Source organism: Streptomyces sp. NPDC006512, from assembly GCF_040611935.1.
Lineage (GTDB): Bacteria > Actinomycetota > Actinomycetes > Streptomycetales > Streptomycetaceae > Streptomyces.
The window spans coordinates 1-57,671 of record NZ_JBEXPG010000042.1 but is presented as its reverse complement, the minus strand read 5'-3'; the positions used below and the strand labels follow the sequence as shown (position 1 = coordinate 57,671).

Annotated in this window: 46 protein-coding genes (1 of these 46 running past the window's edge); 13 read left to right on the top strand and 33 right to left on the bottom strand. The window is 73.7% G+C overall.

Features of this window, described 5'->3' with window-relative positions; genetic code table 11:
• Positions 1–987, top strand: the 3' portion of a protein-coding gene (eccCa, locus tag ABZZ17_RS26835; protein WP_356879361.1) for a type VII secretion protein EccCa. Its footprint begins 3,003 nt before the window's first position; only the last 987 of its 3,990 coding nucleotides appear in the window; its start codon lies beyond the left edge, outside the window; its stop codon occupies positions 985–987.
• Between the two features lie 120 nt (positions 988–1,107).
• Complete coding sequence (locus ABZZ17_RS26830) at positions 1,108–1,341, top strand: DUF397 domain-containing protein (protein WP_266573624.1); 234 nt, start codon at positions 1,108–1,110, stop codon at positions 1,339–1,341.
• A 65-nt stretch (positions 1,342–1,406) separates the two neighbouring features.
• Here the strand turns inward: ABZZ17_RS26830 and ABZZ17_RS26825 are convergent, their stop codons facing one another.
• The 4 genes from ABZZ17_RS26825 to eccB all read right to left on the bottom strand — a co-directional run bounded on the left by ABZZ17_RS26825 (position 1,407) and on the right by eccB (position 4,994).
• Positions 1,407–1,715 (bottom strand): WXG100 family type VII secretion target, encoded by a 309-nt coding sequence (locus ABZZ17_RS26825; protein ID WP_356879359.1) that lies wholly within the window; start codon positions 1,713–1,715, stop codon positions 1,407–1,409.
• A gap of 48 nt (positions 1,716–1,763) precedes the next feature.
• Positions 1,764–2,090: a WXG100 family type VII secretion target gene (locus ABZZ17_RS26820; protein ID WP_356879357.1), complete on the bottom strand. Its 327-nt coding sequence runs from the start codon at positions 2,088–2,090 to the stop codon at positions 1,764–1,766.
• 106 nt (positions 2,091–2,196) lie between these two features.
• A complete protein-coding gene (gene mycP / locus ABZZ17_RS26815) occupies positions 2,197–3,357 on the bottom strand; it encodes a type VII secretion-associated serine protease mycosin (protein ID WP_356879388.1) in 1,161 nt (386 codons plus the stop codon).
• Between the two features lie 71 nt (positions 3,358–3,428).
• The gene (gene eccB, locus ABZZ17_RS26810) at positions 3,429–4,994 is read right to left on the bottom strand and encodes a type VII secretion protein EccB (protein ID WP_356879355.1); all 1,566 of its coding nucleotides are present in this window, start codon (positions 4,992–4,994) and stop codon (positions 3,429–3,431) included.
• A gap of 138 nt (positions 4,995–5,132) precedes the next feature.
• On the opposite strand from eccB, the gene eccE reads away from it, so the two are divergent.
• From eccE to ABZZ17_RS26795, 3 genes are all read left to right on the top strand, one after another.
• Positions 5,133–6,389 carry a type VII secretion protein EccE gene (gene eccE, locus ABZZ17_RS26805; protein WP_356879386.1) on the top strand — a complete coding sequence of 419 codons (1,257 nt, stop codon included), beginning with the start codon at positions 5,133–5,135 and terminating at the stop codon, positions 6,387–6,389.
• Positions 6,386–7,111, top strand: a complete 726-nt coding sequence (locus tag ABZZ17_RS26800) for a hypothetical protein (protein WP_356879353.1) — start codon at positions 6,386–6,388, stop codon at positions 7,109–7,111. The genes eccE and ABZZ17_RS26800 overlap by 4 nt, the downstream gene beginning before the upstream one ends.
• 301 nt (positions 7,112–7,412) lie before the next feature.
• Positions 7,413–10,052 carry an SCO5717 family growth-regulating ATPase gene (locus ABZZ17_RS26795; RefSeq protein WP_356879351.1) on the top strand — a complete coding sequence of 880 codons (2,640 nt, stop codon included), beginning with the start codon at positions 7,413–7,415 and terminating at the stop codon, positions 10,050–10,052.
• Between the two features lie 79 nt (positions 10,053–10,131).
• Here the strand turns inward: ABZZ17_RS26795 and ABZZ17_RS26790 are convergent, their stop codons facing one another.
• From ABZZ17_RS26790 to rimP, 9 genes are all read right to left on the bottom strand, one after another.
• A complete protein-coding gene (locus ABZZ17_RS26790; protein ID WP_356879349.1) occupies positions 10,132–11,097 on the bottom strand; it encodes a bifunctional riboflavin kinase/FAD synthetase in 966 nt (321 codons plus the stop codon).
• A 119-nt stretch (positions 11,098–11,216) separates the two neighbouring features.
• Complete coding sequence (locus tag ABZZ17_RS26785) at positions 11,217–16,154, bottom strand: hypothetical protein (protein ID WP_356879347.1); 4,938 nt, start codon at positions 16,152–16,154, stop codon at positions 11,217–11,219.
• Positions 16,155–16,458: 304 nt separating this feature from the next.
• Complete coding sequence (gene truB, locus ABZZ17_RS26780) at positions 16,459–17,367, bottom strand: tRNA pseudouridine(55) synthase TruB (RefSeq protein ID WP_356879345.1); 909 nt, start codon at positions 17,365–17,367, stop codon at positions 16,459–16,461.
• Positions 17,364–17,819: a 30S ribosome-binding factor RbfA gene (rbfA, locus tag ABZZ17_RS26775; RefSeq protein WP_356879343.1), complete on the bottom strand. Its 456-nt coding sequence runs from the start codon at positions 17,817–17,819 to the stop codon at positions 17,364–17,366. The genes truB and rbfA overlap by 4 nt, the downstream gene beginning before the upstream one ends.
• Positions 17,820–17,853: 34 nt before the next feature.
• On the bottom strand, positions 17,854–18,147 hold the full coding sequence (locus ABZZ17_RS26770) for a DUF503 domain-containing protein (RefSeq protein ID WP_030227569.1): 294 nt from the start codon (positions 18,145–18,147) through the stop codon (positions 17,854–17,856).
• Positions 18,148–18,345: 198 nt separating this feature from the next.
• Positions 18,346–21,471, bottom strand: coding sequence for a translation initiation factor IF-2 (infB, locus tag ABZZ17_RS26765; protein WP_356879341.1), 3,126 nt, complete (start codon positions 21,469–21,471; stop codon positions 18,346–18,348).
• Positions 21,472–21,619: 148 nt separating this feature from the next.
• Entirely contained in the window at positions 21,620–21,907 is a 288-nt protein-coding gene (locus ABZZ17_RS26760) for a YlxR family protein (RefSeq protein ID WP_356879339.1), read from the bottom strand.
• A gap of 133 nt (positions 21,908–22,040) precedes the next feature.
• Complete coding sequence (gene nusA / locus ABZZ17_RS26755) at positions 22,041–23,096, bottom strand: transcription termination factor NusA (protein WP_356879337.1); 1,056 nt, start codon at positions 23,094–23,096, stop codon at positions 22,041–22,043.
• Between the two features lie 2 nt (positions 23,097–23,098).
• Positions 23,099–23,596: a ribosome maturation factor RimP gene (gene rimP / locus ABZZ17_RS26750; RefSeq protein WP_356879335.1), complete on the bottom strand. Its 498-nt coding sequence runs from the start codon at positions 23,594–23,596 to the stop codon at positions 23,099–23,101.
• A 158-nt stretch (positions 23,597–23,754) separates the two neighbouring features.
• Here rimP and ABZZ17_RS26745 point away from each other — a divergent pair, with 158 nt between their 5' ends.
• From ABZZ17_RS26745 to ABZZ17_RS26730, 4 genes are read left to right on the top strand one after another with little or no spacing between them, the layout of a single operon-like run.
• Entirely contained in the window at positions 23,755–24,330 is a 576-nt protein-coding gene (locus ABZZ17_RS26745; RefSeq protein WP_356879333.1) for a hypothetical protein, read from the top strand.
• Positions 24,327–24,767, top strand: coding sequence for a ferritin-like domain-containing protein (locus ABZZ17_RS26740; RefSeq protein ID WP_356879331.1), 441 nt, complete (start codon positions 24,327–24,329; stop codon positions 24,765–24,767). Before ABZZ17_RS26745 ends, ABZZ17_RS26740 begins: the two co-directional genes overlap by 4 nt.
• Positions 24,768–24,812: 45 nt before the next feature.
• Positions 24,813–25,715: an aminoglycoside phosphotransferase family protein gene (locus ABZZ17_RS26735; protein WP_356879329.1), complete on the top strand. Its 903-nt coding sequence runs from the start codon at positions 24,813–24,815 to the stop codon at positions 25,713–25,715.
• 42 nt (positions 25,716–25,757) lie between these two features.
• Complete coding sequence (locus ABZZ17_RS26730; protein ID WP_356879327.1) at positions 25,758–26,741, top strand: slipin family protein; 984 nt, start codon at positions 25,758–25,760, stop codon at positions 26,739–26,741.
• Here the strand turns inward: ABZZ17_RS26730 and ABZZ17_RS26725 are convergent.
• From ABZZ17_RS26725 to ABZZ17_RS26675, 11 genes are all read right to left on the bottom strand, one after another.
• Complete coding sequence (locus ABZZ17_RS26725; RefSeq protein ID WP_356879325.1) at positions 26,728–28,428, bottom strand: proline--tRNA ligase; 1,701 nt, start codon at positions 28,426–28,428, stop codon at positions 26,728–26,730. The two genes, ABZZ17_RS26730 and ABZZ17_RS26725, sit on opposite strands and share 14 nt — an antisense overlap.
• 44 nt (positions 28,429–28,472) lie before the next feature.
• Positions 28,473–29,057 carry a GNAT family N-acetyltransferase gene (locus ABZZ17_RS26720; protein ID WP_356879323.1) on the bottom strand — a complete coding sequence of 195 codons (585 nt, stop codon included), beginning with the start codon at positions 29,055–29,057 and terminating at the stop codon, positions 28,473–28,475.
• 83 nt (positions 29,058–29,140) lie between these two features.
• Positions 29,141–29,986 (bottom strand): GNAT family N-acetyltransferase, encoded by an 846-nt coding sequence (locus tag ABZZ17_RS26715; RefSeq protein WP_356879321.1) that lies wholly within the window; start codon positions 29,984–29,986, stop codon positions 29,141–29,143.
• Positions 29,987–30,133: 147 nt separating this feature from the next.
• Entirely contained in the window at positions 30,134–31,291 is a 1,158-nt protein-coding gene (gene ispG, locus ABZZ17_RS26710; protein ID WP_356879319.1) for a flavodoxin-dependent (E)-4-hydroxy-3-methylbut-2-enyl-diphosphate synthase, read from the bottom strand.
• Between the two features lie 172 nt (positions 31,292–31,463).
• Positions 31,464–32,765, bottom strand: a complete 1,302-nt coding sequence (locus ABZZ17_RS26705) for a site-2 protease family protein (protein WP_356879317.1) — start codon at positions 32,763–32,765, stop codon at positions 31,464–31,466.
• Positions 32,762–34,015: a 1-deoxy-D-xylulose-5-phosphate reductoisomerase gene (dxr, locus tag ABZZ17_RS26700; RefSeq protein ID WP_356879315.1), complete on the bottom strand. Its 1,254-nt coding sequence runs from the start codon at positions 34,013–34,015 to the stop codon at positions 32,762–32,764. The genes ABZZ17_RS26705 and dxr overlap by 4 nt, the downstream gene beginning before the upstream one ends.
• A gap of 21 nt (positions 34,016–34,036) precedes the next feature.
• Positions 34,037–35,347, bottom strand: coding sequence for a hypothetical protein (locus tag ABZZ17_RS26695; RefSeq protein ID WP_356879313.1), 1,311 nt, complete (start codon positions 35,345–35,347; stop codon positions 34,037–34,039).
• A 93-nt stretch (positions 35,348–35,440) separates the two neighbouring features.
• Positions 35,441–37,393, bottom strand: coding sequence for an acyl-CoA dehydrogenase family protein (locus ABZZ17_RS26690; protein ID WP_356879311.1), 1,953 nt, complete (start codon positions 37,391–37,393; stop codon positions 35,441–35,443).
• A gap of 165 nt (positions 37,394–37,558) precedes the next feature.
• On the bottom strand, positions 37,559–39,004 hold the full coding sequence (locus ABZZ17_RS26685; protein ID WP_356879309.1) for an aldehyde dehydrogenase family protein: 1,446 nt from the start codon (positions 39,002–39,004) through the stop codon (positions 37,559–37,561).
• Between the two features lie 181 nt (positions 39,005–39,185).
• Positions 39,186–40,766 (bottom strand): PucR family transcriptional regulator, encoded by a 1,581-nt coding sequence (locus ABZZ17_RS26680; protein ID WP_356879307.1) that lies wholly within the window; start codon positions 40,764–40,766, stop codon positions 39,186–39,188.
• 129 nt (positions 40,767–40,895) lie between these two features.
• Positions 40,896–43,295 carry an ATP/GTP-binding protein gene (locus tag ABZZ17_RS26675; protein WP_356879305.1) on the bottom strand — a complete coding sequence of 800 codons (2,400 nt, stop codon included), beginning with the start codon at positions 43,293–43,295 and terminating at the stop codon, positions 40,896–40,898.
• Positions 43,296–43,537: 242 nt separating this feature from the next.
• Here ABZZ17_RS26675 and gabT point away from each other — a divergent pair, with 242 nt between their 5' ends.
• Together gabT and ABZZ17_RS26665 are read left to right on the top strand one after the other, a co-directional pair.
• On the top strand, positions 43,538–44,872 hold the full coding sequence (gene gabT / locus ABZZ17_RS26670; protein WP_356879303.1) for a 4-aminobutyrate--2-oxoglutarate transaminase: 1,335 nt from the start codon (positions 43,538–43,540) through the stop codon (positions 44,870–44,872).
• Between the two features lie 457 nt (positions 44,873–45,329).
• A complete protein-coding gene (locus ABZZ17_RS26665; RefSeq protein ID WP_356879301.1) occupies positions 45,330–45,851 on the top strand; it encodes a phosphatase PAP2 family protein in 522 nt (173 codons plus the stop codon).
• On the opposite strand, the gene ABZZ17_RS26660 is transcribed toward ABZZ17_RS26665, so the two are convergent.
• The 8 genes from ABZZ17_RS26660 to ABZZ17_RS26625 form a co-directional block, all read right to left on the bottom strand.
• Positions 45,814–47,625 (bottom strand): glycoside hydrolase family 18 protein, encoded by a 1,812-nt coding sequence (locus ABZZ17_RS26660; RefSeq protein WP_356879299.1) that lies wholly within the window; start codon positions 47,623–47,625, stop codon positions 45,814–45,816. The genes ABZZ17_RS26665 and ABZZ17_RS26660 overlap by 38 nt on opposite strands.
• Positions 47,626–47,695: 70 nt before the next feature.
• The gene (locus tag ABZZ17_RS26655) at positions 47,696–48,172 is read right to left on the bottom strand and encodes a hypothetical protein (protein WP_356879297.1); all 477 of its coding nucleotides are present in this window, start codon (positions 48,170–48,172) and stop codon (positions 47,696–47,698) included.
• A gap of 182 nt (positions 48,173–48,354) precedes the next feature.
• Entirely contained in the window at positions 48,355–49,773 is a 1,419-nt protein-coding gene (locus ABZZ17_RS26650) for an FAD-dependent oxidoreductase (RefSeq protein ID WP_356879295.1), read from the bottom strand.
• A 23-nt stretch (positions 49,774–49,796) separates the two neighbouring features.
• Positions 49,797–50,603 carry an ABC transporter permease gene (locus tag ABZZ17_RS26645; protein ID WP_356879293.1) on the bottom strand — a complete coding sequence of 269 codons (807 nt, stop codon included), beginning with the start codon at positions 50,601–50,603 and terminating at the stop codon, positions 49,797–49,799.
• A complete protein-coding gene (locus ABZZ17_RS26640) occupies positions 50,603–51,538 on the bottom strand; it encodes an ABC transporter permease (RefSeq protein ID WP_356879291.1) in 936 nt (311 codons plus the stop codon). The genes ABZZ17_RS26645 and ABZZ17_RS26640 overlap by 1 nt, the downstream gene beginning before the upstream one ends.
• Positions 51,535–52,704 (bottom strand): ABC transporter ATP-binding protein, encoded by a 1,170-nt coding sequence (locus ABZZ17_RS26635; RefSeq protein WP_356879289.1) that lies wholly within the window; start codon positions 52,702–52,704, stop codon positions 51,535–51,537. Before ABZZ17_RS26635 ends, ABZZ17_RS26640 begins: the two co-directional genes overlap by 4 nt.
• A gap of 76 nt (positions 52,705–52,780) precedes the next feature.
• Positions 52,781–54,031, bottom strand: coding sequence for a spermidine/putrescine ABC transporter substrate-binding protein (locus ABZZ17_RS26630; protein WP_356879287.1), 1,251 nt, complete (start codon positions 54,029–54,031; stop codon positions 52,781–52,783).
• Positions 54,032–54,080: 49 nt separating this feature from the next.
• Entirely contained in the window at positions 54,081–55,595 is a 1,515-nt protein-coding gene (locus tag ABZZ17_RS26625; RefSeq protein WP_356879384.1) for a gamma-aminobutyraldehyde dehydrogenase, read from the bottom strand.
• Positions 55,596–55,777: 182 nt separating this feature from the next.
• Here ABZZ17_RS26625 and ABZZ17_RS26620 point away from each other — a divergent pair, with 182 nt between their 5' ends.
• Together ABZZ17_RS26620 and ABZZ17_RS26615 are read left to right on the top strand one after the other, a co-directional pair.
• Entirely contained in the window at positions 55,778–56,332 is a 555-nt protein-coding gene (locus ABZZ17_RS26620) for an NADAR family protein (RefSeq protein ID WP_356879382.1), read from the top strand.
• Positions 56,329–56,748, top strand: a complete 420-nt coding sequence (locus ABZZ17_RS26615) for an NUDIX hydrolase (protein WP_356879285.1) — start codon at positions 56,329–56,331, stop codon at positions 56,746–56,748. The genes ABZZ17_RS26620 and ABZZ17_RS26615 overlap by 4 nt, the downstream gene beginning before the upstream one ends.
• Positions 56,749–56,828: 80 nt before the next feature.
• On the opposite strand, the gene ABZZ17_RS26610 is transcribed toward ABZZ17_RS26615, so the two are convergent.
• The gene (locus tag ABZZ17_RS26610; protein ID WP_356879283.1) at positions 56,829–57,548 is read right to left on the bottom strand and encodes a DUF4190 domain-containing protein; all 720 of its coding nucleotides are present in this window, start codon (positions 57,546–57,548) and stop codon (positions 56,829–56,831) included.
• Positions 57,549–57,671 lie beyond the last annotated feature (123 nt).

Here is a 57,671-nt window from a genome sequence, read left to right as displayed (position 1 = left end):
TCCGAGTTCGACCGGAGGGTCGCGGCGAACGTTCCCGCGGGCATGCCGGGGCGCGGGCAGGTGGCGGAGAAGCTGCACTTCCTGGGGGCGCTGCCGCGCACCGACGGGGCGCACACGGCGGAGGACCTGCCGGAGGCGACCGCGGCCTTCGTGGCGGCGGTGAAGGAGGGCTGGGCGGGCCCTGCGGCTCCCGGAGTACGGCTGCTGCCGGGGCTGCTGCCCGCGGACCGGCTGCCCGGGGGCGGGGAGTTCCCGGAGCGCGGGATCGCGTTCGGCATCGGCGAGGGGGACCTGGAGCCGGTGTTCGCCGACTTCGAGTCGGACCCGTTCTTCCTGGTCTTCGGGGAGGCGGAGTCGGGCAAGACGAACCTGCTGCGGCTCCTCGCCCGGCAGATCGCGCGGCGGTACGCCCCGGACCGGGCCAAGCTGGTCGTCGTCGACTACCGGCGCGGGCTGCTCGGGGCGCTCCCGGAGGAGCACCTGCTGGAGTACGCGCCGATGGAGAGCTCGCTGCGGCTGCACGTGGAGGCGCTGGCCGGGGTGTTCTCCCGGCGGCAGCCGCCGGCCGACGTCACGCCGCGGCAGCTGCGGGACCGCAGCTGGTGGACGGGCCCGGACGTGTTCGTCCTGATCGACGACTACGACCTGGTCGCCTCCGGGCAGGGCAATCCGCTGGCGCCGCTCGTGGAGTTCCTGCCCTTCGCCCGGGACACCGGGGTCCGGTTCGTCATCGCGCGCAGTTCGGCCGGCGCCTCGCGCGCGCTGTACGAGCCGTTCGTGCAGCGGATCAAGGAGCTGGGCGCGCAGGGCGTGGTGCTGTCGGGCGACCCGTCCGAGGGCGATCTGCTCGGCACGGTCCGGGCGCGCCCGATGCCTCCCGGCCGGGGCCACTTCGTCTCGCGCCGGCGCGGCACCTCGCTGGTCCAGCTGGGACGGATGCCGGAGCTGCGGGACGGGCCGGAGAGCGGGCTGCCGGACGGCCTGTAGGCGGGCTGTAGGCGGGCTGTAGGCGGGATCACCCGGAAAACGGCACCGGGCGACCGCGTTGCGCCGATAATCGGCAGCGAAGAGCCGAGCAGCACCGCACGACCGAGGGAAAGGCCGCACATGGGCACTCAGCAGGAGAAGGACGAGCTGTACGCGCTCGACATCAGCGGCGTCGAGTGGCAGGGCCCGCCCGGGACCAGCCCGGACGAGGAGCGGGTCGAGATCGCCAAGCTGCCCGAGGGCGCGGTGGCCATGCGGTCGTCGCTGGACCGCGAGACCGTGCTGCGCTACACGGCCGCCGAGTGGGAGGCCTTCGTCCTCGGTGCGAGGGACGGGGAGTTCGACCTCACCTGAGGCCGGCGACGGCGACACGGAGGGGCGCGTCCGCACCGGACGCGCCCCTCCGTGCGTCGTGGGGGTCAGAAGGCCTCGGTGAACAGGCGGGAGGCCTTCATGTCGGTGGCGCGGTAGTCGCCCTTGCCGCGCTCGACGAGGCGGGCGACGGATTCCAGCTGCCTGCGCATGTGGTCGGCCCTGCGCCGGTACTTCGTCTGGAGGCCGACGTACTCCAGGTGGGCCTCGCCGTCCCAGGTGTCGGTGACCACCTTCACGGCCTGTTCCATCTCGGACAGGTCCTTGAGGATGTTGTGGGAAACGGTCCGGATGCGGTCCGCCATCTGCTGGACGCTCTCGTACCGAACCCGGGTGTAGCCGTCGGGACCGGACATGGTCTTCCTCCTTCGCGCGCGGTGGGTCGCCGGGGCGGGGCGGCGCGGTCAGACGCCGTCGAGTGCGGACCGGCCGGTGGTGACGGTGCGGAACGCCGAACGGACCTCCTCGTCCTGGGCGTTGGTGAGGTTCTTGGTCTGCGACACCGCGTGGTGCAGGACGCGCAGCAGGCGGCGGATCTCGTCGTGGTCGACGTTGAGGTCCGCCTGGGCCCGCTTGAAGCCCTCGGCGCCCGCACCGGTCCAGCCGGCGCTCGCGGTGGCGAGGATGTCGGCCAGTTCCCGGGCCTGGGTGGTCACGGCTTGGGCCGTCTCGGAGATCTTGTTGGCCGCCTTGACGACCGGATCGTCGGCCAGTCCGAACGTGCTCGTCATCCGTAGTTCCTCGCATCTCGATTCCCCGGCAGGAGCGGGCACTCTAGCCAGTCCGGACGCCCGCCCCGCACGCGCCGGCCGGCTCCGCGCGGGAGCGGGCGGGCGTTCACCGCGGGCGGCCCCGGCGGGCGCGGGCGTCGCGGGCCACGGTCGCCGTCCCGGCGGTGACGGCGACGAGCAGGCCCGCGGTGCCGAGGGCGTACGTGCCGAGGCGCAGCTCACGCTCCTGCGCGGTCTCGGTCAGGTGGAGTTCTGCCGCGCGCGGTGCGGTCGCCGGGGGCGGGCACGGGTCCGGGGTGGGGGGCCGGGGCGTCCCGTGGTCCTGGGTGACGGCGCGGACCGGGTCGACTACACCCCATCCGATGTAGTCGTCACGGCCGTTGACGGACCGTTCGGCGGTGTTCTGGATCTGCCAGACCACCTCCTGGGGGGTCCACTCCGGGTGCTCCGCGCGCAGCAGGGCGGCGACCCCGGCGACGTAGGGGGCGGAGAAGCTGGTGCCGTCGTCGGCGCACTGGCCGAAGCCGGGGACGGTGGAGACCATGTCGACGCCGGGGGCGGCGACGCCGATGAAGTCGCCGGGCTGGGAGAAGGCGGCGCGTTCGTTGTTCCGGTCGGAGGCGGCCACGGCGAGGACCCCGGGGAAGGCGGCCGGGTACGTGCGTTCGCGTCCGGCCGGGCCGCCGTTGCCGGCCGAGGCGATGACCACTACGCCGGCGTCCAGGGCCCGGCGGACGGCCCGGGCGAGCTCGGAGTCGGGGGTGAGGCGGGCGTCGGTGTCCTGGGAGATGTTGATGACGTGCGCGCCCCGGGCGACGGCGTGGTCGACGGCCCGGGCGAGGGTGGCCGCGCTGCCGTTGCCCCGGCCGTCGTTCTGCCGGACGGGGATGACGGTGGCCTCGGGGGCGAGGCCGACGAAGCCGGTGCCCTCCTGGGGGCGGGCCGCGATCAGCCCGGCGACCCTGGTGCCGTGCCCGACGGTGTCGCGGGTGCCGTCGCCGCCGGCCGCGTCGATGAGGTCCAGGCCGGCACCGGTGTCGAGGGCGCCGGCGAGCTGCGGGTTGGCGCGGTCCACGCCGGTGTCGATGACCGCGACGCGCACGCCCTTGCCCTTGGTGTCGGCCCACAGGGCGTCGAGGAGGATCCGCTGGAGGGCCCAGGGGCGGCCGGCGATCTGCTCCTGCACGGGGAAGGAGCACTCGCCGGCCCGGTCGAGCCCGAGCGCGTACGGGGCCCGCGGCGCGGGCGCGCCCGCCGCACCGCACACCGCGAGGAGGCCGAGGGCGGCGGCGAACCGGGCGGCGCGGCCGCGGGAACTCTGCGTCACGGGCGGTGTCCTCACGAACCCTGGGGCCGGCGGGCGGAGTCGGTGTCCAGGCGGGGGCCCTTGGCGAGGAACTCCGACCAGGCGATCGGCACCGGTGCCGGGACCACGTCGGCGTAGCCGAGCCGGGCCTGGGCCCGGCCCGGCTCGGGCCGGGCGCCGCCGGAGCCCGCCGCCCGCGGGTCGGGCGCCCCGGCCCCCGGGCCCTCGCCGTCGGCCCGCACGGCGTAGCGCAGGCCGGTGTCGGTGACCAGGAACAAGGAGCCCCCGGCGGCGCTCTGGCGGCCCTGGACCTGCCGGTAGAGGAGCCCGGATCCGGGCGTGACGTACGCGCCGGTGCCGCTCGCGGTGATGTCGACCGGAAAGCCGGTCCCGGCCCAGGTGCTCAGCGTTCCGCCGCCCCGCGCGTCGCCGGACCGCAGCACGCTGCAGACGATGTCGCGCCGTTCGCCGCCCCGCGCGGGAGCCGGGTCGGCGGCGACCCGGTTGACCTGGACACCCCGCCTGCGCGGCCATGCGGCCTGCGCCATGAAGGCGGTGGTGTCCGGGCGCAGGGACTGGAGGTCGACCGGGCGGGCCTCGCCGTGCAGGTCGAGGGCGTCGGTGGCGGGCGCGGAGATCAGCAGCCGGGCGACGAACTCCGAGACGGGCGCGACCCGGCCGGGCAGGACGACGTAGTGCTGGGTGCCGGAGCCGGTCTGGGCGCTCAGCACCGTGCCCACCCTGTCGTCGGCGGCCGCCAGGCCCCGGACGCGGGCGGGCGCTCCGGGGGTGCCGGGCAGCCGCGGGAAGCCGAGGCGGTCGCCGGAGCCGAGGGTGGCCAGCCACCGCTCGGTGACCGGCTGGGGGGTGGCGGCGGCGCCGACCAGGGCGGTGGTCAGGGTGCCCGCGTCCGGCCCGCCCTCGGGGAACGCGTACTTGGTGCCCGCCGCGTCGACGAGGTACCGCTCCTTCCCAGGGCCGGTGCTCCGCACGTACAGCACCTGCGTGTCGGTGGTCCTGCGGGCGTCGTCGAGCAGGCGGGCCTCGCGGCCGGCGAGGACGAAGGCAGCGGTCCGCACGCCGGATCCGTCACCGGCGGGCCGCTGGCAGACGGCCCAGCGCTTGGCCTTCCCCGCGTCCGCCGCGGCGGGCAGCCGGTCGGGGGCGTACGGGATGCCGATGATCGGGCCGCGCGGCGGCCGGCCCGCGTCCAGCAGCTCGTCGTCGACCTGCACGACCTTGAACTTCCCCGGGTCGAGGAGGAGCCGGGCCGACGCCAGGTTCAGCACGGGGTGCAGCCGCGTCCGCTGCCCGTCGCCCGACCCGGTCGTCAGGACCACGTAGCGGGTCGTCGACTGCTTGCCGACGATGACCATCACACCCGGCCGGTCCCAGCCCTTGGGGGCCTGCGGTCTGAACATGCCCCAGGCGCCGAAGCCGGCCAGGAGCAGCGCGCCGACGACCAGGGAGGGCAGGACGGCCTGTAACGGCCTGGGGGCGCCCTCTTCGGTGCCGGTGGCCGAGGGCTGGAGGAACGCCGCGACCGTAAGCCGCTTCGCAAACGTGTACGCGTTGAGCTCATCACGCCGTGACGCCATGACCGCCTGTTCCTCGCCGCTCGGCCCGGCCGGCGCTTCCGGTACCCGGGCCCGGATGGTCGGACCGGGCCCCTACTATGCCCTGTGGCGGGCCGTGTTCGGGCCCGGCGAGGGGAGGAGGGGCATGTGGGGGTCAGCGTGACGGAGCCGTCGGCGGCCGTGCCCGACGGGGTGGTGCCGCGTCCGGTTTCCAGCCCGGGACGTTTCGGACCTTTTCGATTGCAACAGCTCGTCCTGCTCCAGCTGGCGGTCGCGGCTCCGCTGGTGGCGTGGGTCGTGGAACCGCTGCTGCTGGTGCCCGCCGGCGCGTCGGCCCTGGTCCTGCTGGCCCTCGCCGTCGTACGCCGGCACCGGCGCTCCCTCCCCGAGTGGCTCGGTGGGGTCCTCGCCCTGCGGGCGCGGCGGCGCCGGGCCGCCGGCTTCACCGTGCCCGCCGGAACCGAACCCGGGCTGGCGCCGCTGGTGGAGGCCGAACCGGCGCTGCGGACCCTGACGTTCGGCGGTAGCGCGCGCGACCGCGGGCCGGTCGGGATGGTCGGGGACGGAACCTTCCTGACGGCGGTCGTCCGGGTGGACGCGGACGCCACCGCGCTGCGGCCCGACCGGGCGGCGTGCCCGCTGCCGCTGTCCGCCGTACGGGACGTCCTCGAAGTGGACGGGATCCGGCTGGAGTCGGCGCAGGTGGTGCAGCACACCCAGCCCGCGCCGGCGCCCCACCTGCCCGCCGGGTCGACGGCGTCCCGCAACTACGCGCCGCTCCAGGCCCGGACGGGAGCCCCCGCGGTGCGCCTGACGTGGATCGCGCTCAAGCTCGATCCCGAGCGGTGCGCGGAGGCGGTCGCCGCGCGCGGGGGCGGCCTGCCGGGGGCCCAGCGCGCCCTGGTCCGGGTCGCCGACCAGCTGGCGAGCCGGCTGGCCGGGGCCGGTTTCCGGGCCACGGTGCTGACGGAGCGGGAGCTGACGGCCGCGCTGGCCACCTCGTCCTGCGCGAACCCGGCGGCGATCACCCGGGCCGGGCGGACGGCGGGCACGGGACGGCGTACGGAGGAGACCCCGCGGACCTGGCGGTGCGACGACCGGCGGCACACCACCTACTGGGTGGGCCGCTGGCCCCGGCTGGGCGGCGCGGGGGCGGGGCCGGCGCAGTTCGTGGCGCTGCTGACCTCGGTGCCCGCGCTGGCGACGAACTTCAGCCTCACGCTGGCCCCGGCCGGGCGGCACGGCGTGACGCTGACCGGGTACGTCCGGGTGACCGGGCGCAGCGACGGGGAACTGGTCCGCGCCCGCCGGGAACTGGAGCGGACCGCGCGCGGCGTGCGGGCCGGGCTGGTACGGCTCGACCGGGAGCAGGTGCCCGGACTGCTGGCCTCGCTGCCGTTGGGCGGAACCCGGTGAGGGGCGGTCCGCGGCGACGGGCGGTGCGGGGCGGCTTCGGGCTGGTGGGTCCGCGCCGGGAGCGCCACGTGGTCCCGGCGGGCGAACTGGACCGGCTGGCGCTGCCCGTCGGGGACGACGGGGTCGTCATCGGCGTGGACGCGGAGGGCCGTCCGGCGGTGCTGGGCGTCAACCGGCCCACCCCGTACGAGGTCACGCTGATCGGCGGTCTGTGGACGGCGCAGGTGCTGGCCCTGCGCACGGCCGCCACGGGCGCCCGGGTCGCGGTGGAGACCGGGCGCGGGCCGGTGTGGTCCGGGCTGGCCCGGGCGGCCGGCGACGGGCCGCAGTGCGTGACCCTGCACGAGGTGGGGCGGGTGCCGCCGCAGGGCGCTTCGGCGGGCAGTCCCGTCCTGGTGGTCCGGGACTGCGGGATGCGGCCGCCGCGCGGGCGGGTGGTCGCGGGGCCGTGGCAGTCGGTGCTGACCCTGTTGCCGTACCTGAGCCCGGCGGCGCCCCGGCTGCTGCGGAACTCCGCTCTGGTGGGGGTGCAGCGGGTGTCGCCCGACGAGGCGGAGCGGATCGGCGCGTTGATGCGGCTGCCGGGGGCGGCGGTCGGGTCGCTGCCGACCCTGGGGGACGGTGTGACGCTGTGGTGCACGCTGCGGGACCGGAAGTTCGTACTGACGCAGGGCACGGAGGAGGAGGCGGGCCTGTTCGGCGCGGCCCGGCGCATCGACTGACCGCCGGCCCGGGGGCGTCCCCGGCCGTGGCCGTCCCGGTCGCGGCGTCCCGGTCGCGTTGTCGCGGGCACGTCGTCCCGGTGGAGCCCGCGCGGGGCGGGTCAGGGGAGGCCAGGGAGGGGCGGCCCCGCCCGGTGTCCGGGGTGCGGTGACGGTTGCTCAGGGCCCGGGTGGCCTGTAGGCAGGAGTACGGGGCGCGACCTCGCGGGATTTTGCCGCCGGGGCGCGATTAGGCTGAGTGCGGGCGCGGCGTCGGGTTGGGCGCCCGACCGTGTTCGACAGACCAGGAGGACGAAGACCAGTGAGCGGCGATCGGAACGAGAGGCGCGGCGGGACGTGGGACGTCCCGACGGACGATCAGTCCGACGCGGAGCCCGATGTGACGGGCGAGTTCACCATCGACTACACCCCGCCGGCCTGGTACACGCAGGGCGCGCCCGCCCAGGACGTGCCCGGCCTCCCGGAGGGCAGCGGCTTCGAACCGCACCGCCCCTCGGACGTGGTGTCGCCCCCGACGATGCGGATCTCACCGGCCGCCGTGCCGCCGCGGGCCGCGGCCCCGGATCCGGAGGAGGAGGTCGCGTTCGACCCGACTCCGATCGAGATCCCCCCGGCCTTCCCGAGCCCGGTGTTCCCGCCGGCCGCGGGGGTCACTCCGGCCACGGCGCCCGCCCCAGCTCCGGCTCCGACTCCGCCGTTCCCGTCGGCTCAGGCTCCGGCCGAAGCCCCGGCTCCGGGTTCCGGCCCGGCGTTCCCGCCGGCGCCGGCTCCGGCCGACACCCCGGCGTTCCCGCCCGCCCCGGCCGACACTCCGGCTCCGGGCTCGGGCCCGACGTTCCCGCAGGCTCCGGCCGACACCCCGGCCGCTGCCCAGGACGCGGCTCCGCTGCTCCCGGCGGCTTCGGCCCCGGTCGAGAGCCCGGCTTCGGATGCGGCTCCGGCCCCCGCTCCTGCGTTCCCCTCGGCCCCGGCCGAGGCTCCGGCTGCCGGTCCGACCCCGGCCGCGGGCGTGTCCGCGAGCCCGGCTCCGGCAACTCCCCCCGCTTCGGGCCCCGTTCCGGCTCCCGAGGCCTCTCCGGTGGAGGTGCCCGTCGCGGACGCCCCGCCCGCGCCCCACGCGGCCCCCGTACCCGCGACCCCCTCGGCTCCCCCCGTCGACGCCCCGGCCCCCGCCGCAGAGGCGCCCGTCGCCGACGCCCCGCCCGCCGCCTACGCGCACCCCGCGCCCGAGGCACCCCCGTTGGACGCGCCCGTCGCGGACGCCCCGCCCGCGCCCTACGCGGCCCCGGCGCACCCCTCGGCCCCGACCGCCGACGCACCCGCGCCGGTCCCGAATCCCGTGGGCGACGCCGCCGCGCCCGGTGCCGCGTGGCCGCCCGCTCCCGCCGAACAGGACCCGTACGCCGCGCCGGTCATCCCGATGGATGCCCAACACCCGCCCGTGGAGCACCCGTTCGGGGGACCGGGTACCGAACTGCCCACGCTGCCGCCCACGTTCCCCTCCTCGGGCACCCCGCAGGGCTACGGGTTCCCGCCCGCCGGGCAGCAGCAGCCTCCGCAGGGGTACGGCTTCCCGCCCGCACCGCCGCAGGCCCAGGCCCAGGCCCAGCCGCAACAGCCTCCGCAGGGCTACGGCTTCCCGCCCGCTCCGCCCCAGGCCCAGGCCCAGCCGCAGCCGCAGGCACAGTGGACCCCCGGGGCCCAGCCGCAGCAGCCGCATCAGCCGCAGGGCCCGTACCAGCAGCCCGCCCAGGGCCACGGCGGGGCGCCGCTCGGCTACACCGCCGCCGTGGAGCTGTCCTCGGACCGGCTGCTGCGCGGCAAGCAGAAGCCGAAGGCCACCCGGTCCGGCTTCCGCTTCGGCGGCAAGGCCGCGGAGGCGGACCGTCAGCGCAAGTTGGAGCTGATCCGCACCCCGGTGATGTCCTGCTACCGCATCGCCGTCATCAGCCTCAAGGGCGGCGTCGGCAAGACCACGACGACCACCGCCCTCGGTGCCACCCTCGCGACCGAGCGCCAGGACAAGATCCTGGCGATCGACGCCAACCCGGACGCCGGCACCCTCGGCCGCCGCGTGCGCCGCGAGACCGGTGCGACGATCCGTGACCTCGTGCAGGCGATCCCGTACCTGCACTCGTACATGGACATCCGGCGGTTCACCTCGCAGGCGCCGTCCGGCCTGGAGATCATCGCCAACGACGTGGACCCGGCCGTCTCGACGACGTTCAACGACGAGGACTACCGCCGCGTCATCGAGACCGTCGGCCGCCAGTACCCCATCGTCCTCACCGACTCGGGCACCGGTCTCCTCTACTCCGCCATGCGCGGCGTACTGGACCTCGCCGATCAGCTGATCATCATCTCGACCCCGTCCGTGGACGGCGCGAGCAGCGCCAGCACCACCCTCGACTGGCTCTCCGCGCACGGGTACGCCGATCTCGTCTCGCGCTCCCTCACCGTCATCTCCGGGGTCCGCGAGACCGCGAAGATGATCAAGGTCGAGGACATCGTGCAGCACTTCGAGACCCGCTGCCGCGGCGTCGTCGTGGTGCCGTTCGACGAGCACCTCGCGGCCGGTGCCGAGGTGGACCTCGACCTGATGCGGCCGAAGACCCGGGAGGCGTACTTCACCCTCTCCGCCCTGGTCGCCGAGGATTTCGCGCGGGCGCAGCAGCAGGCCGCGCAGGCCCACTGGGGCGCACCCCAGCAGCACCAGCAGCCCCACGCCCAGCCCCAGCACCCCCAGCAGCACCAGCCTCAGCCGCCGCACCCGCAGGGCCCGTACCAGCAGCCCCAGCCGCCGCAACAGCCGTACGGCCAGCCCTACCCGCAGCCCGGCCAGCCCTGGCAGCAGCCCCAGCCGCCCGCACCGCAGGCGCCTCATGCTCCCCAGGCGCCTCAGCAGCCCGGCCAGCCCCCGCGCGACCCGCGCCTCGGCTGACCGGCCCGGACACACGGAGGGCCCGCACCGTCCCCAGGACGGTACGGGCCCTCCGGCGCGTTCGGGCGCGGGCGCGCGTTCAGCGCCCGGCGCGCTCGGCGTCGTAGGAGTCGGTCAGCACCCGGGAGCGCTTCACGTCGTCCGCGATGGCCTCCAGCAGCCCGTCCAGCGACTCGAACTTCGCCATGCCCCGCACGTACGCGAGGAAGTCCACGGCCACGTGCATCCCGTACAGGTCCAGGCCGACGCGGTCGATCGCGTACGCCTCCACGGTCCGCTCGGTGGCGTCGAACTGCACGTTCGTGCCGACCGAGATCGCCGCCGGCATCCGCTCGCCGTCCGCCGTCAGCCAGCCCGCGTACACCCCGTCCGCCGGGATCGCGGTGTGCGGCTGCGTCTCCACGTTCGCCGTCGGGTAGCCGAGTTCGCGCCCGCGCTGCGCGCCGCGCACCACCACGCCCTCGACGCGGTGCGGGCGGCCCAGGATCTCGCCGGCGCCCTCCACGTCCCCCTCGGAGACCAGCCTGCGCGCGAGGGTGGACGAGAACGGCACGCCACCGCCCGCCTCGCCGCGCACGACCAGGTCCACGACCTCGACCTCGTAGTCGTAGGTCGCGCCCAGCTCGCGCAGGAAGTCGACGTTCCCGGCGGCGCGGTGGCCGAAGCGGAAGTTCGGTCCCTCGATGACGGCCTTCGCGTGCAGCTTGTCGGCGAGCACCTTGACGATGAAGTCGGCCGGGGACAGCTGCGAGAACTCCGCCGTGAAGGGCAGGATCAGCAGCGCGTCGACTCCGAGACCGGCCATCAGTTCGGCACGGCGGTCGTACGACGCCAGGATCGGCGGGTGGCTGCCGGGCCGCACGACCTCGCTGGGGTGCGGGCTGAAGGTGACGACGACCGAGGGGACGCCCAGCTCGCGGGCCCGGGCCACGGCCCGTCCGATGATCAGCTGATGTCCGCGGTGCACACCGTCGTAGGAGCCGATGGTGACGACGCTGCGTCCCCAGTCCTGGGGGATGTCCTCCAAGCCACGCCAGCGCTGCACTGTGACCGCTCCTCGCCCGAACCCGTGTAGTCCCTGTACTGATTGCCGATTGCAGGTCTAAGACTGCCATGCCGGTGGCCGGGGCCCCGCATCGGCGTCGGGGTCGGCCCGCTGCCGCCTCACGTGACGTCCGGGGCGGTCCGCCTGAGGGTCTCCACCGTGCGTCGGGCGCCCGGTCCGAGCAGCGCCGCGGCCTCCGCCCCCGCCTGCGCGAGCCAGCGGGCGACGAGCGCCCCGAAGGCCGGGTCGGTCCGGGCCAGCTCCACCGTCCGGTGCTCGAACACCGCGGGGCCGCCGGGAAGGCGCAGCAGCTGCCGGCCGGCGCGCCGGAGCAGCTCGCGGGTGCGCTCCTCGGGCCGGGCCCGGGTCCCGGCGGCCAGGGCGTCCAGGAAGGCGCCGAGGACCGCCGGGTCGGGCTCCTCGCGCAGCAGTACGTCGGCCAGTTCGCCCCGCAGCCCGTACGGGGGTCCCCCGCCCGCCCCGCCGGGCGCGCCCAGTACACCGGCCAGCGCGGCCCGTACGGCCGGCGGGGCGGTCCGCAGCAGGTCCAGTACGAGGGGGCGCAGTACGGGCCCCGCGGCCGGCCCCTGGTCGAGGCGCCGGTCCACGAAGGCGGCGGCGTGCGGGGCGTCCTCGGGGCGGCACGCGAGGTGGTCCCGTACGAGGTCGCCCGCGCGGCGGGCCAGGCCCGGCGTGGTGAGCGCGGCCAGGGCGCGGAGCACCTCACCGTCGGCCCGGGCCCGGAGGGCGGCGAACACCGCGTCCGGGTCGGGCAGCACCGGAAGAGCGGCGACCAGCGCCGACGCGGGCAGCCGGGAGCCGCGGTCGGGGTCGCGGAAGCAGTCGAGGGCGTCGGGCAGGTAGCGGGCCCGCACCTGGGGGTCGCGGAGCAGGATCCCGAGGGCGCTGCCGTGCAGGGCGGCGTCGGCGGGGCGGTCGAGCAGGGCCCGGGCCGCGCGGCGCAGCAGTTCGCGGTCGGCGGGGGCACGGACGTGGGGGGCCGTGACGAGCCCGTACGCGGCGGCGGCGACCCGTCGCCCGGGCCGTTCGTCGTGCGCCCAGCGGTCGACGGCGCGGGACAGGGCGGAGGGCTCGTCCTCGGCGAGCACGGCGAGCAGCTCGTCGGCGCGGTGGTGAGCGGCGCTCACCAGGGCCTCCGTGAGCTCGTCGGCGGCGAGTCCGCGGTGGGTGTGCAGGAGGGCCTGGGCCGCGGTGGAGACGGTGGCTCCCGGGCGGCCGCGCAGCCGGCGTTCGTCGGTGAACCAGGCGCAGAGGAGGGGCTGGACGAGTCGCGGGGCGCGGACGAGGCGGCGCCCGGCGGCTTCGAGGTAGCGGTGGTCGGCGGGCAGCAGGCGGCGGAGCAGGTCGAGGCGGTCGGACTCGGCGAGCCGGAGCCGGTTCCAGAACCAGCCGCCGAACTCCCCGGGGCCGGCCCGCGCCACGTGCTCGGCGAGGGCGTGCAGGACGGGCAGGTGCGGGGTGGCGTCGGAGGCCCCCAGCAGGGTCTCGCGCAGCAGCCGGGCGGCCCACCAGACCCGGTCGGGGTGGACCGGCGGGGACTCCGGGGGCTCCGGGGATTCCTCGGCGAAGGCGTTGAGGGCGCCGACCAGCCGGGTCAGCCGGCCGCGGACCTCGGGCGGCGGCAGCCGGCGCAGGGCCTCCAGGACGGGCCCGACACGGTGCCGGGGTACGGGCGGGCCCGACGTGGCGGGGCCCGAGTGGACCAGCACGTCGAGCGCGGTCGGCACGTCGAGGTGGCCGGCCTGGAGCCAGTCGGACAGCTCCTCGTGCGCGAAGCGGTAGCCGGGCCCGGCGGGGACGAGCAGCCCCTCGGCGAGGACGGCGGAGGCCCAGCCGGTGCGCCGGGGGAAGAGCTCCTCGAAAACGGCCCGGTCCAACTGCCCCTGCCCCGGCCCCAGACACCACCGGGCCGCCTCGTGCACCCGCCCCGCCACCCGGGCCGCCAGCCGCCGCACGCCGGGGAGGTGGAGACCGGGGGCGCTCTCGTACGCGCCGGGACGGGGGTAGCCGGGGTCTACGGAGTCGGGGTTATCGGGGCGGGGGCCGTGCGGGTGAGGGCCGTGGGGGCTGGGTTCGTGCATGCCGGGTTCGTGGGGGCTGGGTTCGTGGGCGCCCCACCCCTCCACGCCGGGTCGGTCCGCACCGGGCCCGTCCACGCCCGGCTCGTGGTCGGCGGGGCCGCCCGCCGCCGGGGAGCCGGGCATGCCCGGACCGTTCGCGCCGGGGTCCCGGACCGCGCCGGGCCCTTGAGGGGCGAGGCCGTCCGGCGCTGGGTCGACGGCCCCGAGGTCCTGGGAGCCGGGGCCCGTCACACCGGGTCCGTGCGGGCCGTGGCCCGCGAGGCCGGGACGGTACCCGCCGGGGCCGTGAACACCGGGTTCGTACGGGTCCGGCCGGCTCGTACCCGGGGTGTGGAGGCCGGGGTCGGACGGCCCCGGGCGCTGAGATCCGGGGTCCTGGGCACCCGGCTCGCCCGGAACGCACGCGTCGGCGCCATGAACGGCGGAGCCGTGGGGACCGGTGCCGTGGTGGCCGGTTCCGTACGGGCCCGGGGTCCGGCCAACCGGGCCGCCCGCTTCGGGCCCGTGCAGGCCCGGGCCCCGCACGGCGGAGTCCTGGACGCCGCAGCCGTTCCCACCCCGACCGCCACCGCCGAGGCCGTGCACCCCTGAGCCGTCCGATCGGGGCTCGTACGGAACCGGCCCCTCGGGGTCGTTCACGCCCGGTCCTCGGACACCCGGCCCGGTCACCCCGAGGCCGTACGGGCCCGCGCCGCACTCCCCCGGGTCCCGGACACCGGACTCATGGGCAGGCGTCCAGCTCGCAGCCGGACTCCGGACACCACGGCCGTCCGCCGCAGGAAGGTCGGCGCCGCTGGCGTCAGCGTCGTGCGATTCGGGACCTTGCACGTTCGGAGTACGCACGCGGGACCCGTACCTGCGCGCGGCCGGGATCCCGGGGCGTTCGTCCCACGGACCGTGTACGCCCTGGCCACGGGCTCCCGGCGCGGGGACGGCGGTGGGCGAGGTGGTCGGCTGCGGACCGGGGCGGGCATCGGAGGGGCCGGTGGCGCCGAAACGGCTGCTCCCGTGACGGGGCGCGGGCACGGGCGCGGGCACGGGCGGAGCGACGGCCGGTCCGCCGGGCGGCAGGGTCGCGCCCGTCGTGACGATGCGGACCGCCACCCGCAGGGCCACCAGGTCCAGGTGCGCCCCGAACACCTCGTCCCGGCCCGGGCGGCCTGCGGTGACCCCGGCGGCGCGGATCCCGGCGAGCAGGCCCAGGGTCAGCGGATGCCGCGCGTCCGCTTCCCGGATGCCGTCGGCGGGGATCCCGAGGCGGGCCCGGGCGTTCTCCGCCTCGGCAGCATCCAGATCGCCGACGGGCAGCGCCGGCGGCAGCCGCCGGACGGGGCGGGCCGGAACGTGCAGCACCTCGGGCGGATACAGGGCACCGGCCCGCTCCCAGTACTCCGGCCCGGCGGCGACGACGAGCCGGGCGCCGACCGACCGCAGCCACCGGGCGGTGGCTTCGGTCCAGGGCCCGAGGCGGTGTGCGAGCTGCGGCGGCATCTCCTCGGGCGCGTCCAGCACCACGAGCAGCGGCCGCCCGGCCGCCGCCGCGAGCCGGGCCACCCGTTCGACCGTTCCCTCCGGGGCAGCCGCCTCCCCCGGCCCGCCCGACAGCCACGCCCCGGCCCCCCGCACAGGGCACCCGGAACCCGGCACGCCGTCCCGTGCCCCCCGCTCGCCAGGCCCACCGAGTGGTCCGGTACCCGACTCAACGCCCGCGCCCACACCGGCACCCCGGCCGACCGCGCTCCCCGCCTCCGGACCTGCGTCCGCCCGGGCCGCCGGGCCGAACCAGGCATCCGGCCCCGGACCGGCCCCGTCCTCTTCCCCGGACGCCGCCCCGGTGAGGCCGCCGACCCCGTCGGCCCCGGCGCGCAGGGTCGTTCCCGCCGCCGTGACGGCGCGGGCCGCCGAGTCCAGGGCGCGGGCGGCCGCGGCGGCCAAGGAGGGGTCCTCGTCGCGCAGGTCCGCGCCGCGGAGCCACAGCGTCGGCGCGGGGCGGGGTCCCCGCGCGCGCTCGGCGGTCAGGGCCGCGAGGGCCGTGGTCCGGCCGGTGCCGGGGTTTCCGACCAGGCCGAGGACGGGACGGTCCCCGGCGGTGAAGGCGGCCAGCCCGGCGGCGAGGGCGGGGCGGGCCACCGGCTCCGGCTCCGGATCGGCCCCGGGCGCGAGCGGCAACGCCGCGCCGACGGTGGCTGCGGTCAGCTCCAGGACGCCCGCGAGGTTGAGGTCGGCCCCGTACCCGGGCACGGTCGCGGAGTTGCGTTCCAGCAGGCGGGCGAGCGGCCCCGCGGGAGCGGCCGCCGCGGCCGCCCGGAGCGGCAGGGCGAAGACTCCGGAGCGGTGCTCTGCTTCCAGAGCGGTGCCCAGTACCGCGAGCACCGCCCCGGTGGCGACGTCCAGAACCGGGCCCCCGCCGGCCCCGCCGCCCGGTCCGAGGGCGTCCCGGCCGGCGGTGCCGATCGCCAGCTCCACCGTGACGGGCAGTACGTGGAAACGATCCGCCGCGCCGTAGGTGACCCCCGCCCGCGCCCCGAGCACCCGCGCCTGTCGCCAGCCCCGCGCGGGGAGCCGTACGTACGTCCCCGCGAGAACCTCCTGCCGCATCGCCACCGGCAGTGGCCGCAGCCCCAGCCCGTCGGTCCGCACGAGGGCCAGCGCCACCTCCGGCAGCGGGGTCACGTCCGCCGCCTCCGCGCGCCAGGTCCGCCCCCCGGGCGCCTGCAGCAACAGCCCGGTCAGGCCGTCGACGGCCTCGTGGCTGGTGATCACCGTGCCGCGGTCGTCCGCCACGAACCCGGTACCCCGCGGCAGGCCGGCCGGATCGCAGATCCTGACGAGCCCGTGAAACCCGGGGAGCCCGTGCAGCCCATCGGTCCCCGGGAGTTCGGCCACAGCCGTCTCCCCGGCCGCGCCGAACGCCGTCGCCGCCGCCGCCGAACCACCTGTGACCTCGTCCGTCATCGCCGCACCACTCCCCCGCCGCGAGCTCCGTGCTCACGACGGTAGGCAAGTGAAGATCAGCACGGAAAGCACGCGGGACGAAAGCGCCCCCTTACGCTCCCTCCATTCACTCCGAGCGCCTGCTCGGACGGGTGAACAAGGGGCTTCGCGTGGATAGACACTTAGCCGAGGGGGGTCGTGGAGCGGTGAGCAGCAGTCCTTGTGCGCTCACCGCTCCACGTCAACGCGCCAACGCGCCAACGCGCCAACGCACGAGCACACCGGCGTCAACGCGCCGGCACACCGGCGCGCCGCCGCGTCGCGCTCAGACGAAGACCGCGAGCGACTTCGCCTTCCCGCCCTTGCTCTCGACGAGCCCGAGCAGCTGCCCCTTCGGCCCGTAGACGGCGACCGTCCGGCCGTCCTGGTACTCGTCCGGCATCTCGATCCGCACGCCGTTGGCGAGCAGCGAGGCCCGGCGGGCGTCCAGGTCCCAGCGCGGGAAGGCGGCGGCCGCGGCCTCGCCGATCGGCATGACGGTCAGCTCCTCCTGGAGCTGGTCCAGCGTGCGGGCCTTGTCGAGCTTGTACGGGCCCACCCGCGTGCGCCGCAGCGCCGTCAGGTGTCCGCCCACGCCGAGGTCCGCGCCGAGGTCGCGGGCGAGGGCGCGGATGTACGTACCGCTGGAGCAGACGACGGAGACGACGAGGTCGACGACCTTCGTGCCGTCCTCGGCCTCCGCCTCGCGCATGTCGTACACCTGGAACGACGAGATGGTCACCGGCCGGGCCGGGATCTCGAAGTCCTCGCCGTCGCGGGCGCGCTTGTAGGACCGCACGCCCTTGATCTTGATGGCGCTGACCTTGGACGGGACCTGCATGATCTCGCCGCTCAGCTTGGCGATGCCCGCGTCCACGGCCTCGCGGGTGACCCCGGAGGCATCGGTGGACGAGGTGATCTCGCCCTCGGCGTCGTCCGTGAGGGTGTACTGCCCGAGACGGATCGTCCCGAGGTACTCCTTCTCGGTCAGCGCGAGGTGGCCGAGGAGTTTCGTCGCCTTCTCGACACCGAGGACGAGGACGCCCGTCGCCATCGGGTCGAGGGTGCCGGCGTGGCCGACGCGCCGGGTCTTGGCGATCCCGCGCATCTTGGCGACCACGTCGTGCGAAGTGAAGCCGGACGGCTTGTCGACGATGACAAGGCCGTCCGGAGTCTTCCCTGCTTCGGTGCTCATTCCGCGGCTGCGTCCTCGTCGTCGTCCTCGTCGCCCGGCTTCTTGTACGGGTCGGCTTCGCCGGCGTACTTCGCGCCGGAGGACACTTCGCGCACCTGGGCGTCGGAGGCGCGCGCCTTGTCGAGGAGGTCCTCGATGGTCTTCGCGTTCTCCGGGAGGGCGTCCGCGACGAAGGTCAGGGTGGGCGTGAACTTGGTTCCCGCCGCCCGGCCGACCGCGGAGCGCAGTACGCCCTTGGCGCTCTCCAGACCGGCAGCCGCGCTGGCCCGGTCCTCGTCGTCACCGTAGACCGTGTAGAAGACCGTGGCCTCCCGCAGATCGCCGGTGACCCGGGTGTCCGTGATGGTCACGTGCGTACCGAGGCGGGGGTCCTTGACGCCGCGCTGCAGCTTCTCGGCCACCACCTCCCGGATGAGGTCCGCCAGCTTCTTCGCCCGCGCATTGTCGGCCACTGGTCCGTCTCCTTCTTTTCTTGCAGACAAGCAATCAGTCTTCATCACCGTGGAAGCGCCGTCGTACCGACAGCAGTTCCACTTCAGGACGCGCCGCGACCAGCCGCTCGCAGCGGTCCAGTACGTCCGACACGAACCCCGCGTCCCCGCTCACCAGCGCGACCCCTATGCGGGCCCTGCGGTGCAGGTCCTGGTCGCCCACCTCGGCCGCGCTCACGGAGAACTTGCGTTGGAGCTCGGCGACGATGGGCCGGACGACGGAGCGTTTCTCCTTCAGCGAGTGGACGTCGCCGAGGAGCAGATCGAAGGACAGAGTCCCCACGTACATGCAGTTCCGGATGTCCCGCCGGTTCGGGTTAGGTGGCCTGCCGGGCCGTCGTCCGGCAGGTTCACCCGGCCGTGGTGCGGCAGGATCACCGGACGTTCGGCAGGGTCACCAGAACCGTACACGCAACGGCCGGGGCCGATCGACGGATATTCCGCCGACCGGCCCCGGTGTTACGACACGGTGCGAACCGCCTCGCGCTTACGCGCGGGGCTTCTCGCGCATCTCGTACGTCGCGATGACGTCGTCGATCTTGATGTCGTTGAAGGAACCGAGGTTGATACCGCCCTCGAAGCCTTCGCGGATCTCGGTGACGTCGTCCTTGAAGCGGCGCAGACCGGAGATGGTGAGGTTCTCGGCGACGACCTTGCCGTCGCGCAGGAGCCGCGCCTTGGTGTTGCGCTTGACCTCGCCGGACCGGATGAGGACACCGGCGATGTTGCCCAGCTTGGACGAGCGGAAGATCTCGCGGACCTCCGCCGTACCGAGCTCGACCTCTTCGTACTCCGGCTTGAGGAGACCCTTCAGGGCCGCCTCGATCTCCTCGATGGCCTGGTAGATCACCGAGTAGTAGCGGACGTCGACACCCTCGCGGTCCGCCATCTGCGCGGCACGGCCGGCCGCACGGACGTTGTAACCGATGACGATGGCGTCGGAGCCCATCGCCAGCGAGATGTCGGACTCGGTGACCGCACCCACACCGCGGTGCAGGACCCGGATGTCGACCTCTTCACCGACGTCGAGCTGGAGCAGCGAGGACTCGAGGGCCTCGACCGCACCGGACGCGTCGCCCTTGATGATGAGGTTGAGTTCCTGGACCAGACCGGCCTTGAGCACGGAGTCGAGGTCCTCGAGGGACACGCGACGGACGCGCTTGGCGAAGTTGGCGTTGCGCTCACGCGCAGCACGCTTCTCGGCGATCTGACGGGCCGTACGGTCCTCGTCGACGACGAGGAAGTTGTCGCCGGCGCCGGGGACGTTGGTGAGACCCAGGACCAGGACGGGGGTCGACGGACCCGCTTCCTCGACGTTGTTGCCCTTGTCGTCGAGCATGGCGCGCACTCGGCCGTAGGCGTCGCCCACGACCATCGTGTCGCCGACGCGGAGGGTACCGCGCTGGACGAGGACGGTGGCGACGGCACCGCGGCCGCGGTCGAGGTGGGACTCGATCGCAATACCCTGAGCGTCCTGCTCCGGGTTGGCGCGCAGGTCGAGCGAGGCGTCGGCGGTGAGGACGACGGCCTCCAGCAGGGAGTCGATGTGCAGACCCTGCTTGGCGGAGATGTCGACGAACATCGTGTCGCCGCCGTACTCCTCGGCGACCAGACCGAACTCGGTGAGCTGACCGCGCACCTTGACCGGGTCGGCACCCTCGACGTCGATCTTGTTGACCGCGACGACGATCGGGACGCCGGCGGCCTTGGCGTGGTTCAGCGCCTCGATCGTCTGCGGCATGACGCCGTCGTTGGCCGCGACCACGAGGATCGCGATGTCGGTCGACTTGGCACCACGGGCACGCATGGCGGTGAACGCCTCGTGACCCGGGGTGTCGATGAAGGTGATCTTGCGCTCTTCACCGTTGACCTCGGTGCCCACCTGGTAGGCACCGATGTGCTGGGTGATGCCACCGGCTTCGCCCGCGACGACGTTCGTCTTGCGGATGGCGTCGAGCAGTCGGGTCTTACCGTGGTCGACGTGACCCATGACGGTCACGACCGGCGGACGCGGCATGAGGTATTCCTCGCCGCCCTCGTCCTCGCCGAACTCGATGTCGAAGCCCTCGAGGAGCTCGCGGTCCTCTTCCTCCGGGCTGACGATCTGGACGACGTAGTTCATCTCGCCGGCCAGCATTTCGAGCGTCTCGTCGGAGACGGACTGCGTGGCAGTGACCATCTCGCCGAGGTTCATCATCACGGCGACGAGCGACGCCGGGTTGGCGTTGATCTTCTCCGCGAAGTCGGTGAGGGAGGCACCGCGCGACAGGCGCACGGTCTCGCCGCCACCGCGCGGCAGCATCACGCCGCCGACGGACGGGGCCTGCATGGCCTCGTACTCCTGGCGCCTCTGACGCTTGGACTTGCGACCACGACGGGCCGGACCGCCGGGACGGCCGAAGGCACCCTGCGTGCCACCACGGGCACCGGGACCACCGGGACGCCCGCCGAAGCCGGGACGACCGCCGCCACCGGCGCCGGCAGGACCGCCACCGAAGCCACCGCCGGGACGGGGACCGCCGAAGCCGCCACCGCCGCCGGGACGCGAGCCCGGACCGGCCGGACGGCCGGCGAAGCCGCCGCCCGCGGGACGACCGGCGCCACCGGGACGGGCACCGCCCGCACCGGGACCACGGCCACCGGGGCCGCCGCCGGGACGGGGACCGGGACCACCGGCAGCGGGACGCTGCGGCATCATGCCCGGGTTGGGACGGTTACCGCCGGGGGCACCACCGGGACGCGGGGCGCCGCCCTGCGGACGCGGCATGCCGCCCGGGGTCGGACGGGCGCCGCCGGGACCCTGCGGACGCGGGGCGCCGCCGGGGCCGCCCTGCGGGCGGGGAGCACCCTGGCCGCCGCCGGCGCCGGGGGCACCGGGACGGGGAGCGCCGGCCGGACGGGGCGCCTGGGGGCGCGCCATGCCGGTGGAGCCACCAGAGGTGAACGGGTTGTTGCCCGGACGGGGACCGGCCGGACGGGCACCCTGCGGGCGCGGGGCACCCTGGCCGGGGCCGCCGGCGGGACGCTGGCCCTGGGCGCCGGGAGCGGAGCCCGCGGGGCGCGGGGCGCCGGGACGGGCGCCGGCCTGGCCACCCTGACCCTGCGCCGGACGCTGCTGCGCCGGACGGGGGCCGGGGGCGGCGGCAGCGGGACGCTCGGTGCGCGCCGGGGCGGCCGGGGCCGCCGGAGGCGCGGAGAACTCGGTCGCCACGGGCGCCGCCGGAGCGGGCTTCGGGGCGGCCGGAGCCTTCGGGCCGGGACGCGGGCCGGGGGCGGCCGGAGTCACCGGGGCGCTCGCGGCCGGAGCCTCGGCAGCGGCCGGCTTGGGGGCCGGTGCGCCGGGCTTCGGTGCGGCGGGACGTGCCGCAGCGGCCGGGGAGGGCGCTGCGGGCTTGGCGGGCGCGGCCTTGCGGGGCGCGCCGGGCTTTGCAGCGGACTTGCCGGCGTTGCCGCCGGGCCCCTGCAGTGCGTCAGTCAACTTGCGTACAACCGGCGCCTCGATCGTCGAGGACGCCGAACGGACGAATTCACCGAGTTCTTGGAGCTTGGCCATGACGACCTTGCTCTCCACCCCGAACTCCTTGGCGAGTTCGTATACCCGGACCTTAGCCACTTCGCTCCTTTTAGGTCCGGGTTACGCCGGACCGTCGCTACTTCATGGGCGTACTCATCGCGTACTCATCGAGTGCTCATCGCAATCTCGACCTACTTCCAACTCGCGAGGTACCTGACCGCACGGGGTATCCGTGCCGTACTACTTCTTACGGTGTCGCCTCGGCCTCGACGGCCACGGCTTCGCGCAGTGCCGCCGTGTCGAGCGTTCCGGCGGACCGGAGGGCCCGGGGGAACGCTCTGCGGCGGACCGCCTTGTCGAGGCAGACCACGTCGGGGTGCAGGTAGGCACCCCGGCCGGGCAGCGTACCGCGAGGATCAGGGACGCATTCGTCTCCGATCGCCACGATGCGCAGCAGATCGCTCTTGGCCGCTCGCTCCCGACACCCCACACAGGTGCGTTCGGGGCATGCGCGGGCTTGCGTCCGGCCAGACACGCCTAAGTCTACCTCCCCGCACCGACCTCACCCCTTCGGGCGAAAAATCGAACGGATGTTGTCGTGATCCACTCGGGACCCGGACTGCTCCGGGTCCCTGTCTACCGGCCGGAAACCTCCGGCCGGTAGTGGTTTATTCCCGGCCGCGGTCCCCGCCGCGGTCTCCACCGCGGCCCGAGTCACGGCCGCCGTCCCGGTCCGGGGCCCCGTCGGGGGTCTCGGTGTCCGGGCGGATGTCGATGCGCCAGCCGGTGAGCCGCGCGGCGAGGCGGGCGTTCTGGCCCTCCTTGCCGATGGCCAGCGACAGCTGGTAGTCGGGCACGGTCACCCGGGCGGAGCGGGAGTCCCAGTCGACGACCTCGACCTCGCTCACCCGAGCGGGTGACAGGGCGTTCGCGACCATCTCCGCCGGGTCGTCCGACCAGTCGACGATGTCGATCTTCTCGCCGTGCAGCTCGGCCATGACGTTGCGCACACGGCTGCCCATCGGGCCGATGCAGGCGCCCTTGGGGTTCAGGCCCGAGCGCGTCGACCGGACGGCGATCTTGGTGCGGTGACCGGCCTCACGGGCGATCGCCGAGATCTCGACGCTGCCGTCGGCGATCTCCGGGACCTCCAGCGAGAAGAGCTTCTTCACCAGGTTGGGGTGGGTGCGCGACAGGGTCACGGACGGACCGCGGACACCCTTCGCCACCCGCACGACGTACGCCTTGAGGCGGAGTCCGTGCGTGTACTCCTCGCCGGGAACCTGCTCCTGCACCGGCAGGATGGCCTCCAGCTTGCCGATGTCGACGAGGACGTTCTTGGGGTCCTTGCCCTGCTGGACGACGCCGGTGATGACGTCGCCCTCGCGGCCGGCGAACTCGCCGAAGGTCAGGTCGTCCTCGGCGTCGCGCAGACGCTGCAGGATCACCTGCTTGGCGGTCGTCGCGGCGATCCGCCCGAAGTCCGACGGCGTGTCGTCGAACTCCTTGGGCTCCTGGCCCTCTTCGAGGTCCCTCGGGTCCTCCGTCGCCCACACGACCACGTGACCGTTGGTGCGGTCGAGCACGACGCGGGCACGCCGGAAGCTGCCCTCGGTGCGGTGGTACGCGATGAGGAGGGCCGACTCGATCGCCTCGACGAGCAGGTCGAAGGAGATCTCCTTCTCCCGGACCAGACCCCGCAGGGCACTCATGTCGATGTCCACGACTACGCCTCCTCTTCCTTCTTGTCCTTGCGGTTGAACTCGATTTCGACACGCGCCTTGGCGATGTCGGCGAACGCGATGCGGCGGGTGGTCGCCTTGCGGCCCTTCACACCCGGAACTTCGAGGTCCATGCCCTCGTCGTCGACACCGAGGATGCGGGCGATCAGTTCCCCGCCGTCGGCGGTCTGGAACTTCACGAGACGGCCGGTCGCCCGAACGTAGTGACGGTGCTCGGTGAGCGGGCGGTCCGCGCCCGGAGAGCTGACTTCGAGGACGTACTCGTCCTCACCCATCGCGTCGGACTCGTCGAGCTTGTCGGAGACCTCACGGCTCAGCTCGGCACAGGCGTCGAGTTCCACACCCTCATCGGAATCCACGATGATCCGCAGCATCCGGCGCTTGCCCGCCTTGGACAGCTCGATCTCCTCGAGGTCCAGGCCCCTGGCGGCGACGAGCGGCTCCAGCAGTCCGCGCAGCCTGTCGCTCTGGGTGGTGCTCATCCGGGTGACTCCTCGGCCGCGTGTGCTGTTGTGGTTTTCCGTCGCGTGTCAGGTCAAAGGGTATCCGGTCGCGGGGGGTGTTGCCGTCCGCGCTGCGGACGGGACCCCCGGGTACCGTGATCACACCCTGTCCCGCCATCACCCCGAGGACGACGCCCGTGCCCTGGACCCTGACCTCCCGGCCCTCGCGTAGGCAGCTGCTGGCCGGTACCGCCGGCGCGGCCGGGGCCGCCCTGCTCACCGGGTGCACCGGCGGGGGCGGCCCGTCGGGCGCCGACACCGGCATTCCGCTCGAACGGCGCATCCGGGAGGGTGCCGTTCGTGACAGCGAGCGGCTGCTGGAACGTTACGACGCCACCACCGCCGCCCATCCGGCCCTGGCCGCACGCCTCGCGCCGCTGCGCGGGGCCGTCGCGGCGCACACCGCCGCCCTCGCCTTCCCGGGTCCGGCCGCCTCCCGGCCGTCGTCCACCTCCCGGCCGCTGTCCGCCGGCGCCTCCGCCTCGCCCGCCGCGACAGGGTCGCCCTCCGTACGCCCCGATCCGGTCCCGCCGAAGGAGGCGGACGCCCTGACCGAGCTGGCGGACGCCGAGCGGAGCCTGTCCGAGGCCCGCACGGTCGCGCTGGCCGGCGCACCCGGGGAACTGGCCCGGCTACTGGCCTCGGTGGCCGCGTGCGGGGCCGTCCACGCCTACCTGCTGACCTCCACCCCGACCCCGGGAGCCGCGTCGTGAAGCCCGAACCCTCCCCCGCCGGACGCCCGCTGGAGGCGGCCCAGGCCGCGCTGGCCGCCGAGCACTCGGCGGCGTACGCCTACGGGGTGATCGGCGCCCGTGCCGCCGCCGCCCGGGCGGCCGAGGCCCGCGAGGCCTACGGGGGCCACCTCGCGCGCCGCGACGCCCTGACCCGGACCGTGCGGGAGCTGGGCGGCTCGCCCCGGCCCTCGGAGGCGGCGTACGCCCTGCCGTTCGAGCTGCGCACCCCGGCGGACGCCGAGCGGCTGGCCGCCGAGATCGAGGACCGGGTGGCGGGCGCGTACTCCGATCTGGTCCGGGCGGCGGACGGCCAGCTGCGCCGCGAGGCCGCCGACGCGCTGAGCGCCGCGGCGGTCCGCGCGGCACGCTGGCGCGGTGTCGGCGTAGCCTTCCCTGGGCTCACGGAAAAGCGCTGAGGAGGCGCGACGGGGCCCGGCACAGCTGAAAGGGACCACGCACGCATGGCTTTCGAACCGCCGCAGCGGCTTGTACGGGCGCTCGGCGAGATGCCCGAGACGGCGCAGAACACGGACTGGCTCGGGCAGTTGCCCCGGCTCGCCGAGGAGGCACTGGCCCGGCGGGACGTGGTGGCCCAGCGGGTGCAGGCCCCCGGCGGCCGCAGCAGCCTGGTGGTCCTCGTCCACTACTCCGACGGCACCCCGGCGGCCCTGAAGCTGGCGCCGCCTGCCGCCCGGCCCGGCCGGGAGCTCGCCGCGCTCGCGCACTGGGGCGGTTTCGGGGCGGTACGGGTCCTCGACTCGCGCCACCACGAGGACGACGGCGGGCTGCTCCTGGAGCGGCTCCACCCCGAGGTGTCGCTGCGTTCGCTGCCGGAGGCGAAGGCCCTGCTGGAAGCCTGCGGCACGCTGCGGCGGCTCTGGGTCGAGCCGCCGTCCGGGCACGCCTTCGAGACGGTGGCCGAGCGCACGGCCCGCCAGAGCGAGGACCTGCGCGCGGCCCCGCCGGAGGTCCGGGCGCTCGCGGACACCGCCGTGGACCTGCGGGGCGAACTGACGGCCCTGCCCGGCGAGGAGCTCCTGCTGCACGGCAACTTCCGGCAGGGCAAGGTGCTGGCCGGGGAACGGGCGCCGTGGCTGACGGTGGGCCCGGACCCGCTGGTCGGCGAGCGGGCCTACGACCTGGCCCGGCTGGTCCGCGACCGGCTGGAGGACCAGATGGCCTCCTCGACGGGCGCGGCGGGTGCCCGGCGCCGGGTGAACAAGCTCGCGGATTCGCTGGAGGTGGACCGCGACCGGCTGCGGGGCTGGACGGTGTTCCGCGCGGTGGAGTCCGGGAACCGGGCGCTGGCCGCCGGGCGGCGCCGGGACGCGGAGCTGCTGCTGGAGTTCGCGGCCTGGTTGTAGGGCATACCGTAGGTAGGAAGGCATGTCCGGCAGGGGGCCGTCATGGTCGAGGAACTGCTGACAGCGGCGATCGCCGCGGGTGTGGGGGTGGCGGCCTACACGGTCGCCGCCGCCCGTGTGGTGAAGCAGTACGAGCGGGGCGTGGTGTTCCGCTTCGGCCGGCTGCGCCAGGGCGTCCGGGCGCCCGGGTTCACGCTGGTGGTGCCGGTGGTCGACCGGCTCCGCAAGGTGAACATGCAGATCGTGACGATGCCGGTGCCGGCCCAGGAGGGCATCACCCGGGACAACGTCACGGTGCGGGTGGACGCCGTCGTCTACTTCAGGGTCGTGGACCCGGCCGACGCGATCGTCGAGGTGGAGGACTACCGCTTCGCGGTCTCCCAGATGGCGCAGACCTCCCTTCGGTCGATCATCGGCAAATCGGACCTGGACGACCTGCTCTCGAACCGGGAGCAGCTGAACCAGGGCCTGGAGCTGATGATCGACAGTCCGGCGATCGGGTGGGGCGTGCAGATCGACCGGGTGGAGATCAAGGACGTGTCGCTGCCGGAGACGATGAAGCGGTCGATGGCCCGCCAGGCGGAGGCCGACCGCGAGCGGCGGGCCCGGGTGATCAACGCGGACGCGGAGCTCCAGGCGTCGAAGAAGCTGGCGGAGGCGGCCGAGGTGATGTCGGAGCAGCCGGCGGCGCTCCAGCTGCGCCTGCTGCAGACGGTGGTGGCGGTCGCGGCGGAGAAGAACTCGACGCTGGTGCTGCCGTTCCCGGTGGAGCTCCTGCGCTTCCTCGAACGCGCGGCGCCGCCGCCGGCGGCCCCGTCGGCCGCTCCCCCGCAGGTGGCGGCGGATCCCGGAGCCGGCGCACCGCCCGCCGACGCACCACCCACCGACGAACTCGCAGCCGACGAACCCGCAGCCGTTGAGCCCTCTGCCGGTGAGCCTTCTGCCGGTGAGCCCGAAGGCGCCGCGCCCGGGCGCCCCGCGATCGGGGCCCCGGACGCGGACGGGCCTTCGCCTACGGCTGGGTGAGACGGGCCAGGGCCTCTTCCAGGGGGAGTTCCTCACGGGTGCCCGTGGCCCGGTCCTGGAGTTCGACGATCCCCTCGGCGGAGCGGCGGCCCGCCACCAGGATCCGGGGGACGCCGATCAGTTCCGCGTCGGTGAGCTTCACGCCGGGGGACAGCCCGGCCCGGTCGTCGAGCAGGACCCGGCGGCCGGCTCCGGCCAGTGCGGCGGCCGCCTGCTCCGCCAGCGCGAGCGGGACGGCCTTGCCGGCGGCGACCACGTGCACGTCGGCCGGGGCGACGGAGGCGGGCCAGCACAGCCCGCGGTCGTCGGCGGTCTGCTCGGCCAGCGCGGCCACCGCCCGGGAGACGCCGATCCCGTAGGAACCCATCGTCACCCGGACCGGCTTGCCCTCGCGGCCGAGGACGTCCAGCCCGAAGGCGTCCGCGTACTTGCGGCCCAGCTGGAAGATGTGCCCGATCTCGATCGCCCGGCCCAGGCGCAGCCCGGCGCCGCAGGAGGGGCAGGGGTCGCCCGGCTCGACGACGACCACGTCGAGGTACCGGTCCACCTCGAAGTCCCGGCCGCAGACGACGTTCCGGGCGTGGGTGTCGGGCTTGTTGGCGCCGGTCACCCAGGAAGTGCCGGGCGCCACGCGGGGGTCGGCGAGGTAGCGGACCTTCTCCAGGCCCTGCGGGCCCACGTAGCCGCGTACCAGGTCGGGACGGCCGGCGAAGTCCTCGGCCGTCACCAGCTCCACGACGGCCGGGGCCAGGTGTTCGCCGAGCTTGCCGAGGTCGACCTCGCGGTCTCCGGGGACGCCCACGGCCACGATCTCGCCGTCGACCTTCACGAGGAGGTTCTTCAGGGTCGCCGAGGCGGGCACGCCGAGCAGGGCCGCGAGCGATTCGATGGTCGGGGTGTCGGGGGTGTCCAGCTCCTCGACGGGGCCGTGTTCGCCCGCGGCCGGGGTGAGGGCGAAGGTGACGGCCTCGGTGTTGGCCGCGTAGTCGCAGGAGGGGCAGTCCACGAAGGTGTCCTCGCCGGCGTCGGCGGGCGCGAGGAACTCCTCGGACGCGCTGCCGCCCATGGCACCGGACACGGCCGACACGATGCGGTGGTCGAGGCCGAGGCGCCGGAAGATCCGTACGTACGCCTCGCGGTGGAGCCGGTAGGACTCGGCGAGGCCCTCGTCGGTGACGTCGAAGGAGTAGGAGTCCTTCATCTGGAACTCGCGGCCGCGCAGCACGCCCGAGCGGGGGCGGGCCTCGTCCCGGTACTTCGTCTGGATCTGGTAGAGCATGACCGGGAGGTCCTTGTACGAGGTGCACTGGTCCTTCACCACGAGGGTGAAGATCTCCTCGTGGGTGGGGCCGAGCAGGTAGTCGGCGCCCTTGCGGTCCTTGAGGCGGAACAGCAGGTCGCCGTACTCCGTCCAGCGGCCGCTGACCTCGTAGGGCTCCTTCGGCAGCAGCGCGGGGAGCAGCACCTCCTGGGCGCCGATGGCGTCCATCTCCTCGCGGACCACGCGTGCGACGTTGTCCAGGACCCGCTTGCCGAGCGGGAGCCAGGTCCACACGCCGGCGGAGCTGCGTCGGACGTAGCCGGCCCGTACCAGGAGGCGGTGGCTGAGGGTTTCGGCGTCCGCCGGGTCCTCGCGGAGGGTCTTGGCCATGAGGCGGGACATGCGCTGCACGTGTTGCGTTGACATGACGGGAGGCTACCGGGGTGGGCGGGGGCCCCGGCAAGCCGAATTCAGGGCCGCCCGCCGGGCCGGAGCAGCGGCAGGGTCGCGCCCATGACCGCGTACGGGAGGCTCGCGCTCGGGAACTGGACGCGGCGGGCGAGGTCCCGGTAGCCGAGGGCCGTGTAGAGGCCGCGGGCGGGGCTGTCGGTGTCGATGGCGGAGAGGATCGAGCGGGGCTCGTCGGCGCCGTCGGTGATCAGGGTGATCAGGGTGCGGCCGACGCCGCGGCCCTGGAAGCCGGGGTGGACGTGCAGTTCGGTGATCACGAAGGAGTCGTCGAGCCAGTCGTCGGCGCCGCCGGCCCTCAGGTGCGGTTCGACGATCGTGGACCACCAGTGGCCGCGGTCGTTGGGCATGCCGTAGACGAAGCCGGCGAGGGCGCCGTCGTCGGTGAAGGCGCCGAGTGCGCGGGCGCCGCGGGAGGTCATGTGGCGCTGGACGATGTAGCGCCGGATGCCGACCTCCTCCTCGCTGAGCCCGAAGGCCACGGCCTGCACGCGCAGGGCCTCGTCCACGCGGTCGGCGAGGTCGAGGGGGCCGATGCGGAGGCCGGCGGGCCGTGCGGGGTCGTCGCCCCCGGGGGTAGGCAGCATGCGGCGACCTTACTTCGGGGTAGGGCCGGTGCGGTACGGCCCGTACGGGGAAAGCGGCCACGGCCGGGGCGGTGGCGGCGGGCTCAGAACAGGACGCTCATGAAGGCGCCGGTCTCGCGGAAGCCGACCCGTCGGTAGGCGGCGCGGGCGGCGGTGTTGAAGTCGTTGACGTAGAGGCTGACCACGGGCGCCACGTCGCGCAGCGCGTAGGCGACGACGGCGGCCATCCCGGATTCCGAGTGGCCGCGGCCCCGGAAGCCGGGGTCGACCCAGACGCCCTGGATCTGGCAGGCGCGGGCGGTGGCGGCGCCGATCTCCGCCTTGAAGACGACCTTTCCGTCCTCGATGCGGGCGAAGGAGCGGCCGGCGGTGACGAGCTCGGCGACGCGGGCCTGGTAGAGAAGTCCGCCGTCGCCGGCCAGCGGGGAGATGCCGACCTCCTCGGTGAACATGGCGACGCAGGCGGGCATGATCAGGTCCATCTCGTCCTTGCGGACGCGGCGGACCTGCGGGTCGGGGGCGACCGTGGTGGAGGGCTGTTCCATGACCATGAGGGGCTGCCGGGACCGGACGTCGCGGGCGGGGCCCCAGCTGGGTTCGAGGAGCTGCCACAGCAGCCGGGTGGCCTCGGCGGGGCCGACGATGGAGGAGCAGCGGCGGCCGGTGCGGCGGGCGCGGTCGGCGAAGGCGCGTACGGCGTCGGGTCCGGCGCAGACGGGGACGAGGTTGGCTCCGGCGTAGCACAGGGACCGGAGCTCGCCGTCGGCGTACCAGCCCCACATCTCCCCGCCCAGGCGCCAGGGATCGAGGCCGGCGACCTGGACCCGGGAGGTGACGAAGGCGTTCTGGACCGGCTCGCGCCCGAGGACTTCGAGCGCGGCGTCGAGATCACTGGGTTCAAGGACCCGGGTGGTGGTCTGCGTCAACACTGGGGCCTCACCATGCAAGTCTGCTGATCTCCGCACTGTACCCGGCGGTGCCCGGGGATGCCGCCTCCCACGGGTCACGAAAAGGCCCCGGCCCCGCCCCCGAACTGCGGGAACGGGGCCGGGGCCGGGGTCGGGCGCAGCGCGGTGCTACACGCCGATGGCGACGGTGGGCTCGCCGGAGGCGACGCCGTCCTTCTCCATCTGCTCGGCGATCTTCAGCGCCTCTTCGATCAGGGTCTCCACGATCTTCGACTCGGGGACGGTCTTGATGACCTCGCCCTTCACGAAGATCTGGCCCTTGCCGTTGCCGGAGGCGACGCCGAGGTCGGCCTCGCGGGCCTCGCCGGGGCCGTTGACGACGCAGCCCATGACGGCGACGCGCAGCGGGACCTCCATGCCCTCCAGGCCCGCAGTGACCTCCTCGGCCAGCTTGTAGACGTCGACCTGGGCGCGGCCGCAGGAGGGGCAGGAGACGATCTCCAGGCGGCGCGGCTTGAGGTTCAGCGATTCCAGGATCTGGTTGCCGACCTTGATCTCCTCGACCGGCGGGGCGGAGAGGGAGACGCGGATGGTGTCGCCGATGCCCTCGGAGAGCAGTGCGCCGAAGGCGACGGCGGACTTGATGGTGCCCTGGAAGGCGGGGCCGGCCTCGGTGACGCCGAGGTGCAGCGGGTAGTCGCAGGCGGCGGCCAGCTGGCGGTAGGCGTTGACCATGACGACCGGGTCGTTGTGCTTGACCGAGATCTTGATGTCGCCGAAGCCGTGCTCCTCGAAGAGGGAGGCCTCCCACAGCGCGGACTCGACCAGCGCCTCGGGGGTGGCCTTGCCGTACTTCTTCAGCAGCCGGGCGTCGAGGGAGCCCGCGTTGACGCCGATCCGGATCGGGGTGCCCGCGGCCTTGGCGGCGTGCGCGATCTCCTTGACCTTGTCGTCGAACTGCTTGATGTTGCCCGGGTTCACGCGGACCGCGGCGCAGCCGGCGTCGATCGCGGCGAACACGTACTTGGGCTGGAAGTGGATGTCGGCGATGACCGGGATCTGCGACTTCTTCGCGATGACGGCGAGGGCGTCGGCGTCGTCCTGCGTGGGGCAGGCCACGCGGACGATGTTGCAGCCGGAGGCGGTCAGCTCGGCGATCTGCTGGAGCGTCGCGCCGATGTCGGACGTGCGGGTGGTGGTCATCGACTGCACCGAGATGGGCGCGTCGCCACCGACGGCCACGGAACCGACCTGGATCTTGCGGCTGACGCGTCGGTCGGCAAGCTTCGTCGGCACGGACGGCATTCCGAGAGAGATGGCAGTCATCTGCTGTGCAACCCCAAGGTGTGGATCAAGGTCCCGAGATCGGCGGGCTCCAGCCTTCGAGATTACGCCAATCAGCGCGTGCCCCCCGCATCCGAGGGGGTGCGCCACCCGAACGTAGGGAGCCGGGCACGATGCGTGCCCGGCTCCGTCCCGCGTGCGCTAGTGCCGGCGACTAGGTGATCTTGATCGGGTTCACCACGTCCGCCACCAGCACCAGCAGCGTGAAGCAGACGAACAGCCCGGCCACCACGTACGCAGCGGGCATCAGCCGCGCCACGTCGAACGGGCCGGGGTCGGCGCGCCGCAGGAGCCGGGCCACGTTGCGCCGCAGCGACTCCCACAGGGCGCCCGCGATGTGTCCGCCGTCGAGCGGCAGCAGCGGCAGCATGTTGAACAGGAAGAGCGAGAGGTTGAACATCCCGAGGACGTTCAGCATGATCGACATCCGCTGCTCTCCGGGGATGTCGAGGGTCGCGATCTCACCGCTGATCCGGGCCGCGCCGACGATGCCCATCGGGGAGTCCGGCTCGCGCTCGGCGCCGCCGAAGGCCGCGTCCCACAGGGCGGGGATCTTGGCGGGGAGCTGGAGCAGGCCCTGCACGCTGCCCTCGACGATGCCGCCCATGTGGTCGACGGACTCGCCGAAGGTCAGGGCCGCGATCTCGCTCTTGGGGCTGAAGCCGAGCCAGCCCGCCGTGACGTACTCGCCCTTGACGTACCCGCCGTGGCCGTCGGTCTTGGCGACCTTGTTCTCGATCAGGTCCACCGGCAGGGTCAGCTCGCGTCCGTCCCGTACGACGGTGACGGTGGCGGGGCCGACCGTGTCGCGGATCTGCTTCTGGAGGGCGGACCAGTCGGCGACCGCGCGGCCGTCGAAGGCGACGATGCGGTCGCCGGACCGCAGGTCGGCCTTCTTGGCCGGGGCGACCGGGTCGCTGTCCTTGCAGACCTCCCGGTTCTCGCTCTGCTGGATGACGCAGGGCGAGACGGTGGCGATCTGGGTGGTGGTGCGGTTGATCCCGAAGGTCATCCAGACGCCGAAGAAGATCGCCAGGGCGAGCACCAGGTTCATGAAGGGGCCCGCGAACATCACGATCACGCGCTTCCACGGCTTGCGCGTGTAGAAGAGCCGCGTCTCGTCGCCGGGCTGGAGTTCCTCGTAGGCCGCCGAGCGGGCGTCCTCGATCATCGAGCGGAACGGCGACGTGGAACGGGCGGTGACCTTGCCGTCCTCGCCGGGCGGGAACATCCCGATCATGCGGATGTAGCCGCCCATCGGGATGGCCTTGATCCCGTACTCGGTCTCGCCCTTCTTGCGCGACCAGACGGTCCGGCCGAAGCCGACCATGTACTGGGGCACGCGGATGCCGAAGAGCTTGGCCGTGGAGAGGTGGCCGAGCTCGTGCCAGGCGATGGAGAAGAGCAGGCCGACCACGAACACGACCACACCGATCAAGGTCAGCAGTATCGTCATGCGCTCGCCTCCACGGCGGCGCGAGCCGCCATCTCCCGTGCCCGGGCCCTGGCCCAGGTCTCCGCTTCGAGGACGTCCGCGACGGTCAGCGGGGTTCCCGCTGCCGGCGTCCCGTGTTCGTCCACCACGGCAGTGACCGTATCCATGATTGCTGTGAACGGCAGCCGACCGGCCAGGAAGGCCTCGACGCACTCCTCGTTCGCCGCATTGAACACCGCGGGGGCGGTGCCGCCCAGGGTGCCGACGTGCCGGGCCAGGCCGACGGACGGGAAGGCCTCGGTGTCCAGGGGGAAGAACTCCCAGCTCGACGCCTTGGTCCAGTCGAAGGCCGGGGACGCGTCCGGGACCCGCTGGGGCCAGCCCAGGCCGATCGCGATGGGGCCGCGCATGTCCGGCGGGGTGGCCTGGGCGAGGGTGGAACCGTCCGTGAACTCGACCATCGAGTGGACGTAGGACTGCGGGTGGACCACGACCTCGATGCGGTCGAAGGGGATGTCGTAGAGCAGGTGCGCCTCGATGACCTCCAGCCCCTTGTTCACCAGGGTCGCCGAGTTGACGGTGATCACCGGGCCCATCGCCCAGGTCGGGTGCGCGAGCGCGTCCTGGACGGTGACCCCGGCCAGCTCCGCGCGGGTGCGGCCGCGGAAGGGGCCGCCGGAGGCGGTCACCACGAGCTTGCGGACCTCGGCGCGGGTACCGGCGGCCAGGGCCTGGAACAGCGCCGCGTGCTCGGAGTCCACGGGAATGATCTGGCCCGGCTTCGCGAGGGCCTTGACCAGCGGGCCGCCGACGATCAGCGATTCCTTGTTGGCCAGGGCCAGGGTCCGGCCGGCCCGCAGCGCGGCGAGCGTGGGCGCGAGGCCGATGGAGCCGGTGATGCCGTTGAGGACGGTGTGGCACGGGGAGGCGGCGAGTTCGGTCGCCGCGTCGGGCCCGGCCAGGATCTCGGGCAGCGGCTCGGACGGGCCGTACTGGGCGCCGAGCGCCTCCTTCAGGGCCGGTACGGCGTCCTCGCGGGCGACGCCCACCTTCTCGACGCGCAGCAGCCGGGCCTGCTCGGCGAGCAGCCCGACGCGCCCGCCGGCGGCGGACAGCGCCGTGACCCGGAAGCGGTCGGGATGGCGCAGCGCGAGGTCGATGGCCTGGGTGCCGACGGACCCGGTCGATCCGAGGATGACGATGTCCCGGCGGCCGGCCGCGGCGTCGAAGAGGAGGTGCGGGTCGGCGAGGGGGGCTGGACTGTCGCTCATGCCCCCCATTGTTGCCGCAACTCAGGAGCGCTTGGACACGGAGTCCCCGTCCGTGACCCGGGCGAGGAGTTCGGGCAGCGTGCCGGCGAAGTCGGGGAGGGCGCGGGCCGCCCGCCACCAGGCCCGCGGGTCGTCCCCGAGGGCCTCGTCGAACAGCCGGTCGGCCTCGGCCCGGGCGGCGAGCACCGCGGCGGGCCGGTCGTGCCGGTCCGGATGGCCGATGTCACCGAGCCACTGGTCCTCGTCCAGCGCCCAGCAGGCGGGCACCTTGTGCCGGACCACGTCGGCGCCGGTGAGCAGGCCCCGGTCCAGGCAGTCGCGGACCCACCGGACGTCCTCGTCGACGGTCTCCATCGGGACGGCCAGGCTCACCAGCGCCAGCTCCCGCTCCCAGCCGCCCGTCGGCTCCGTGGCGGCCGTGTCGGGGGCGAGCCGGCGCACGGCCCGGCCCAGCGCCGGGTCGTGCCGTACGAGGCCCAGCGGGGGCAGGGTGCCCGCCGCGAGCGCCGTCGCCAGCTCGGGCAGGGTGCCCCGGTAGCCGGGGGCCCGGCGCGGCAGCTCGGCCCACAGGCGGGGGTCCTCCCCCAGCGCGGGCCGCAGCACCCGCTGCACCGCCGACTGCATCTCGGCCTGCTCGGGCAGGCTCCAGCGCAGCCCGCGCGAGACGGACAGGTGCCCCAGCAGCAGGGTCCGGGCCGCGGGGGCCACGTGGGCGACGAGCTCGTCGCAGGTCAGCAGGCCCGAGCGGACGGCCCGTACGGCGGGCCGGTACCAGTGGCGCCCGTACGGAGCGCCCGCGCGGGCGTCGAGCAGCGCCAGGCAGTCCGCCCGGGGCAGTCCGCCCACCAGCAGCAGGGCCTCCACGGCTCCCGCCGGCAGCGGCGCGCGGGCGTGCTCGCGCAGCAGCAGCTCCGGGTCGAGGTCGTGCGGCATGCCCAGCAGGGTCAGCGGGATCCGCGGCCGGCGGCCGTGCCGGCGCAGCAGGGCGATCAGCTCGGCGGAGCCGAAGGGCCCCGGGCCGCTCGCGCCGAGCAGTTCCGGGGAGGGCCCGGGCCGGGCGGCGTAGCGGACGGCCGAGGGCAGGCCGGGCAGCGGGCGGCCCACGACGTGCGGGTTGCGGGCGATGTAGTGCCGGTCCTCCTCGGTGCCCCCGCGCAGCAGCAGGGTCACGGCCGAGGCGGGCAGCCACTGGTCGCGGCACAGGTACTTCCGGGTGGTCCCGTCGAGCCGGCCGATCAGCTCGGCGACCACCTGCTGCGGTGCGTGGCGCAGCAGGTGCGCCACGCACCAGGCCAGCCGTCTGCTGACCCGGTCCTCCTCGGCCGTCGGCATCGTCCTCGCCCGTCTCGCGCTCGTACCCGTACCTGAGCCCGGACCCGTGCTCGCACTCGTACATCCGTCCGGACTACTGCCGATGATGGCAGGTCAGCGCAGGGGGCGGTGGACGTTTACGTGCTCCGAGGGGCCGGGGGCGGCCTCCGCGATCCAGGGTCCGTCGCCCGAGGGGTCGAGGACGCCCTCCTCCAGCCAGGTGTAGGCGCCGCCGAGGACCCCTTCGACGACCTTGCGGTCGAGGTCGTCGGTGTTGGACCAGAGGCGCCCGAAGAGTTCCTCGACGCGGATCCGGGACTGCCGGCAGAAGGCGTCGGCGAGCTGGTAGGCCTCGCGGCCGTGGTCGCCGGTGGCCCGCAGGTGCTCGGCGCGCACGCAGGCCGCGCTCATCGCGAAGAGTTCGGCGCCGATGTCCACGATCCGGCCGAGGAAGCCCTGCTTGGTCTCCATGCGGCCCTGCCAGCGGGACATCGCGTAGAAGGTCGAGCGGGCGAGTTTGCGCGAGCCGCGTTCGACGTAGCGCAGGTGGGTGGCCAGGTCCGGGTGGCCGGCCGGGTGGAACTCCCGGTACGCGCCGGGGAGCTGGCCGGCTCCGGCGGCCAGCTGGGGCAGCCAGCGGGCGTAGAACCCGGCAGCGCGGGCTCCGGCCTTCGCCTTGTCGCCGAGGGCCTTGTCCGGGTCGATGATGTCGCCGGCGACCGCCAGGTGGGCGTCGACGGCCTCGCGGGCGATGAGCAGGTGCATGATCTCGGTCGAGCCCTCGAAGATCCGGTTGATCCGCAGGTCGCGGAGCATCTGCTCGGCGGGGACGGCCCGCTCTCCGCGCGCGGCCAGCGACTCGGCGGTCTCGAAGCCGCGGCCGCCGCGGATCTGGACGAGTTCGTCGGCCATCAGGCAGGCCATCTCGGAGCCGTAGAGCTTGGCCAGGGCCGCCTCGATGCGGATGTCGTTGCGGTCCTCGTCGGCCATCTGCGAGGCGAGGTCGACGACCGCTTCGAGGGCGAAGGTGGTGGCGGCGATGAAGGAGATCTTGGCGCCGACGGCCTCGTGCCTGGCGACCGGGCGGCCCCACTGCTCGCGGACGCCGGACCATTCCCGGGCGATCTTCAGGCACCACTTGCCGGCGCCGACGCACATGGCGGGCAGGGACAGCCGTCCGGTGTTCAGGGTGGTCAGCGCGATCTTGAGGCCGGCGCCCTCGGCGCCGATGCGCTGGGCGGCGGGCACGCGGACCCGGTGGAAGCGGGTGACGCCGTTCTCCAGGCCGCGCAGGCCCATGAAGGCGTTGCGGTGCTCGACGGTGATGCCCGGCGAGTCGGCCTCGACGACGAAGGCGGTGATCCCGCCCCGGTGGTTCTCGCCCTTCGGCACCCGGGCCATCACGACGAGCAGGTCCGCGACGACCCCGTTGGTGGTCCACAGCTTCACCCCGTCGAGGACGTACGCGTCCTCCCCGTCCGGGACGGCCGTGGTGGCCAGGCGCGCCGGGTCGGAGCCCACGTCCGGCTCGGTCAGGAGGAAGGCGCTGATGGCGGTGGTGGCGCAGCGCGGCAGGTAGGCGTCCTTCTGCTCCTGCGTCCCGAACATCTTCAGCGGCTGGGGCACGCCGATCGACTGGTGGGCGGAGAGCAGGGCCCCGATGGCCGGGCTGACCGAGCCGACCAGGGCGAGCGCCTTGTTGTAGTAGACCTGGGTGAGGCCGAGGCCGCCGTACTTGGGGTCGATCTTCATGCCGAGGGCGCCGAGCTCCTTGAGCCCGCGGACCGTCTCGTCGGGGATCTTCGCCTCCCGCTCGATGCGGGCGCCGTCGATCGAGGTTTCGCAGAACTCCCGCAGCCGGGCCAGGAAGGCCTCCCCGCGCCGGACGTCCTCGTCGGCGGGGAGCGGGTGGGGGTGGATCAGGTCAAGCCGGAAGCGGCCGAGGAAGAGCTCCTTGGCGAAACTGGGCTTGCGCCAGTCCTGCTCCCGCGCCGCTTCCGCGACCTGCCGCGCCTCGCGCTCGGTCACCTTGGGCTGTACGGGCTGTGCGGGCTGTGTTGCGGACATCCGGGTCCTCACCTCGCAGCATCGGGACACTACCGATCGGTGCTACCTGTGAGTCGTACCCGTTTCGGGGACCCGGGAAAAGGCCCGAGCGGGTGGCCCGGAAAAGGGGGACGGCCGGAGCCCCCGCACAGTAGGCTCCGGCCGTCGGTCTGGGACCGTACGAGGTCAGATGTCGAGGCCGGTGAGGACCAGGACGCGCTCGTAGGTGTAGTCGTCCATCGCGTAGCGGACGCCCTCGCGGCCCACGCCGGACTGCTTGACGCCGCCGTACGGCATCTGGTCGGCCCGGTAGGAGGGCGCGTCGCCGATGATGACGCCGCCGACCTCGAGCTCGCGGTGGGCGCGGAAGGCCACCTGGATGTCACGGGTGAAGACGCCGGTCTGGAGACCGAACTTCGAGTCGTTGACGGCGGCGAAGGCCTCGTCGGTGTTCTCGACCTTCTGCAGGGTCAGGACCGGCCCGAAGACCTCTTCGACGGCGAGCGTGACGCCGGCCGGGAGCTCCGCGACGACGGTGGGCTCGTACGAGGCGCCCTCGCGCTTGCCGCCGGTGAGCAGCTTGGCGCCGGCGGACACGGCCTCGTCGACCCAGGACTCGACGCGCTTGGCGGCGTCCTCGGAGACGAGGGGGCCGACGTCGGTGGCGGAGTCGGACGGGTCACCGGTGACCTGGGCCTGGACCTTCGCGACGACCTTCTCGACGAGGCGGTCGTAGACGGAGGCGTCGGCGATCACGCGCTGCACGGAGATGCAGGACTGGCCGGCCTGGTAGTTCGAGAAGGTCGCGATGCGGGTCGCGGCCCATTCGAGGTCGGCGTCGGAGGACCAGTCGGCGAGGACCACGGCCGCGGCGTTGCCGCCGAGCTCCAGGGTGCAGTGCTTGTGGGGCACCGACTGCTGGATGGCGTAGCCGACCTTGTCGGAGCCGGTGAAGGAGATGACGGGGAGGCGCTCGTCCTTGACGAGGGCGGGCATCTTCTCGTTGGCCACGGGCAGCACGGACCAGGAGCCGGCCGGCAGGTCGGTCTCGGCGAGCAGCTCGCCGAGGATCAGACCGGAGAGCGGGGTGGCCGGGGCCGGCTTCAGGATGATCGGCGCGCCGACGGCGATGGCGGGGGCCACCTTGTGGGCGCACAGGTTCAGCGGGAAGTTGAACGGCGCGATGCCGAGGACCGGGCCCTTGACGAAGCGGCGGGTCAGGGCCAGCCGGCCGACGCCGCCGGCGTCGGTGTCCAGGCGCTGGGCGTCTCCGCCGTTGAAGCGGCGGGCCTCTTCGGCGGCGAAGCGGAACACGGACACCGCGCGGCCGACCTCGCCGCGGGCCCACTTGACCGGCTTGCCGTTCTCGGCGGAGATCAGCTGGGCGATCTCCTCGGTGCGCTCGGCCAGGCGCTTGGACACGTGGTCCAGGGCGGCGGCGCGTACGTGGGCGGGGGTCGCGGAGAACTCCGCCGTCACGGCGTACGCGGCGGCCACGGCCTCTTCGACCTGGGCGTCGGTGGGCACGCTGACGGTGCCGACGAGCCGGCCGTCCCACGGGTTGTGGACGTCGAAGCTGTCCTCGCCGGTGGCCTGGCGGCCGGCGAGCCAGAAGGCGTGGGTGGAGGTCATGCGAATCCCGGCCCTTCGGATTGTGCTGGGGGTACCTCCCAGCGGCAGCTGGAGGCGGGTCCTGTCCCCACCACCGTAGGACCCCGGCGCGGTTTCGTTGTTTATCCGGCATGGAGCGGCGGCCTGCCGGGCTTCGCCGGTTTGTCAGTGTCGTGCGTGGCGGGCGCCCCGCCGCGGCGGGTCAGGGGGTGGGGGTGGCGGCCTTCAGGGCGAGCCAGAGCTCCATCCGGACGTCCGGGTCGTCCAGGGAGCGGCCGAGGATCTCCTCGACCCGCTTCATCCGGTAGCGGAGCGTGTGCCGGTGGACGCCCAGGTCGGCCGCGGCGGCGTCCCACTGGCCGTGGCGGGAGAGCCACGCCTGGAGGGAGGCCACCAGGTCGCCGCGGCCGGTCGCGTCGTGCTCCCGCAGGGCCCTGAGGGTGCCGTCCGCGAAGGCCCGTACGGCGTCGTCCGCGAGCAGCGGCAGGACCGAGCCGGCGGCGAGGTCCTCGTGCTCGACCATCGGCCTGCCGCGGCGGCGGGCCACTGCGAGGGCCTGGTCCGCCTGCTTGAAGGCGGCCTTCACGCCGGTGGCGGCGGCCGGCGCCGACAGGCCCACCACCAGTTCGTCCGGCTCGGGGCCGGTCGCGTCCCGGCCGCGCCGGGCCTCCAGCACCTCCGCGTGCTCCGCGCACGCCTGCACGGCGGACCCCCCGTCGGCGGCCAGCACCACCAGGCGCCCGGCCTCCGGTACGACGAGCAGCGCCTCCCCGGTACGGGCCGCCGCCGACTCCACCGCGTCGGCGAGCCGCGCCAGCCCTTCCGGCTGGGCGGTGCCCGGCAGGGCCGGCTCGGCGACGGCGATCCGGAACGGCGCCTCCAGCAGGGCTCCGTACAGGTCCCCGGCCACCGCCCGGGCGTGCTCGGCCTGTCCCTCCAGCAGCATCCGCAGCACGGCGGCGCCCAGGCGGGACTCGGCGTCGTGCAGGGACCGCGACCGTTCCGTGGTCAGGGTCAGCAGGGCGACGGCCGAGTGCACGGCGTACCGCTCGGCGGTGCCCAGCGGGGCGCCCGTACCGACGGCGAGCGCGCCCCGGGCCCGGCGGCCGGTGCCCAGGGACTGGAGTTCCACCCGGTCCTCGGAGCCGCCCACCACGGCGCTCGCGGGCGCGGGCCGCTCGCGCAGGCGCTCCACGTCGGGGGTGAGCCGGGCGGCGCGGCGCGCGGCCCAGTCGGGGGCGGCGGCGACGACCGCGCCGGAGGTGTCGTACAGCGCGGCCCAGCCGTGCACGTGCGCGGCCAGCTTCGCGAGGAGGTCGGCGGGGCCGTCGGCGGACAGGGCGGCCCGGGTGAGTTCGCGCTGGGCCTCGAAGCCGGCGGTCACGGCCCGGTACTGGTCGGCGGCGAGGGCCGCGGAGACGGCCTTGCTGATGGCGAGGAACGGGGTCCGTCGCGGCACCTCCAGCAGCGGCAGGTCCTCCTCGCGGGCGGCCTCGACGAGCGCGTCGGGGACGGCGTCGTAGTTCACCCCGACGGCGAAGCCGATGCCGACGACGCCGGCGGCCGCGAGGCGGCGTACGTAGCGGCGCATCTCCTCCGGGTCGTCCGCGTCCAGCTTCATGGCGGTGACCAGCAGCAGCTCGCCGCCCTCCATGTAGGGGACGGGGTCCGCGAGCTCGCTGACGTGGGCCCAGCGCACGGGGGTGTCGAGGCGGGTCTCCCCGGCCCGGACGCTGAGTTTGAGCGCCGAGTGCTGGACGAGCGAGGCGAGGGTGAGCGGCATGGGGTACCAGGGGCCTTACGCGGGAGGGGAGAGGAAGGGGAGGGGACCCGCGGGGTGGGGCGGGCGTCGGGGTTTTCGCCGTGTCGTATGAACAACCCCTCTCGATTCTGCCACCCCGTACGGGTCCGCTCAGTCCGTACCGGCCAGCCGCAGGAGCAGCGGCGCGGCCCGCTCCCCACGTACGGAGGTCAGGGACAGCACCGCGCAGCCGGGCGGTACGGCGTGCGCGAGGTCGGAGGCCGACCAGCGCTCCCGCTCCACCTGGCGGACGGTCACCGCGTCCGTGGTGACGGCCTTGCCGGTGACCAGCTTGCGGAAGGCGTGGACGGCCCGGGTCAGCGGCTGGTCGGCGAAGACGGTCCGGTGCGTCACGTCGCGGGTCTCGACCCACTCGGTGCCCCAGGCCTCGGCGAAGCGCTTGCCGTCCCAGGTGGTGACCCCGGAGAAGGCCATCCGGCAGCCGACCGCGCCGAGCAGCGGGGTGCGCAGGGCTTCCGGTACGTCGTCCAGGGTGCGCAGGGTCAGCAGCACCCCGGCGTTCGCGGAGCGCAGGCGCTGTACGCCGCGGACGGTCTCGGGGGTCAGGGTGTGCGAGGCGTCGTCGAGGGCGAGGAACGCGAACAGGGAGCGGTCGGCGCGGGCCGCGGCGGCGGCGTTGAACTGGGCGAGGAGCAGCCGGGTCAGGATCCGCGAGGCGTCGGCGTGCCCGCGCTCGGGGAGGTCGACCCGGACCCGGATCGGGTGTTCCAGGGCGCGCATGGAGAAGGGCCGGCCCTGGCCGCTGGTGTCGAAGAACCCGGCGAAGGCGGGCCGGTCGAGGAGGGCGACGCGGTCGGCGAGGGCCGGGCCGGGGTCGCCGGGGGCCCCGTGCTGGCGGATCCGGGCGTCGAGTTCGCGGAGCATGGGCTGCTGGCCGGCGCCCTCCAGGGCCTGGCGGAGCGTCGTGAGGGCGGGCGGCAGCTCGTCGAGCAGCTCGCGCAGCTCGGGCACGGCGGGGAAGCGGCCGTACGCCGCCCGGAACGGGCCGAGCAGCTGGGCGAGGGCGGTGGCGGCGCGGCGCACGTCGATGCCGGGGACGTCTCCGACGAAGGCCTCGGCGAGCAGCGTGGCGGCTTCGTCGGGGTCGGCGGCGCCGCCGTACAGGTCGAGGTCGTGCACGGATTCGGGGTCGCCGATCCGGACGACGATGTCGTAGGCGCCGTCGGGGCCGAGCCGTGCCCCGGCGGGGCCGACGGCGACGACGGCGGCCTGCCCGGCCAGGGCCTGGAGCGCGAGGGCCTCGACGACGGGGCGCACGAGGTGCCGGGTCTTGCCGGCCCCGGACGGGCCGACGGCGAGGAGGGACGTGCCGAGTACGCCGGGGTCGACGGCGAGGGGGGTGTCGCGGCGGGCGTAGGGGTTGCGGGGGCCGTCCTCGACGGTGCCGAGGAGCACCTGGCGGGCCAGCAGATCGTGCCGGGCCGTCCGGACGGGCAGGTCCCGCGCCCCGGACGGGTGCACGCAGGCTCCGGCGCCCTTGTCCCGCACGGCCTCCGCGAACGCCTGCCGGCGCGAGGGATCGGCCCGCACGGACTCCCACGCCCGCCGGATCCGCGCATAATCCACATCACTCATCCGCCCGGCAACCACCTCCCCCCCGAGCCGGTCCGCCACCTCCCCCAACCCAGCCCCCCGCACGTCGCTCCACACGACGGGATCGTCGTCGGCCCCGGCCACGATCGGACGCTGCTCGTCGGGGCCGGCAGTCACTGCGCCGCGTCCTGACGCACCGGCAGCCCGGCGCAGCGCGAGCCAGAGGAAGGCCAGGATGATCAGGACGTTCAGGAAGGTATCCGCCTTCGCCATCGTGGAACTGTTGCCCACGGTGTCCGCCGGGTTCAGGGGGAGGAGCGGATAGACGGCAAGGCGGACGGGCAGTGCGTAGTCGGCCACAAGGTAGAGCGTGATCAGGCAGCCGACGGCGGCCGAAGCCGCCTGTACCAATCGGCCGTGCACCGTCACCAGCCGCCGCCAGGCCGTGACCCAACCTCCCAAGCGGCCGAAGCCGTAGAGCAACACTGCATCGAAGAAGAGCTCGTACAGGGGCAGCGCCACGTCCCCGCCTGTGTTCTTCACCGGATCCCCGGTTAGCGGTTCCCACCAGTCACCCGGAGTGAAGAGCCTGACCGGAACCTTCCAGTAGGGAAAGTAGCCGTTGCGCATCAGCGTCCAGACAAGCACACAGGCGAGCAGGGAAATGGCGGCGCCACCGAACAGAGTCCGGTCGGATGCCGCGCCCGGTTCTTCGTCGGAGCGTGGCACGTGGCCGAAGCCCCAAACTCCCGGCTCGGTCGAGTTGCGGGGTGTACGCAGCCATTCGGCCAGGCCGGGGCCCGCGGAGTCGGCAGGTCCTGAGGCCGCGCCCGGTGTCCGGGTGGGGATCGGGGGTGGGGAGCTCGGCATCGGCGGCACCGCACCCGGACCCCCCGCCGGCCGGGGGACGTCCCCCCGGCGGGTCGCCTGGTCCTCGTACGCGCCCTCGGTGTCCATGAACCCCTGCCCCCTGCCCGTGCCGTGCGCTGCGCTGCGGCGCTCAATCTAGTGCCCGGCCCGGGCCCTGGGCCCGTACCCCGGCATGATCCACGAGTCACGCGCCGGTTCCTTCCTATGGCCGTCGCGGACAAGGACACGCGGGCACCACTCCCGAACGGAGCATGCCTTACCCCCTCCCCCGGGCCTAGCCTGCGGACAAAGACACAAGTGCGTCCGAAAACACCCCCCAGGAGCCCCCTATGACCGCTGTCCCGCAGGAGCGCCGCATCGTCACCGCGATCCCCGGCCCCAAGTCGCAGGAGCTGCAGGCCCGCCGCCTTTCGACGGTGGCCGGCGGCGTGGGCTCCGTGCTGCCCGTGTTCACGGCCCGCGCGGGCGGCGGCATCATCGAGGACGTCGACGGCAACCGTCTGATCGACTTCGGTTCCGGCATCGCCGTGACCTCGGTCGGCGCCTCCGCCGAGGCCGTCGTGCGCCGCGCGTCCGCGCAGCTCGCCGACTTCACCCACACCTGTTTCATGGTCACGCCGTACGAGGGCTACGTCGAGGTCTGCGAGGCCCTGGCCGAGCTGACCCCGGGTGACCACGCGAAGAAGTCGGCCCTGTTCAACTCGGGCGCCGAGGCCGTCGAGAACGCCGTCAAGATCGCCCGTTCGTACACCAAGCGTCAGGCCGTCGTCGTCTTCGACCACGGATACCACGGCCGTACGAACCTCACGATGGCGCTGACCTCGAAGAACATGCCGTACAAGCAGGGCTTCGGTCCGTTCGCCCCCGAGGTCTACCGCGTCCCGGTCGCCTACGGCTACCGCTGGCCCACCGGCGCCGAGAACTGCGGCCCCGAGGCCGCCGCCCAGGCGATCGACCAGATCAGCAAGCAGATCGGCGCCGACAACGTCGCCGCGATCATCATCGAGCCGGTCCTCGGCGAGGGCGGCTTCATCGAGCCGGCCAAGGGCTTCCTCCCGGCGATCGTGAAGTTCGCCAACGACAACGGCATCGTCTTCGTCGCCGACGAGATCCAGTCCGGCTTCTGCCGCACCGGCCAGTGGTTCGCGTGCGAGGACGAGGGCATCGTCCCCGACCTGATCACCACCGCCAAGGGCATCGCGGGCGGTCTGCCGCTCGCCGCGGTGACGGGCCGCGCCGAGATGATGGACTCCGTGCACGGCGGCGGTCTGGGCGGCACCTACGGCGGCAACCCGGTGGCGTGCGCCGGTGCGCTCGGCTCCATCGAGACCATGAAGGAGCTCGACCTCAACGCCGCGGCGAAGAAGATCGAGTCCGTCATGAAGACCCGCCTGACGGCCATGCAGGAGAAGTACGACATCATCGGCGACATCCGCGGCCGCGGCGCCATGATCGCGATCGAGCTGGTCAAGGACCCCGCGTCCAAGACCCCGAACCCGGAGGCGGCCGGCGCGCTCGCGAAGGCCTGCCACGCCGAGGGCCTGCTCGTCCTCACCTGTGGCACCTACGGCAACGTGCTCCGCTTCCTGCCGCCGATCGTCATCGGCGAGGACCTGCTGAACGAGGGCCTGGACATCCTGGAGACCGCGTTCGCGGGCATCTGATCCGCGGATCCAGGACCGGATCCACGACAGGATCCACGACCGGATCCACGGGCATCTGATCGAACGTCTAGAACGTCCGATCGCAGCGCCCCCGGCCCTACCCGCGGTAACGGTCGGGCGCTGTGAAGAAGCTGTGCGGGGCCGATGGCGGGAGCGCGTTCCCGCTGTCGGCCCCTCTTCCGTTGGCGTACGGTTTCTGCAGATGAGTGAGACAGACCGTTCCCGGGAAACCGGGGGCGACACCAGTACCGGGCTTCCCCAGCGCCGTACTGGGCATGCGTTCGCGCACACTCCTCACCGATCGGACAGCCGTCCGCCCCAAACCCCCCGGGGCGCGCGGGAACCCGATCCGGGCGGCCGTCCCGGAACCATCCCCCCTGTTCCGGGACGGCCGGCCACTCTCCTCCTCGCGGCCCTGTGCCCCCTCCTCTTCGCCCTGATCACCTGGCAGGTCCTGGTGGAGGGGCCGCTGCTGACCCCCGATCACGCGCTGAGCCGCGTGCTGGTGCGCACGGTCCCCGACGCGGTCACCGAGGGCCTCGCCGATCTCGGCAACGTTCCCGTCGCCCTGCCGGTCCTGCTCGTGGCCATGGCCTACGCCCTGCGCCGCGGGGACCGCCGCGGCCCGCTCGTGGCGGGCCTGGCGATGGCCCTGGTGCCGGCGCTGGTGATCCCCTTCAAGGAGTGGACCGCCCGGCCGGGCCCGCTGGAGCCCTGGGCCGCCGGCTACTACCCCTCGGGCCACACGGCCACCGCCCTGACGGCCTACGTCGGCGCCGCCCTGCTCGTCGCCCCGTACGCCCGCCGCCGCTGGCCCCTGCCCCTCGCGGCCGCCCTGACCGCCCTGACCGCGACGGGGCTGGTCCTGCGCGGCTTCCACTGGCCCCTGGACGTCCTGGCCAGCCTCCTGCTGTGCGCTCCGCTCCTCGTCTGCGTCCGCGTCAGCGTCGGCCGAAGTACGCGTCGAAGGTCCGGCTGAACTCCCAGCCGCCGAAGCGGTCCCAGTTGATGGACCAGGTCATCAGCCCGCGCAGGGCGGGCCAGGTGCCGTGGGTCTGGTAGGTGCCGCAGTTCTGCTTCTTCGTGAGGCAGTCCAGGGCCTTGGTGACCTCGGCCGGGGAGGTGTGGCCGTTGCCGGCGTGGGTGGTCGCGGGGAGGCCGATGGCGACCTGGTCGGGCCGCAGGGGCGGGAAGACGCGGGCGGAGTCGCCGGCCACGGGGAAGCCGGTGAGCAGCATGTCGTTCATGGCGATGTGGAAGTCGGCGCCGCCCATGGAGTGGTACTGGTTGTCGAGGCCCATGATCGGTCCGGAGTTGTAGTCCTGGACGTGGAGCAGGGTCAGGTCGTCGCGCAGGGCGTGGATGACGGGGAGGTAGGCGCCGGCGCGCGGGTCCTGGCCGCCCCAGGGGCCGGATCCGTAGAACTGGTGGCCGAGCTGGACGAAGAAGGTCTCGGGGGCCATGGTCAGGACGAAGCCGGGGCCGTACTTGGCCTTGAGGGTCTTGACGGCGGAGATCAGGTTGACGATCACCGGGGTGGTGGGGGCGCGGAAGTCGGTGTCGCCGGTGGCGAGGGAGAGGGAGTGGCCCTCGAAGTCGATGTCGAGGCCGTCGAGGCCGTACTCGTCGATGATCTTGCCGACGGAGGTGACGAAGGCGTCACGGGCGGCGGTGGTGGCCAGCTGGACCTGGCCGTTCTGGCCGCCGATCGAGATCAGGACCTTCTTGCCGGCGGCCTGCCTGGCCTTGACGGCGGCCTTGAACTCGGCCGGTGACTCGACGTTGGGGCATTCGGCGACGGGGCACAGCCGGAAGCGGATGTCGCCCGAGGTGACGGAGGTCGGCTCGCCGAAGGCGAGGTTGACGACGTCCCAGGAGGCGGGGACGTCGGCCATCCGTACGTAGCCGGAGCCGTTGGCGAAGCTCGTGTGGAGGTAGCCGACGAGGGCGTGCGGGGGCAGGCCGGGGCCGCCCGGGCCGCCGCCGTCGGCCGGGGTGGTGGCGGAGGCCGGGGCGCTCTTCGGGGATTCGCCGGCCGCGTTGACGGCGCTGACCCGGAAGGTGTGGGTGGTGGACGCGGCGAGGCCGGTGACGGTGGCCGAGGTGCCGGTGGCGCTCTGGGGCGCGGCTCCCTCGCGGTGGATCCGGTAGGAGGTGGCTCCGGGGGCCGCGGCCCAGGTGAGGGCCACCGATCCGGCGGAGGTGGCGGTCGCGGTCAGGCCGGTGGGGGCGGCCGGGACCTGGGGCTGGCCCGGGCCGCCGGGGTCCGGTCCGATCAGGGTGACGCCGTCGGTGTGGTGGGCGCCCTGGCCGTACCAGCCGTGGGTGTAGACCGTCACGGAGGTCGTCGCGGGGCCGGTGCGGAAGCTCGTGGTGAGCTGCTTCCAGGCGCCCGGGCTCTGGGTCCAGACCGAGGTGTCGGTCGTGCCGGTTCCGGTCGCGCCGAGGTAGACGTAGGCGCCCTGGACCCAGGCGGCGAGCGTGTACGCCGAGTCCGGGGCGACGGTGACGGTCTGGGAGCAGCGGGCGTTGTCCTGGCCGGCCGGGGTGGCCCGGAGGGCGGAACCGCCGCTGTGGACGGGGGTGGTGACGGTGGCTCCGCTGCCGCCCGAGCAGGTCCAGCCGTCGAGGCCGGTCTCGAAGCCGCCGTTGCGTACGAGGTCGGCGTCCGCCGCCGCGGCCGGCGGGCCCGCTGCGAGGAAGCCGGCCGCCGCCAGGGCGGCGGCCGTAAGGAGGGACCGGGCTCTGCGCACAACTGCCTCCGGGGCGTGGGGGGATGGAGGGGGTCAGCGGCGCCCAAGATGGTCCAGACCAATGCGCTTGTCAAGGCTTCCGGCCCTCCCGCTCCCCCGGACCGCCGGCGGCGGCGGCCGCCGCCTCGTGCATGGCGAGTTCCAGGACCGCCGGGTCGGTGAGGGTTCCGCTGCCGTCGGGGACCACCAGCCAGCGGACGCCGCCCGTCGCCCGGCCCGGGTACGGGACCACGATCCAGCTGCCGCGCCCGGCACCGCGTACGCCCGTGCCGATCCAGCGCGAGGCCGTGCCCGGGGGTACGAAGAAGCCGACCCGGGAGTCCCCGAAGTCGGCCAGCACCGGGCCGGGCCCGCCGGGCAGCAGGCGCAGTACGTCGAGGGTGGCCTGCCCCAGCTCCCCCGGAAGGATCAGCACGTCCCAGCTCCGGCCGGCCGGGAGGAGGGCGACCCCGAGGGGGTGGCGCTCCCAGTCCCAGCGGCAGGCGTCGGGGTCCGGCGCCACCGATACCAGCCAGTCCACTGCCGTCTTGGTCGCCGCGAGCGTCATCGCCCGGCCTCCGTTCGTCTCGTGCGGTGAGGGGTTCTCACCGGGAGAGAGCGGGGCCGGGCGCGGGTATGACGCGGGTTCCGTTACTCCGTGGTAGTGAAGCGGGTCACACGGTGATCGCGGGTGCGCCCGGCGCACGGGGGTCGGCTGATCGGTTCATCGACCCGGCCGTACGCCGCCGGTCAGCTGTCGAAGCCGAGGCCGAGGCGGTCCATCGTCCGCAGCCACAGGTTGCGGTGCCCTCCCCGGGCGTCCGCGCGGGCCAGCGACCACTTCGTGAGCGCGATCCCGGTCCAGGCGAAGGGCTCGGGCGGGAACGGCATCGGCTTGGACCGCACCATCTCCAGCCGGGTGCGCTCGGTCGGGACCCCGTCGAGCAGGTCGAGCATCACGTCGGCGCCGAAGCGGGTGGCTCCCACCCCGAGCCCGGTGAAGCCGGCCGCGTAGGCGACCTTCCCGGAGTGCGCGGTGCCGAAGAAGGCGGAGAAGCGCGAGCAGGTGTCGATGGCCCCGCCCCAGGCGTGGCTGAATTTCAGCCCCTCCAGCTGCGCGAAGGCGGTGAAGAAGTGTTCCGCGAGCTTGAGGTAGGTCTCGGGGCGGTGGTCGTACTCGGAGTCGAGCTTGCCCCGGTAGGGGTAGATCGCGTCGTAGCCGCCCCACAGGATCCGGTGGTCGGGCGTGATCCGGAAGTAGTGGAACTGGTTGGCGCTGTCGCCCAGGCCCTGCCGGTTCTTCCAGCCGACGGCGGCGAGCTGCTCCTCCGTCAGGGGTTCGGTCATCAGCGCGTAGTCGTACACCGGGACGGTGAACGGGCGGATCCGCTTGACCAGCGACGGGAAGATGTTGGTGCCGAGCGCGACCCGGCGCGCGAGGATCACCCCGTACGGGGTCTGCACGGTCATCCCGGCCCCGGCCGGGGCCAGCTTCAGGCCGCGGGTGTTCTCGTAGATCCGCACGCCCAGCTCCAGGCACGCCCGCTTGAGGCCCCAGGCCAGCTTCGCCGGGTTGAGCATGGCGACGCCGTCGCGGTCCCACAGGCCCGCGAGGAAGGTCGGCGAGTTGACCTCGGCCCGCAGGGCGTCGCCTTCCAGCCATTCGGAGCCGTCCCCGAGGCCGAGGCGGCGGGCCTCCTCGTGGAGCTCGCGCAGTTCCTCCACCTGGTGCGGTTCGGTGGCGACGTCGATCTCGCCGGTGCGCTCGAAGTCGCAGTCGATGCCGTACCGGGCGACGGCCTCCTCGATGGCGTCGAGGTTGCGGGCGCCCATCTCCTCCAGCCGGGCGAGGTCCTTCGGCCAGCGGGCCAGCCCGTTGGAGAAGCCGTGGGTGAGGGAGGCGGCACAGAAACCTCCGTTGCGCCCGGAGGCGGCCCAGCCCGCCTCCTTGCTCTCGATCAGGACGACGTCCCGGCCGGGGTCGCGCTCCTTGGCGAGCAGCGCGGTCCACAGGCCGCTGTAGCCGCCGCCGATGACGAGCAGGTCGCACCGCTCGTCGGAGGTGAGGGCGGGCTGAGGGGCGGGCTTGCCGGGGTCGTCGAGCCAGTACGAGACGGGCTTGGCGTCCGAAAGGGATTTCGCAACACTACGCATGGCGACTGGGGCCATGGCTTCCAACTCCCTACAGGGGTCTACTTCGGTTGTGCCTTCTTGCGGCGGTTGCCGACCATCTGGCCGGCGAGGACCACCAGCACCGCGATGACGAACATCGCCGTGCCGATGACGTTGATCTGCACGGGCGTACCGCGCTGGGCCGATCCCCACACGAACATGGGGAAGGTGACGGTGTTGCCCGAGTTGAAGTTGGTGATGATGAAGTCGTCGAAGGAGAGCGCGAAGGACAGCAGCGCGCCCGCCGCGATACCGGGTGCCGCGATGGGCAGCGTGACCCGCAGGAAGGTCTGCACCGGACCCGCGTAGAGGTCGCGCGCGGCCTCCTCCAGGCGCGGGTCCATCGACAGCACGCGCGCCTTGACGGCGGCGACGACGAAGCTGAGGCAGAACATGACGTGGGCGATCAGGATCGTCCAGAAGCCCAGCTGGATGCCCATGTTCAGGAACAGCGCGAGCAGCGAGGCGGCCATCACGATCTCCGGCATCGCCATCGGCAGGAAGATCAGCGAGTTGACCGCACCGCGCGCCCGGAAGCGGTAGCGCACCAGCGCGAAGGCGATGGCGGTGCCGAGGACGGTCGCGCCGATGGTGGCCCACAGGGCGATCTGGAGGGAGAGCGAGAGGGAGCCGCAGAGGTCGGCGACCCCGCAGGGGTCCTTCCAGGCGTCGAGCGAGAACTCCTGCCAGGAGTAGTTGAAGCGGCCCGTCGGGTTGTTGAAGGAGAAGAGGGTGACGACGAGGTTCGGCAGGATCAGGTAGGCGAGCGTGCACAGGCCCGCGATGACGACGAGATGGCGGCGCAGCCAGGCCAGGGGCTTGTTCATCAGACCAGGTCCTCCGTTCCCGCTCGGCGGATGTAGACGGTGACCATGATCAGCACGATGGCCATGAGGATGAAGGACAGCGCGGCCGCGGTGGGGTAGTCGAGGATCCGCAGGTACTGCGACTGGATGACGTTGCCGATCATCCGGGTGTCGGTGGAACCGAGCAGTTCGGCGTTCACGTAGTCGCCGCTCGCGGGGATGAAGGTCAGCAGGGTCCCCGAGACCACGCCCGGCATCGACAGCGGGAAGGTCACCTTGCGGAACACCGTGGCGGGGCGGGCGTAGAGGTCTCCGGCGGCCTCGTGGAGGCGGGTGTCGATCCGCTCCAGGGAGGTGTAAAGCGGCAGGATCATGAAGGGGAGGAAGTTGTACGTGAGACCGCAGACGACCGCGAGCGGCGTGGCGAGGACCCGGTCCCCCTCCGTCATGCCGAGCCAGCTGGTCACGTCGAGGAAGCCGATGCCGTTCAGGACGGCGACCACCGGTCCGCCGTCGGCCAGGATCGTCTTCCACGCCAGGGTGCGGATCAGGAAGCTGGTGAAGAACGGGGCGATGACCAGCACCAGCAGGAGCCCCCGCCAGCGTCCGGCCTTGAAGGCGATCAGGTAGGCCAGCGGGTACCCGAACAGCAGGCACAGCGCGGTCGCGGTGCCCGCGTAGAGCAGGGAGCGCAGGAACTGCGGGTAGTACTCGGTGAAGGCGTCCCAGTACGTCTGGAAGTGCCAGGTGACCTCGAAGCCCTCTTCGAGCGAGCCGGTCTGCACCGAGGTGGAGGCCTGGTAGACCATCGGCAGGACGAAGAAGACCAGCAGCCACAGGATGCCGGGGAGCAGCAGCCAGTACGGGACGAGCCGCTTGCGCAGCGACGGCTTGTGCACCGGCGGTTCCACCGCGGCCGGGGCGGGCGCCTGGGGCGGCGCGGCGGTGGCGCTCACGCGCTCTCCTCGGCGGTCTCGACGCCGGCGTCGCCCATCGTCCCCGCGAGCATGGACTGGGCGGCGTCCAGTCCGAAGGTGTGCTCCGGGTTCCAGTGGAGGACGACCTCGGCGCCGGGGACCAGGCGGGCGTCGCGCTCGATGTTCTGCGCGTACACCTCCAGTTCCGGGCAGACCGGGCTGTCGATGACGTACTGGGTGGACACGCCGATGAAGGAGGTGTGCGCGATCCGCCCGGCTATCGTGTTGCGGCCCGCGGCGACGGTGTGCGCCTCTTCGGCGTGGACCAGGGAGATCTTCTCCGGGCGCACTCCGACCAGGAGCTTTCCGCCGGTGCGGGGCGCGGTCGAACATCGTGCGGCGGGCAGCCTCAGCCGGGTGCCGGCCGAGCTGACGGTGACGTCCGCGGACCCGGCTTCCAGTACCTCGGCCTCGATGAGGTTGGAGGTGCCGAGGAAGTTGGCGACGAACGTGGTCTTCGGGTTCTCGTAGAGCTCGGCGGGGGCGCCCAGCTGCTCGACGCGGCCGCCGTTCATCACGGCGACGGTGTCGGCCATGGTCATGGCCTCCTCCTGGTCGTGCGTGACGTGGACGAAGGTGATGCCGACCTCGGTCTGGATCCGCTTGAGCTCCAGCTGCATCTGGCGGCGCAGCTTGAGGTCGAGGGCGCCGAGCGGCTCGTCGAGCAGGAGCACCTGCGGGTGGTTGATGAGGGCCCGGCCGACGGCGACGCGCTGCTGCTGGCCGCCGGAGAGCTGGTGCGGCTTGCGCTGGGCGAACTGGCCGAGCTGGACCAGCTCCAGCATGTCGTCGACCTGCTTCTTGACGGACTTGATGCCCCGGCGGCGCAGTCCGAACGCGATGTTCTCGAAGATGTTCAGGTGCGGGAACAGCGCGTAGCTCTGGAAGACGGTGTTGACCGGGCGCTTGTACGGCGGCAGGTGCGTGACCTCGCGCTCGCCGAGGCTGACCGTGCCGGTGGAGGGCTCCTCCAGCCCGGCGATCATGCGCAGGGTGGTGGTCTTCCCGCAGCCGGAAGCGCCGAGCAGGGCGAAGAAGGAGCCCTGGGGGATGGTGAGGTCCAGCGGGTGCACTGCGGTGAAGGAGCCGTAGTGCTTGCTGATCCCTGCGAGGCGGACGTCGCCGCTCGCGGTCTTGTCAGTCATGGGCCTGGGCCTTCGGTGGTGGTGTCGTGGAAGGGGGCGGAAGCACGGGTGCGCAGGCGTGTGCCGGGCGGCTCCGTCAGGCGCCGATGAGCTTGGCGAACTTCTCCTCGTACGCCGTCTCTTCCTCGCTGGTCAGGGAGCGGAAGGCGTGGGCCTTGGCGGCCATCGCCTTGTCCGGGACGATCAGCGGGTTGTCCGCGAGCGCGGGATCGATCTTGGCGAGCTCGTCCTTGACGCCCTCGACCGGGCAGACGTAGCTGATGAAGGCGGCCAGCTGGGCGGCGACCGCGGGCTCGTAGTAGTAGTCGACGAGCTTCTCGGCGTTGGCCTTGTGCCGGGCCTTGGCCGGGACCAGCAGGTTGTCGCTGGAGGTGATGTAACCCGGCGCGGGGATGGCGTACTTGATGTCCGGGTTGCCGGCCTGGAGCTGGATGACGTCGCCGGCCCAGGCGAGGCAGGCGGCGAGGTCGCCCTTGTCCAGGTCCGCCGTGTAGTCGTTGCCGGTGAAGCGGCGGATCTGCTTGGTGTCCACGCCCTTCTGGAGCCGGCCTATCGCCCCGTCGAAGTCCGCGGTGGTGAAGTGCGCCGGGTCCTTGCCCTGGTCGAGGAGGGTCATGCCGACGCTGTCGCGCATCTCCGTGAGGAAGCCGACCCGGCCCTTGAGGGTGGGGTCGTCCAGCATCTGCGTGACGGAGTCGACCGCCTTGCCGCCGGTGGCCTTGGAGTTGTAGGCGATGACGGTGTCGATGCCGGTCCACGGGTAGCTGTAGGAGCGGCCCGGGTCCCAGTCGGGGCTGCGGAACTGGGGGATCAGGTTGGCGTAGGCGTGCGGCAGGTTCGAGGGGTCCAGTTTCTGCGCCCAGCCGAGCCGGATGATGCGCGCGGCGAGCCAGTCGGTGACGACGATCAGGTCCCGACCGGTGTCCTGGCCCGCGGCGAGCTGCGGGCGGATCTTGCCGAAGAACTCGACGTTGTCGTTGATGTCCTCGGTGTACTTGACCTTGATCCCGGTGCGCTTGGTGAACTCCTCCAGGGTCGGACGGGTCTTCTCGTCGTCGCTGGTGTCCATGTACTCGGTCCAGTTGGAGAAGTTGACCTCCTTCTCCTGCGCCGAGTGGTCGTCGGAGGCCGCCGCCGCGTCGCCCTCCCGCCTGGCGGGCGGGATCCCGCAGGCGGTGAGGGCGGACAGGCCGCCGAGGGTGAGCGCGCCGACTCCGGACGCGCGCAGCAGGGAGCGGCGGGTGAGGGCGCCGCGCCCGCTGGTCAGACTGCGTCGCATCGCGGCGAGTTGCGCCGCCGAGAGACGGTCGGGCTCGAACTGCTCCATGCGCGTTGCCCTTTCGGGATGGGTGTGCCGCTGGTCAGGCGGTACTCGGCTATCGGTCCCCGAAGATCGTGCGGTGCCAGTCCTTCGCGGCGACCGCGGTGTTGTCGTACATCACGTGCTTGACCTGCGTGTACTCCTCGAAGGAGTACGAGCTCATGTCCTTGCCGAAGCCGCTCGCCTTGTAGCCTCCGTGGGGCATCTCGCTGATGATCGGGATGTGGTCGTTGACCCAGACGCAGCCCGCCTTCATCTCGCGGGTGGCCCGGTTCGCCCGGTACAGGTCGCGGGTCCAGGCGGAGGCGGCGAGCCCGTACGGGGTGTCGTTGGCCAGGTCGAGGCCCTCGTCGTCGGTGTCGAAGGGCAGCACGACCAGGACCGGGCCGAAGATCTCGGACTGGACGACCTCGCTGTCCTGCGCGGCCCCGGTGATCAGCGTCGGCCGGTAGTACGCGCCCGCGGCGAGCTCGCCCCCCGGGATCGCGCCGCCGGTGACGACGGTGGCGTACGCGCGGGCCCGCTCCACGAAGGCGGCGACCCGGTCGCGCTGGGCGTGCGAGACGAGCGGGCCGAGGTCGGTGCCGGGCGCGAAGGGGTCGCCCAGGCGGACGGTCTCCATCAGCTCGGCGACCCGGGCAACGAAGGCGTCGTGGAGGGGGCGCTGGACGTAGGCGCGGGTGGCCGCCGTGCAGTCCTGGCCGGTGTTGATCAGCGAGGCGGCGACCGCGCCGTGGGCGGCGGCCTCCAGGTCGGCGTCGTCGAAGACGAGGAAGGGGGCCTTCCCGCCGAGTTCCAGGTGGAGCCGCTTGACGGTGGCGGTGGCGATCTCCGCGACCCGCTTGCCGACGGCGGTGGAACCGGTGAAGGAGGTCATGACCACGTCGGGGTGGCCGACGAGGTGTTCGCCCGCGTCCCGGCCGGCCCCGGTGACGATGTTGATCACACCGTCGGGCAGGCCGGCCTCCTTGGCCGCCTGGGCGAACATCAGGGAGGTCAGCGGGGTCAGCTCGGCGGGCTTCAGGACGATCGTGTTGCCCGCGGCGACGGCCGGCAGGATCTTCCACGCGGCCATCTGGAGCGGATAGTTCCAGGGGGCGATGGAGCCCACGACGCCGATGGCCTCGCGGCGTACGTACGAGGTGTGGTCGCCCGAGTACTCGCCGGCCGCCTGGCCCTGGAGGTGGCGGGCGGCGCCGGCGAAGAAGGCGGTGTTGTCGATGGTCCCCGGTACGTCGAACTCCGTGGACAGCTTGACCGGCTTCCCGCACTGCAGGGACTCGGCGTGCGCGAAATCCTCCGCCTGCGCGGCCAGTACGGCGGCCAGCCGGTGCAGCGCGTCCGAGCGCTCACCCGGGGTGGCGCCGGACCACGCGGGGAAGGCGCGCTTGGCGGCGGCGACGGCCGCGTCCACGTCCGCCGTGCCCGCGAGTTCGTAGGTGAGGACGTCCTCACCGGTGGCGGGATCGACGATGGTGTGCGAACGGCCCGAGGTACCGGACCTGAGCTGCCCGTCGATGTACTGCGCGCCGTCTGCGAAGCGGTCCTTAACCTGGAAGCGGTTACCCATCACGCTCTCACGCTCTCCGTAGCTACAGCTCGAATTGAGTGCCGATCCTGGCAGAGGTGTTCCCCTCCGCCAAGGGATTCCGTTGTTGCCTTTTGATTACGCGACGGAATCGGTCGACCATGTGTCGAGGCACACCCGAAATCCCGTACGAAGTGTCCGTGGTGACTGCAAGACTCGCGTGCATGGAGATGGTCGACAAGTTGATCGAGCAGGTCAGGCGTGGTGAGAGGGTCAAGTACCTGCCCTTCTGGGGGCACCGTCCGCGGGCCGGCGGGCAGCTGGGGCCGAGCTGCCTGAGCCAGTGGTGGCCGTCCGCTTTCACTGTCGGTGAGGTCCGCTACGCCACGGCCGAGCACTGGATGATGGCCGGCAAGGCCCGGCTGTTCGAGGACCCCGAGGCCGAGCGGGCCGCGCTGGGGGCCGCAAGCCCGGCGGAGGCCAAGACGGCCGGGCGGCTGGTGCGCGGCTTCGACGACGCGGTCTGGGCGCGGGAGCGGTTCGCGCTGGTCGTGGAGGGCAGCGTGCACAAGTTCGGCTCGGACCCGGCGCTGCGCTCCTACCTCCTGGGCACCGGGTCGCGCGTGCTGGTCGAGGCGAGCCCCGTGGACCGCGTCTGGGGCATCGGGCTGGCCGCCGACGACGAGCGCGCCCTGGATCCCGCCCGCTGGCGCGGGCTGAACCTGCTGGGCTTCGCGCTGATGGAGGCGCGGGAGCGGCTGCGCGAGGAGAGCGCGTGACCCGCCCCGGGCGGATGCGGGTGGCCGCCGTCATCGTCCGGGACGGCTGCGTCCTGATGGTGCGCGAGCGCGGGAAGGGGCCGTCCGGGCTGCACGACGGGCCCGAGTACTGGACCCTGCCGGGCGGCGGTATGGAGCCCGGGGAGGACCCGGAGGAGGCCGTCCGGCGCGAGGTGGCCGAGGAGACGGGACTGCGCGCCCTGGAGGTGCGGTACGCGTACGAGGCGCCGTACCCCTCGGGGTGGACCTCCTGCTTCCGGGTCGAGGTGGCACCCGGGGAGCCCCGGCTGGGGGTCGACGGGGACCTGGCCTGCGCCTGCCCCCGGATGGTCGGGCTCCGCTGGGTGCCGCTCGCGCGGACCGGGCCGGACGGCCCCTACATGGTGCCGACCCTGCTGTCGGCGGTCCCGGAGTGAGCGTCCGGCGGTAGGCGCGGGCGCCCCGGGTGCGGGCGGCCGCTCGGCCGGGGCCGGGCTGCGGCCGGGGGCCGCCCTGGTCAGACGCGTTCCCGGACCTCCGAGACCGAGGGGGCGGTGTTCCCGTCGCGGTCGTCTTCGGCGTAGTCGGCCGGGCTGAAGGCGACCAGCAGGCCCAGGACGACCCCCAGCACGATGCCCACGGCGCCCAGGATGATGCCGGCCAGGGCCATCCCGCCGCCGCCGGCCTGACCGCGGTTCGCCTTGCCCCGGCCCACCACGCCGAAGACGACCGCCGCTATGCCGAGGGCTATCGACCCGATCACGGTCACGCAGGCGAGCACGGACAGGATGCCGAGCACCAGGGCGGTCACGGCGAGGCCGCTGGTCACGGGCGGGGCGTAGCCCGGGTACGCGTACCCCGGATAGCCCGGGTACGGCAGCCCGGCGGGCCCGGGAGCGGCGTACCCCGGATACCCGGGAGGCGCCCCCTGGTACGCCGGACCGCCGGGATCCGGCTGCGCCGGGTACCCGTAGGTATCCGGCTGCGCCGGGTACCCGTAGGCGGGCGTCTGTCCGGTGCCGGGCGGGGAGGTCTGCGGCGCCCCGTACGGCGGGGTCGGGGCGTAGGGCGCGGGCTCCGGCGCGCCGGGCATCCCGGTGAGGGTGGGCTGGTCGTGCACCGGGGGAACGGCCCCCGCGGCCGCACCGCCCGGGGTCCCCCGCGTCTTGCCCAGGTCGACCGCCGGCTGCTCCGGCGGCGCCCACGGGTCCCTCGGCTGCGGGCTGTGGTCGGTCATACGGAGCCCCCCTTCTCGTACAGCCATGCTAGTGCCGTGGCCGGGAAGGTTTGCCGGGTCGCGGCGTCCGGTGCGGTGCGTCTCAAGGCGGAGGGCCGCGGCTCGTACTGGACGTACCTCCGT

Excerpts from the sequence above, each read along its gene's own strand:
- ABZZ17_RS26830 (WP_266573624.1), top strand. The coding sequence starts at position 1,108 with ATGGGCACTCAGCAGGAGAAGGACGAGCTGTACGCGCTCGACATCAGC.
- ABZZ17_RS26825 (WP_356879359.1), bottom strand. The coding sequence starts at position 1,715 with ATGTCCGGTCCCGACGGCTACACCCGGGTTCGGTACGAGAGCGTCCAG.
- ABZZ17_RS26820 (WP_356879357.1), bottom strand. The coding sequence starts at position 2,090 with ATGACGAGCACGTTCGGACTGGCCGACGATCCGGTCGTCAAGGCGGCC.
- eccB (WP_356879355.1), bottom strand. The coding sequence starts at position 4,994 with ATGGCGTCACGGCGTGATGAGCTCAACGCGTACACGTTTGCGAAGCGG.
- ABZZ17_RS26785 (WP_356879347.1), bottom strand. The coding sequence starts at position 16,154 with ATGACGGACGAGGTCACAGGTGGTTCGGCGGCGGCGGCGACGGCGTTC.
- truB (WP_356879345.1), bottom strand. The coding sequence starts at position 17,367 with ATGAGCACCGAAGCAGGGAAGACTCCGGACGGCCTTGTCATCGTCGAC.
- ABZZ17_RS26770 (WP_030227569.1), bottom strand. The coding sequence starts at position 18,147 with ATGTACGTGGGGACTCTGTCCTTCGATCTGCTCCTCGGCGACGTCCAC.
- rimP (WP_356879335.1), bottom strand. The coding sequence starts at position 23,596 with ATGAGCACCACCCAGAGCGACAGGCTGCGCGGACTGCTGGAGCCGCTC.
- ABZZ17_RS26735 (WP_356879329.1), top strand. The coding sequence starts at position 24,813 with ATGGCTTTCGAACCGCCGCAGCGGCTTGTACGGGCGCTCGGCGAGATG.
- ABZZ17_RS26730 (WP_356879327.1), top strand. The coding sequence starts at position 25,758 with ATGGTCGAGGAACTGCTGACAGCGGCGATCGCCGCGGGTGTGGGGGTG.
- ABZZ17_RS26725 (WP_356879325.1), bottom strand. The coding sequence starts at position 28,428 with ATGTCAACGCAACACGTGCAGCGCATGTCCCGCCTCATGGCCAAGACC.
- ABZZ17_RS26720 (WP_356879323.1), bottom strand. The coding sequence starts at position 29,057 with ATGCTGCCTACCCCCGGGGGCGACGACCCCGCACGGCCCGCCGGCCTC.
- ispG (WP_356879319.1), bottom strand. The coding sequence starts at position 31,291 with ATGACTGCCATCTCTCTCGGAATGCCGTCCGTGCCGACGAAGCTTGCC.
- ABZZ17_RS26705 (WP_356879317.1), bottom strand. The coding sequence starts at position 32,765 with ATGACGATACTGCTGACCTTGATCGGTGTGGTCGTGTTCGTGGTCGGC.
- dxr (WP_356879315.1), bottom strand. The coding sequence starts at position 34,015 with ATGAGCGACAGTCCAGCCCCCCTCGCCGACCCGCACCTCCTCTTCGAC.
- ABZZ17_RS26695 (WP_356879313.1), bottom strand. The coding sequence starts at position 35,347 with ATGCCGACGGCCGAGGAGGACCGGGTCAGCAGACGGCTGGCCTGGTGC.
- ABZZ17_RS26690 (WP_356879311.1), bottom strand. The coding sequence starts at position 37,393 with ATGTCCGCAACACAGCCCGCACAGCCCGTACAGCCCAAGGTGACCGAG.
- ABZZ17_RS26685 (WP_356879309.1), bottom strand. The coding sequence starts at position 39,004 with ATGACCTCCACCCACGCCTTCTGGCTCGCCGGCCGCCAGGCCACCGGC.
- ABZZ17_RS26680 (WP_356879307.1), bottom strand. The coding sequence starts at position 40,766 with ATGCCGCTCACCCTCGCCTCGCTCGTCCAGCACTCGGCGCTCAAACTC.
- ABZZ17_RS26675 (WP_356879305.1), bottom strand. The coding sequence starts at position 43,295 with ATGGACACCGAGGGCGCGTACGAGGACCAGGCGACCCGCCGGGGGGAC.
- gabT (WP_356879303.1), top strand. The coding sequence starts at position 43,538 with ATGACCGCTGTCCCGCAGGAGCGCCGCATCGTCACCGCGATCCCCGGC.
- ABZZ17_RS26655 (WP_356879297.1), bottom strand. The coding sequence starts at position 48,172 with ATGACGCTCGCGGCGACCAAGACGGCAGTGGACTGGCTGGTATCGGTG.
- ABZZ17_RS26650 (WP_356879295.1), bottom strand. The coding sequence starts at position 49,773 with ATGGCCCCAGTCGCCATGCGTAGTGTTGCGAAATCCCTTTCGGACGCC.
- ABZZ17_RS26645 (WP_356879293.1), bottom strand. The coding sequence starts at position 50,603 with ATGAACAAGCCCCTGGCCTGGCTGCGCCGCCATCTCGTCGTCATCGCG.
- ABZZ17_RS26635 (WP_356879289.1), bottom strand. The coding sequence starts at position 52,704 with ATGACTGACAAGACCGCGAGCGGCGACGTCCGCCTCGCAGGGATCAGC.
- ABZZ17_RS26630 (WP_356879287.1), bottom strand. The coding sequence starts at position 54,031 with ATGGAGCAGTTCGAGCCCGACCGTCTCTCGGCGGCGCAACTCGCCGCG.
- ABZZ17_RS26625 (WP_356879384.1), bottom strand. The coding sequence starts at position 55,595 with ATGGGTAACCGCTTCCAGGTTAAGGACCGCTTCGCAGACGGCGCGCAG.
- ABZZ17_RS26620 (WP_356879382.1), top strand. The coding sequence starts at position 55,778 with ATGGAGATGGTCGACAAGTTGATCGAGCAGGTCAGGCGTGGTGAGAGG.
- ABZZ17_RS26610 (WP_356879283.1), bottom strand. The coding sequence starts at position 57,548 with ATGACCGACCACAGCCCGCAGCCGAGGGACCCGTGGGCGCCGCCGGAG.